Below are 56,302 nucleotides of genomic sequence, written 5' to 3'. Positions count from 1 at the left end.
CTACCGCCGGCGCGCGAGGTCAGGCGGTCTCGAGACAGGTGAACTGGCGACGATAGGCGGCCGGGCTGGTGCCCCGCGAGGCGGTGAAGTGGTGGCGCAAGGTAGCCGCGGACCCGAATCCGCAACGCCCGGCGATCTCCTCGACCGACAGCCTCGTCTGCTCGAGCAGCTGTTCGGCGCGGGCGACTCGCTCCGCGGTGAGCCACTGCAGCGGGGTCGTGCCGGTCTCGTCACGGAAGCGCCGGGCGAAGGTCCGTTCCGACATGGTGGCTACCCGCGCCAGATCGCCGACCGTGAGCGGCTCATGGAGCCGATCGCGAGCCCACTGCAGCACATCGCCGAGGGACTCGCAGTCCTCGGCCCGCACCGGTGTCGGCACGAACTGCGCCTGCCCTCCCCCGCGGTGGGGCGGCATGACGATCCGCCGGGCGGCCGTCGCGGCCGTCGCCGCGCCGAAGGCCTTACGCATCAGGTGCAGATTGGTGTCCACGCCCGCCGCGGATCCCGCCCCGGTGAGGATCGGCCCGTCCTCGACGTACAGCACCGAGACGTCGACCTCGGTGTCCGGAAAGCGCGCCGCCATCTCGTCGCCGTAGCGCCAGTGGGTCGTGGCCCGGCGGCCGTCGAGCAGGCCCGCATAGCCGAGCAGGAAGGCGGCCGTGCAAGAGGCGACGATCGTCGACCCCTGGTCGTGCGCCAGGCGCAACGCCTCGCTGACGGCCGGCTGCTCGGTGCGGAAGTCCCTGGAGGCGGCGACCGCCACCAGGTCGGCACCCTGCACGCGATCGAGACCGTGTTCGATGTGCAGATCGAAACCGGCCGAGCCACGCACGCGGCCGGGGCGAGACGTGCAGAAGGCGACATCGAAGACCGGATTGTCGTCATCGGGATGGTAGGGCTCCGCCCACACCTCGGCGATCACACCGAGGCCGAAGGGCTCCACTTCGTCGGGGACGATGACGGCGACCTGACGCATGGCTCCCCCTGGCGGGATCTTGACGAACACTGTCCTTCCAGCCACTCGTGGCTGGAATTGAACGGTAGCACGATATCTGCCATGTGGTTGCTCATCATCGTCTTCGCCCTACTCGCCGGCATCTCGCTCGCCACGCTCGTCGTCGACCTCCGCCGTGACGGCTACGGCGTCCGCCCGCCGCCGCCCTCCCGCGACACGTCCCCACGCTGACGTCGCGGACGCACCATCGAGGTGAGAGTCACGTGCTCGAAGGCCGTGGTCACCGAGGTCGGCTCGAATCCCCAGCGCGCGTAGAGCCGGGCGGACCGAGGCGTGGTCGAGGTGAGCGCCGCCCGCTGCCCGGCGGCGTCGATGATCGCCAGTCGATGCGCCAGCAGGGCACCACCCGCTCCCCGACCGCGAGCCGCGGCACCGACCCCGATATCGGCGAGGTACCAGCGCGGCTCCTTGGACCCGTGCCGATGACGACGCCTGGCCACCCGCAGTCCCCACGCGACAGCGGCAGCGAGCCCCCGCGGACCCATCGCAGCGAGGATCGACGGTGTCCGCAGCACGAGGCGCGAGAGCCGACGGTGATGTCCCGGCGGCGTCCACACCGCGGCGGCGAGGATCCGGTCTCCGTCGCGGACGATATCGATGGTCTCGTGTTCGGCGCCGAGGGTCCGGACCGAGGCATCGAAGAACCGCCGCATCCGATCCCGGCGACCCGCCCCGGGCAGCAGCCGGCTCATGAACGGATCATCGTGGAAGGCCTCAGCCAGCACCTCGGCCACGTCCGCGAGATCGGCCTCCCGCGCCGTCTCCACCCGCAACTCCATCGTTCCCTCCTCTAGCCGTCCGGCCGACCACGCTACCGAGACACACGACACCCCCGACCGGGGCGGTGACTTACGCACCCCTCACCTCCCAAGGCGGTGACTTACGCACCCCTCGCGGCGATCGAGAGGTGCCTGACCCACCGCCCCAGCGATCGAGAGGTGCGTAACCCACCGCTCAGGCGAGGGGCCGCCGGGGTCAGCGGAGACGCTCGAAGAGTCCGGCCCACTCCTCCGGACCGAGATCGCGGGGCAACGCCCGTGCCGCGATCCCGAGCTCGCGGAGCGCCCGATCGGGACGCGGCGCCCCGGCCGACCGCAGCATCGCGGCGATCCCTCGCCCACGTGCCGTGAAGACTGCCTTCACGAAACGCTCGTAGTCACGACGCCGTTCCGCCGGCAACAGCGGCTCGTCCCGCCGGCTGATCGTGAGGATGCCGCCGTCGACGCTCGGACGCGGCCGGAACGCCTCCGCCGGAACGCGCCGATCCAGACGCACCGTGAACCAGGGGTCGGTCTGGCCGGTGAGCATCGTCCGTCCGCCGACTCCGGCACGTTTACGGGCCACCTCCCACTGCAGCAGCAGGACCGCATCGGTCCATCGGGGCGCTGACAGGAGTCGCCGCAGGATCGGCGTGGTGAGGTGGAAGGGGAGGTTGCCCACCACCACGGGACGGTCCAGACGCACGCGCAAGGCATCGAGGTGCATCACCCGGGCGGCGGGCGCGGAACGACGCGTCGCCCGGACACAGGCCGGGTCGATGTCGATGGTGAGCAGTGATCGGCCACGCGCGGCGAGCGGCCGGGTCAGCGCACCGTGCCCGCAGCCGATCTCCAGGATCGGGCCCGACGTGTGGTCGACGAGGTGGAGGATGCGGCCGATGGCGCCGCGGTCGTACAGGAAGTTCTGGCCGAGCTCATGCCGGCCACCAGAAGGGGATCGCACGAAGTGCTCCAGTGTGAAGAGGAAACGACGAGTACTGGAGGTACGGCGCGACGAGGTTCAGCAAGGGCGCGCCGTCAGGCGCTGCGCTCGCGAACGAGGCTCAGCCGCCCATAGGCGGCCTTGGTTATCGATCCCATGCGGACCACCCTAGCCGCGGAAGCCCTCAGTTGCCTCAGCGGCACCCAGACCGAACTGCGGGACGTCCAGGCGCGATGCGCGGTAACGTCGCCCGAAAGTGCATCCGCGAGGAGGATCGATGAGTGACAGCGTCGAGATTCACATCGCCCCCACCACGTTCAGTGTCTTCATCATCGAACGCTTCTCTGGGCTGCAGCTGCTCAATCTCTACGGAGGCCCTTCGGCGTGGGCTCGCGCAGGGGGGACGAACCAGATCGACATTCTCTTTCCCGACAATTTCCGCGACAAGTTGCTGCGGCTCTGGGTTCGGCCAGATCTCTCCGAGCTCGCGTGGTCGTCACCCGGTCGGGCGGTCTACGGCTCCGGCGACCTTCTGCTGCAAGAGAACGCAGGCGGCGAGGTCTACGACCTCATCCAGGTATCACCGGGTGCGTATGCAATCCACTTCGAGAAGTCGGGCGAAGAGGACGGCGTGGACATCTACGACCTCACGCTGTTCGACCGTCAGTCGCCGGTGGGTCACACCTCGGGTCCGCCGACCGCGACATAGAACTCGTCACGGTCGGTGGACAGGGAGATGATGGAGGGGTGTATCCGGTCCTCCGCCCGCTCCACTCCTCCGACGAAGCCTCGGTCGTGGACGTCTGGCGCCGCGCGGTGGAGGCGACGCACGACTTCCTCACCCCCGAGGACATCGACTTCTACGAGGGGCACATCCGCGATGTCTATCTCCCGGCCCTCGAGGTCACCGTCGCCGAGCTGAGCGGGCGGATCGTCGGCTTCCTCGGCTTGCACGAGCAGCGGGTGGAGATGCTCTTCGTGGACCCCGAGGCGCACAACCTCGGCATCGGCACCCGGCTGCTCGCCCACGCGGCCGCCCGGCACGCGACCCTCGACCTCGATGTCAACGAGCAGAACCCCTCGGCGCTGGCCTTCTATCGGTCGCGCGGCTTCGTCGAGACCGGGCGGTCGCCGACCGACGGCGAAGGCCGGCCGTTCCCGCTCATCCACCTGCGCGGACCGTATCCTCGCTGAGTCACGAAGACTCCGGCGGTTGGTCAGCGTCCTTTCGCGAGCGCCGAATGGACGCCTAGGCACCGCCCACCCACGAGAGACGGACGCTGACTCACCGGCCCGGACATGCGGGTGCGCGAGTGGACCGCGCCCGCGCTGAGTCAGTCGCCCAACAGCCGGCGCTCGTAGGCGACCGCGACCGCCGCGGCTCGATCCCCGACCCCGAGCTTCTCGTACACATGGGTCAGGTGGGTCTTCACGGTCGCCTCGCTGACGAACAGCGTCCGGGCGATCTCGCGGTTGGAACGGCCGCGTGCGACGAGCCGCAGGACCTCCCCCTCCCGGTCGCTCAACTCGGTCGTGTCCGCGCGGACCCGTGAGACGACGCGGGTGGCGACCGAGGGCGAGAGCACCGACTCGCCGCGCGCCGTCGCGCGCACGCCGGCGAACAGCTCCTCGCGCCTGGCGTCCTTGAGCAGATAGCCGGTCGCGCCGGCCTCCAGCGCGGCCATGATGTCGCGATCGGTGTCGTAGGTGGTGAGCACGAGCACATGGCCGCGGATCCGCCGCCGGGTCAGCTCGGTGATCGCGTCGACGCCGCTGCCCCCGGGCATCCGCAGATCCATGAGGACGACATCGGGGTCGGCCCGGGCGACCAGCTCGACGGCCGCCGGACCATCGGAGGCCTCGCCGACCACGGCGAGGTCGCCGGCCGATTCGAGCATGCCCCGCAGACCGTCGCGGACCACCGGATGGTCGTCGACGAGGACGATCGAGATGCGCATCGGCTCAGTCATCGTGCGCCGATGGTAGACGAAGCGAGACGGCGGTGCCGCCGCCCTCCTCGGACTCCACGAGCAGATCCCCGCCGGCACGCTCGGCCCGGCGACGCATCCCGCCGATCCCGAAACCGCTGATCTCGTCGGCCACCGTCGCACGCGGATCGAAGCCGGAACCGTCATCGCGGACGTCCACCATGACTTCGTCGTCGGTGTACGACAGCGTCACCGTGGCGCGCGATGCCCCGGCATGACGTGCCGTATTGGCGAGGGCCTCCATCACGATCCGCAGCACCACCACCTCGCGATCGGGGCCGAGCGCGAGCGGATCGCCCGTCACCACCACATCGGCATCGATAGCGTGCCCCTCGGACCACGACCGCACCCGCTCGGTCAGCACGCTCGGCAACGACGACCCGCCCAGCCCGTCCGGTCCGAGGGCGACGACGACCCGTCGGGCGTCCTGGAGGGAGGACCTGGCCAGCGTCTCCGCTCGCTGTAGATGCTCGGCGACGACGGGGGCGACCGGCACGTCGGCGGCAGCCTGCAGCTGGGTGACGATCCCGGCGAGCCCTTGAGCGACCGTGTCGTGCAGCTCCAGAGCGAGGCGCTCCCGCTCGTCGCGCACACCCTCGGCCCGGGCTCGCTCCCACAGCTCCGCCTCCAAGATGGCGTTGTCGTCGAGAGCCCGCTCCAGCTTCGCGTTCGCCTCCTCGAGGGCGGCGATCGTCGCGGCGCGCTCGTCGGCGAGGGCGGTCTCGTCACGACCGAGCCGCGCGAAGACGGTCATGAGCATGACGTGCACGATCAGCAACATGGCGAAGAGCAGGTACTGCACGCCGCGGATCGGCAACCCGCCAGACTGCGCGGCCGCCAGGGTGATCGCGCTGCCCACGCGGACGACCATCGCCCAACGGCCCCGGGCATAGCGCTCGGCGTCGAAGTAGCCGGCCGCCGCATAGAGGGAGCCGAGCGGGTTGAGCCAGGTGAGCACGAAGGCCACGAGCGTGCGGGCGAAGACATAGACATGACCCAGCGAGTCATCGGTGGACTCATCGCGCGGGCGATCCCCGCACCACCAGTGCCCGACTGCCAGGAGAACCGAGAGCGCGACGATGGTCGGTGCCCGGTCGGCCGTGCCGAAGGCGGGCCCGGTGGCCAGGCACAACACCACCGTGGCCGCCAGCAGCACATAGGGCCCGCGACGCAGAAGCCACGACCACCGACGATCGAGGTCGGTCGCGAGATCGCTGCCGGTTCGCTCGCTGCGCTCGCTCATGCCGCCACCACCTCAAGGAAAAAGGACAGTAGGCGATGCCGGCATGAGAAAACACTGCCGGTTCGCTCGCTGCGCTCGCTCATGGCCCTTCCCCGGTCGCTCGGTGGTCGTCACTCCCAGCGAAAGTAGCGTGCCGCCACCGCGCCGGCGAGCATCGTCCACGCCACCAGCACGATCAGGTGGACCGGATCGGGCCAGTCCCCGGCGACCGCCTGCTCCAGTCCCAGGACCGCCGCGCCATTGGGGGTGAGCCCCACGATGCTCTCCGCCCACCCGGGAAGGGCGCTGATGGGATACCACACGCCCGCGGTGAACATCGAGGGGAAGAACACCGCCGTCCCTATGACCGAGGCGGTCTTCGCCGAGGGCGCGAGTCCGGCGATCAGCGCCCCGCAGGCGAGATTGGCGGCGACCGCGAGAACGTAGACCAGCGCGGCCGGTCCGAGCGCGGCGATCCGGGCATCGTAGGCGACGTAGCCGACGAGCAGGGCGAGTCCCGACCCGATCAGCACCGCGCCCGCATGGAGCACACCCTGGGCGAACAGCAGGTCGCCCGCCCGCGCCGGAGTGGTGGCGTACCGCCGCAGCACCAGTTTCTCGCGATAGGTGGAGATCACGGCGGGCATCGTCATGAGCGAGGCCATGATGGCGGTCAGGATCAGCGCCGTCGGAAGATACAGATCGATGGTCCGCAACCCGCCGAGATCCTCGCTCGGCGTGCGGAAGTCGGGGATGAGTCCGAGGATGCCGAGCAGGGCAGGCGGGAAGACGATGATCCAGAACAGCGCGCCGGGCTCCCGCAGCATCAACCGCGTCTCGGCGCCGAGGACGGCGCGGGCGGTGGTGGTCGTGCTCATCGGTTCGCTCCTTCGGATTCGCGGCGGACGACATCGAGATAGGCCTCGTCCAGGCTCGACTCGGTGATTCTCAGGCCGTGCGGTCGGATGCCCTCCCGCGCCAGGTGGTCCAGGACGGCGAGCACGCCGTCGTCATCGGTGACCACCTGGACCGTCTGGTCACCGGAGGTCACGTCCGCGACTCCGTCGAAGGAGCGCAGGACGTCCAGGGCGACACTCGCCGACGGTGCGAACCGCATCACCGCGGGTGCGGCGGTGCTGCCGACGAGACCCGCCGGCGTGTCGAGGGCGATCATCCGCCCTCGCTCGATCACCGCGAGGCGGTCGCACAGGAACTGCGCCTCCTCCATCAGGTGGGTGACGAGAACGATCGTCGTGCCGGCCTCGCGCACTTCCCGCACCAGCGACCACACATCGCGCCGCGACGCCGGGTCGAGTCCCGTGCTGAGCTCGTCGAGGAGCGCGATACGGGGTCGGCCGATCAGGGCCAAGGCGATGGAGAGACGCTGTTGCTGGCCACCCGAGAGCGCGGTCCAGGCATGTCCGAGGCGTTCGGTGAGGCCGAGCTGGTCGGCGAGCTCGGCTGGATCGCGAGGATCGTCATAGAAGCTCGCGAAGAGATCGAGGGCCTCGCTCACACGGAGCTTCGGCTGTAGGCCGGCCTGCTGGAGCTGTACGCCCAGGTCACGTTTAGCGGTGGCGCGGTCACGGGCCGGGTCGACGCCGAGGACCTCGACGGTCCCCGCGTCGGGGCGGGCCAGTCCGGCGATGCAGTCGATCATCGTGCTCTTGCCGGCCCCGTTCGGACCGAGCACGCCGAGGATCTCACCGGTGGCCACCTCGAGGTCGATGTCATCGACGGCGACGACCGATCCGTAGGTCTTGCGTAGCCCGCGGAGCCGGATGGCAGGGGCGGTGGTCGTAGTCATGCCTCCATCCTGGAAGACGGAGCGGGTCCGGGGCATCGGCCGATCCGCCAGAGCCGGGTCAGCCGATCGGCCAGCCGGCGAAGTAGGCGATCGTCGGCGCGACATGGTTCACTAGTGCACCAGGAGGGGAGTATCCCCACTCACGTCCGACTCGTCATCACGTGCGACACCGATGTCGTCCCGGGTCGGCGGCCGGTTTCCACCCGGCGGGAGAGACCTCCGGTGACTACGCACGCACCGAAGGATTCTCTGTGGACGTCTCCCTGCTGACCTGGCTCGTCACGATCGCCGTCATCGCCGGCTTCTTCGTGTTCGACTTCTTCGCCCACGTACGCACTCCGCACGCCCCGACCCTCAAGGAATCCGGCTTCTGGTCGGCCTTCTACATCGGCATCGCGATCATCTTCGGTCTCATCGTCGTGTGGGTGTGGGGTGGCACGTTCGGCGGTGAGTACTTCGCCGGCTATGTGACGGAGAAGGCGCTCAGCGTCGACAATCTCTTCGTCTTCGTCATCATCATGGCGAGCTTCTCGGTGCCGCGGGAGTACCAGCAGAAGGTGCTGCTGATCGGCATCGCGATGGCACTGGTGATGCGCGGCGCGTTCATCGCTCTCGGCGCCGCGGCGATCAATGCCTACGCCTGGGTGTTCTACCTCTTCGGCGCGTTCTTGATCTACACGGCCGTCAAGCTCATCATCGATCACGTCAAGGACGACGACGATGAGGGTGACAGCCGCATCGCGCGGCTGGTCAAGCGCGTCCTGCCGACCACCGACGAGTATCACGGCGACCGTCTCACCGTGCGCATCGGCGGCAAGCGCCTGGTGACGCCGATGCTGCTGACGCTGGTGGCGATCGGCTTCGCCGACCTGGTCTTCGCGGTCGACTCGATCCCGGCGATCTACGGTCTGACCCAGGAGGCGTATCTGGTTTTCACGGCCAACGCCTTCGCGCTGCTGGGACTGCGGCAGCTGTTCTTCCTCATCGGCGGCCTGCTGGACCGGCTGGTCTTCCTCTCCTACGGACTGTCGCTGATCCTGGCCTTCATCGGCGTCAAGCTGGTGCTGCATGCCCTGCACGAGAACACGCTGGGCTTCATCAACGACGGCGAGCACGTGAAGGTGCCCGAGGTCTCCACGGGCATGTCGCTGATCGTCATCGTCGGGATCCTCGTCATCACGACGGTCGCCAGCCTGCTCAAGACCGGCGGCAAGGCGCAAAAAGACCCCACCCTCGAGGACTGAGCGCCGCCGGCGTTCAGCCACGAGCACTGCCTCGATCGCCCGTCTTGCGGGGGTGAACCACGCGTGTTCAACTCGATGGCGAAGGGATAACCCTCCCGAGCCGCTGCGGCTCGCCATCAACAGGACGGCTCGCGTGACCCACGACGTCAACACCTCTCAGCAGTTCCTCGAACCCCAGGCCTTGGCGGCGATCGTCCGGTTGGACGACACGGGGACCGTCATCGGATGGAGTGACGCGGCCGAGCAGATGAAGGGATACCCGGCGGCCGACATCATCGGGCGATCCTTCGAGACCTTCTATCGAGACGCGGACCGACGACGCGGTATCCCCCAGCGACTGCTCGAGACAGCGCGGCAGGAGGGATTCGTCCAGGACACGGGGTGGCGCGTACGCGCCGACGGGACCGAGTTCTGGGCCCACGTCATGATCACCGCGGTCTCCTCAGGCCGCGTCGATCAGGGATTCGTCAAGGTCGTCCGCGATATCACGCCGGCGAGGCTCGAAGAAGAGTCCAGGCAGCGGTTTCTCCGCACCTTCGTGCACGATTTTCGGACCCCCGTCACCGCGCTCGTCGGTTACACCGCGCTGCTCCAGGAGAGCGTGGACGAGCCTTGTCCCCTCCTCGATCATATCGCCACAGCGAGCGATCAAGTCGCGGATATGCTGGGGGAACTCGCCGACCTGGCGCACGCGGAGACTCCTCGACTCGCGGTGGTCGCCGCTGAAGAGATCGAACTGGACGAGGTCGTGCTCGATGCCGTCGCGGTCGTCCTGCCCGGTGATGTCTACGAGAGAGTGACCATCGCGGGGGATCGGTCGATCACGGCTCACATCCAGCGTCATACCCTCCTGCGCATACTCATCAATCTGCTCGACAATGCCGTCAAGTACAGCGATGAGGACATCGTCGTCCAACTCACCGAGGACGATCAGAGGGTCGTCATCGCCGTGCACGATGGCGGCGGGGGCATCGCCGAGGAGGATCTCGAGCGCATCTTCCAGCCCTACTACCGTGCCCACCGCAGCGATGTGGTGGACGGCGGAACCGGCCTCGGACTCCCCAGCGCCCTGGCTCTGGTGAACTCACTGGGCGGGGATCTGCGAGTCCACAGTGTGGTGGGTCGAGGCTCGACCTTCACCGTGACGCTGCCGCGCGTCCCGGACGCGGGCACACCGTACGAATCTGGCCCCCAACAGTCGCTCGCGGCCTCCTGACAGCGTTCACAGCCGGCCGCGGAGGGAGCGGTCGGCGGCGCGCTGCTGTTCGAGCGCCGCGATGAGGGTGCGGGCATCGTGCGGGCCACGGTGCCGGATGCCGTTGAGGAAGAAGGTCGGGGTTCCGCGCGCGCCGCTGGCGAACGCACTCGCCTCGTCGTCGCGCACCCGATCGCGGACCTGGGCATCGGCGCAGTCCTCAGCGAACTGGTCGAGGTCGAGGCCGAGCTGGTCGGCATAGCCCACGAGGTCGTCGTCCTCCAGGTGGGCCTGCGACCCGAAGAGCAGTCCGTACATCTCCCAGAACTTGCCCTGCCGTCCAGCGGCCTCGGCCACGATCGCGGCGTCGAGGGCCCGCGGATGGACGTCCTCGAGCGGCAGATGACGCACGGCGAAGCACAGATCGTCGCCGAAGTGGGCACGCAGGTCGTCGCCCATGCCGGTGCTGCGGGCGCAGAACGGGCACTCGAAGTCGAAGTACTCGACCACGACGACGGGCGCGGCGGGATCGCCGTGGATGTGGTCGCGCTCAGGGTCCAGCGGCGGATCGAGCACCATCGGCAGGTCGGCGCTCTCCTCTCCCAGCCGGTTCCGCGCGACACGGAACACGACCCAGCCGAGCAGCCACGAGAGCCCCATCGCGATGAGCACGCCGATGACCGCGAAGCGCGCCGTCTCGCCCTCGAAGGCCAGCGAGACGATCAGGAGCGACATCGTGAATCCGATCCCCGAGAGCGCGGCTCCCCCGGCGACGCTGCCCGGACCGACCCCGTCGGGCAGGGTGCCGAGCCGCAGCCGGACCGCGGCCCAGGCGCCGAGCGAGATGCCGAGGGTCTTGCCGACCACGAGCCCGGCCACGATGCCCCAGGTCACCGGGGAACGCAGCGCATCCCCGAGCACACCGCCGCGCAGGTCGACCCCCGCGTTGACGAGGGCGAAGATCGGCACGATCACGAGGGCGACCGGGGCGGCGATGACGGTGTGCAGCCGCTCGTTGACCGAGATCGACCGCGCCAGGCCCGCCTGTGCCGTCCTGGCCACGCGGGCCTGCGGCGACTGCCAGTAGTCGCGGAAGAGGTACTTGGCCCGGATGACGTCCTCGCGCTCGGGCGCCGCGGCCGGGACCAGCAGACCCGCGGCCATGCCGGCGAGCGATGGGTGGATGCCCGACAGCAGCGTCGCCGCCCAGAGAACGACGATCATGACGACATAGGGGCTGCTGCGCCACTGACGCGACCGTCCGAGCAGCCATAGCAGGCCCAGGCAGACGAAGGCGATCAGCAGCGGGGTGACCGCGAGGTCGTCGGTGTAGAAGATGCCGATGATCGAGACCGCGAGGAAGTCGTCGACGACCGTCAGCGTCAGCAGGAAGACGCGCAGCTGGTTCGACATCGCGGGGCCGAGGAGCGCCAGCGCGCCGAGCAGGAAGGCAGTGTCAGTGCCGACCACAGCGCCCCAACCACGTGCCGCCTCACCCCCGGCGATCGCCAGGTAGATCAGCGCTGGCAACGCCACGCCGGCGAGCCCGGCCACCAGGGGAACCAGGGCGCGGCGGCGGTCGCGTAGCGAACCGACCGCGAACTCCTGGCGCACCTCCAGTCCGATGAGGAAGAAGAAGACCACCATGAGGCCGTCGTTGACCCAGTGGTGCAGATCCATGTCGATGATGAAGTCGCCGATCTCGACCATGATCGGGATCTCCAGCAGATGCTCGTAGCTGGCGGAGAACGGCGAGTTGGCCCACACCAGCGCGAACAGCGCGACGCCCACCAGGAGGAGCGCGCTGCCGGACTCGGTCCGCAGCCGTTCGATGACCCGCTGGACCCCCGCGTCGACCGCACTCATATCGCTCACCTCTCGGACAACTCCGCCGAGCGTCAACTTACTCCCGGTGAACCCGGTGACGGGCGTGGTCGGCGACGGAGGCGACGATTCCGCGCTGGATCTCCATCGACGTATCCCATGACGACACCTCGATACCGTGATCGGCGTCCTCGATCGTCACGAGCCGAGCGCGGGTCCCCTCGACGCGCTCGGGCAGCCAGGCGGGGTCATCGGTCCCACCGATCGCGAGGTGCTCGGCGCCGGCGGTCCGCAATGCGTCGCCGATCGCGTCCTCCATCAGCAGCGGAGTGAGCCACACGCCGGGTACTCCTGCGTCGACCGCGATCGGCAGCGCCCAACTGCCGAAGGACTTGCCCACGACGAGGCCGGGGGTGCGATCCAGCGCCGAGCAGGCGCTCCGGTACGCGTCCTCGACGAACTCTCGGGACCGCGCGCGGGCGGCATCGTCCACGGTCCAGCTCACTGTCGCCACGCACCATCCGTCGTCGGCGAGCGCTCGCGCCGACCAGTACAGCAGGGGCGCTTGCGCGGTGTAGCCCGCTCCGGGCAGGATCACCACGGCAGGACCCTCACTCTGACGAGAGTCGATGTCCACGTGGACCATGGACGTCACCCTACGCCGATTCACCGGGAGGCCGGATGGAGCAGACGACCGCACGCGACATGACCTTCGAGGTCGAACGAGGCGGGGAAGGGCCACCGGTCGTGCTCCTGCACGGGTTCCCCGAGACGGCCGCCAGCTGGCGAACCGTCGCCGGCCTCCTGCACGATGCCGGGTACAGCACCTCCGCCCCGAACCAGCGCGGCTACTCCCCCGGGGCGCGGCCCGACGGCGTCGAGGCCTACAGGATGGACACCTTGGCCGATGACGTGCTCGCCCTCGCCGATGCCTGGGGGCTCGACCGCTTCCATCTCGTCGGTCACGACTGGGGCGCGGCGGTGGCCTGGAAGCTGACAGCTCTGCACCCCGAGCGAGTCGAGACACTGACGGCCGTGTCGGTGCCGCACCTGGCCGCGTACGGGTGGGCGCTCGCCCACGACGCCGATCAGCAGCGCCGCGCCTCCTATATCGGGCTGTTCCGGGACGGGCAGCGCGCCGAGGAGCTGCTGCTGGAGGACGATGCCCGGCGGCTGATCGCGATGTTCGAGGGGCGCGTCCCGGCCGATCTCGTCGGGGAGCACCTCGCGGCCCTGCGCGAGCCGGGAGCGCTGACCGCGGCCCTGAACTGGTATCGCGCCATGACCCCCGAGACCGACCTGCCGGCGGTCCAGGTGCCCACGACCTATGTCTGGAGCACCGACGACCAGGCTCTGGGGCGGGCCGGAGCGGAGCGCTGCGGCGATCATGTCGATGCCGACTACCGCTTCGTCGAGCTGGACGGGATCTCGCACTGGGTTCCCGAGGAGGCACCCGGCGAACTCGCCGAGGCCATCGTGTCGCGGGCCTCAGGACAGTGACGCCGCGGGTGGCGGCCTTGCGCCGCTATCCGGTCAAGGCCATGGGCGGAGAGTGGCTGCGAACGGTCGATCTCGACAACCGCGGGCTGGTCGGTGACCGCTGGTTCGCGGTGACCGACCACGACGGACGATTCGCGGCGTTGAAGGACACCCGGCGCTTCAGGCGGCGCGACCGCGTCGCCGACTACCGCGCGAGCACCGCCGGCGATTCGGTCACCGTGTCGTGCGGCGAGGAACGCTGGACTGTCGGCGATCCGCAGCTCGATGATCATCTGAGCGCACGCCTCGGCGCTCGGGTGAGCGTGACCGCGGAAGACACGACACCGCATCAGGACATGGGCGCGGTATCGCTCATCGGATCGGCGACATTGCAGTGGTGTGCCGAGCGCTGGGGTCCCGTCGGGGACGCTCGCCGGCTGCGCGCCAATGTCGTCGTCGAGACGTCCACGCCCTTCGAGGAGGAGGACTGGGTCGGTTCGACGGTGACCCTGGGGACTGTGGTGCTCCGGGTCGTCGAGCGGGTTCCACGCTGCCGCGTGATCGATGTGGCTCAGGACGGCGTCGTGCCCGAAGCTAGGTGGCTGAAGGATGCCGGGAGGGAGCGAGACCTGTGCCTGGCGGTCTACGCCGACGTGATCGAACCGGGAGTCATCACGCTCCACGATCGCGTGCTGACGAGTCCCCGATCGTGACCTCGCCCTAGCGCGCCGTGCCGAAGCAGCGAGAATCGGGGAATGACCGTGCCGACCACCGCCGCGATCGACGAGCTGTCCGAGGAGCTGTCGCCCGGAAGTGTCCTCACCGACCCGGAGATCCTCGCGTCCTATGAACGCGATCGCGAGCTCTGGGCATCTGCCGTCGCACCGCTCGCGGTCGTGCGGGCGTCCACTGTTGAGCAGGTCTCGACCGTGCTGCGCTGGGCGACCCGGCACAGCATCCCCGTCGTACCGCGGGGTGCCGGATCCGGATTGGCCGGTGCCGCGAACGGTGTCGAGGGTGGGATCGTGCTGTCTCTCGAGGCGATGGACCAGGTGCTCGCCCTCGACCCGACGGATCAGTACGCCGTCGTCCAACCCGGGGTCGTCACCGCCGAGCTGAAGCGCCTGGCCGCCGCCCATGGCCTGCGGTATGCCCCCGACCCGGGGTCGGCCGAGTTCTGCACGATCGGCGGCAATGTCGCGACCAATGCGGGCGGACTGTGCTGTCTGAAGTACGGCGTCACCCGCGATTCGGTGCTGGGCCTCGAGGTAGTCCTCGCCGACGGGCGGATCCTGCGCCTCGGCGGGCGCACCGTGAAGGATGTGGCGGGACTCGACCTGCTCGGACTCTTCGTGGGAAGCGAAGGGATGCTGGGGGTCGTCACCGAGGTCACGGTGCGTCTGCGGCCCGCCCCGCGATCGGTCGCGACCCTCGTCGCCAGCTTCGACGAGCTCGCGGCGGCCGGGCGAGCGGTGGCGGGAGTCCTGACCGAGGGCCGCCCGAGCATGTGCGAACTGATGGACGCGCCGACGCTGCGTGCCGTCGAGGAGTACCGGCCCAGCGGCCTGGATACGGACGCGGCGGCATTGCTGCTGGTGCAGACCGATGACGGCGACGTCGAGGCGATCGAGCGGTGCGCGCGAGCCTGCGAGGAGGCCGGTGCCGGGTTCGTGATGACCACGCAGGACGAGGCCGAGTCCGAGCTGCTCACGATGGCGCGCAGGACCGCACTGGACGCCCTCGAAGCCCAGGGACAGTGGCTGTTGGATGACGTGTGCGTGCCGCTCTCGGCGGTGCCGGACCTCGTTGCGGGATGCCAGGAGATCGGGACACGTCACGGGGTGACCGTGGCGTGCTTCGGCCACATCGGCGACGGCAACATGCATCCGACAGTGGTCTTCGATCACGGCGACATCGCGGCCGAGTCCCGCGCGCGGCGGGCAGCCGAGGAGATCGCCCGGCTCGGACTGCACCTCGGCGGCACGGTGACCGGCGAGCACGGGGTGGGCCTCGCCAAGCGAGATCTCATGGCCGAGCAGGTCGGCCCGGTCCACCTGGACGTCCAACGAGCGGTCAAGGAGGCTCTCGATCCGGCCGGGATCCTCAATCCCGGCAAGTCCCTGGGCTGAGCGGGCCCCCGCCATGGTGGCGGTACGCCATCAACCGCTCCCGCGGGGTGGCGGTACGCCATCAACCGCTTCCGCGGGGTGGCGGTACGCCATCAACCGCTTCCGCGGGGTGGCGGTACGTCATCAACCCCATCGGGCGCGGATAACGTTGGCAGGCTACCGCCCGTGGCGAGCGGTTCATCACTCGTGGCGCGCCAGGCTCTCCAGGTGGCGGCGGAGCGTCGCGCGCAGCTCGGCCGGGCCGAGCTCGCCGTGCGGGGTGATCGCATCCAGGGTCAGGCCGCCGATGAGGGCCGCGAGACGATCCGCCTCCTGCTCGGCCGCACCGATCCCCGCCGAGGCGAGCGCCGTGCACAGCGCCTCGCGCAGATCGCGTCCCATCCGGGCGGTCGCCGCCGCGAGGATCGGCCGAGTGCGCGAGGCGACGACGAACTCCACGAGCACGGCGGCCTCCTCCCGTCGCTCGACATCCACCGGCAGAACCTCCTCGACGAAGACGGCGAGCCGCTCCGGCCACTCGGCGCCGAGGTCGTCCAGCCGATGCGAGGCCAATCGCTCGCCCATCCGCCGGCCGACGTCCTCGGCCGTGGCCGTCAGCAGATCGTCGCTGCCGTCGAAGTAGTGCCGCACCGAGCCGACATTGAGCTCCGCCTCGTCGGCCACTCTCCGCAGTGACAGTGCCGCCGCGCCGTCACGGGCGACGAGTCGCGAGGCGGCGGCGACCACGTCCGCGCGCCGCTGTGAGGCGTCGATCCGGGCCGGCATCGCTCACGCCTCCCGGCTCGCGGGCAGCGGTGGGTCAGGCACCTGTCGGAGCACCGGAGAGGTGCCTAACCCACCGCCCACCCGGCGGGAGGGATCCAGGGTCTCGGGACGACGCTCGACACCGTCCATGGTCAGGCCGCCCAGACCGGCTCGGCGGTCTCGCGGACCGCGCCCGCATCGTCGATCACCAGGTAGCGATCGAACTCGCGAGCGAACCAGCGATCGTGGGTCACGGCGAGCACGGTGCCGTCGAAGGCGCGGAGGGCCTGCTGCAGGGCCTCCGCGGACAGCAGATCGAGGTTATCGGTCGGCTCGTCGAGCAGGAGCAGCGTCGCGCCGCCGAGCTCCAGCAGCAGGATCTGGAAGCGGGCCTTCTGCCCGCCCGAGAGCGAGCCGAAGTCCTGTTCGGCCGAGGTCGCGAGCTCGTAGCGATCGAGTGCCCGCGACGCGGTCTCGCGGTCCATGCCGTCGCGGTGCTCGTCTCCTCGGTGGAGGATCTCGACCAAGGTCCGGCCGTGCAGGTCCGGCCGGCCCTGCGTCTGCGCGAACCATCCGGGCCGTACCCGTGCTCCGAGTCGAGCCGTTCCCGTGTGCTCGACCGGCTCGATCGGCAGATCGCCGACCGGACGGTGCTGGACATCCGGCTGGCTCCCGCCGGCCGCGAGCAGCCGCAGCAGGTGGGACTTGCCGGTGCCATTGGGTCCGAGCACCGCGAGCCGATCGCCGTACCAGACCTCCAAGTCGAAGGGATCGGTCAAGCCGACCAGCTCGAGGTGGTCGCAGATGATCGCGCGCTTGCCGGTCCGGCCGCCCCGAAGTCGCATGTCGATGCGCTGTTCCCGCGGCCGCTCCTGTGGCGGGCCGGCCTGCTCGAAGCGGGCGAGCCGGGTCTGCGCGGCGCGGTAGCGCGAAGTCATGTCGGAGTTGTACGCGGCCTTCTGCTTGTACATCTGGACCAGGGCCTTGAGCTTCGCGTGCTCGTCGTCCCATCGCCGCCGCAGCTCGTCGAGTCGCTCGAAGCGTCGTTCGCGCGCCTCGTGGTAGGTCGCGAAGCCACCCGGATGGGTCCACGTGGTGTTGCCGGCGGCTCCCAGCTCGAGGGTGACGATGCTGTCGGCGGTACGCGCCAGGAGCTCACGATCATGGCTGACGAACAGCACGCTCTTGGCGGTGGCCCGCAACTGCTCCTCCAGCCAGCGCTTGCCCGCCACATCCAGATAGTTGTCGGGTTCGTCGAGCAGCAGCACCTCGTGGGACCCGCGGAGGAGTGCCTCCAGCACGAGACGCTTCTGCTCGCCGCCGGACAGTGTGCGCACATCGCGCTCGCGGCACGCCTCGAAGGGCTCGCCCAGCGCCGCGACCGTGCAGGTGTCCCACAGCACCTCGGCCTCGTAGCCACCGGCGTCGCCCCATGCCGCGAGGGCTGACGCGTAGGAGAGCTGGGCCGACTCGGTGGCGACCTCGGTCATCCGCCGTTCGGCTGCCGCGAGTCGTTCCGCGGCCTCACGCACCGGTCGTGGTGCCACCGAGAGCAGCGCGTCGGCGATCGTCTCGGCCGACTCGTCGATGAACTGCCACATGATGCCGAGACCACCGGCCACCTGCACGGCGCCGGACGAGGCGCTCAGGGTGCCGCCGATGATCCGCAGCAACGAGGTCTTGCCCGCGCCGTTGGCTCCGATCAGCGCGACCTTGGAGCCCTCCGCCACCCGGAAGGAGACGTCATCGAGCAGCACGCGACCGTCCGGGAGCGTCAGCGAGCAGGCGGAGACATCGAGATGACCCATGACTCCTGTTTATCACAGTCGAGATAAACAGGTGCCCGCCCGGGGTTGTCGACGTGTCACAGTCGGGCGATCGGCGAACTGTGCAGATCTGGGGTAGTGAGACCGATGTCACAAACGGAAGGATCGAGGGGATACCCCTCGACCCGAAAGGGCCCCGTGAGTACCAACAACTCCATCCACGCGCGCTACGACATCGACGAGATGCCTCCGTGGGGGGAGGCGACCCTGCTCGGCATCCAGCACGTCCTGGTCATGATGGCCAGCAATGTCACCCTGCCGATCGTGCTGGCCACCGCGATCGGCGCGACCACCGGAGAGACCGCGTTCCTCGTCCAGGTCGCCCTCCTGGTGGCCGGCCTCACCACCTTCCTGCAGACGGTCGGCTTCGGCCCGGTCGGCTCGCGGCTCCCGATCGTGCAGGGCACCAGCTTCGGCTTCCTGGCCGTCTCGATCCCCCTCGCCCAGGACTACGGGATCGCCGCGGTCTTCGGCGGAGCCATCTTCGCCGGCGTGGTGCAGGTCGCCCTCGGCTTCAGTCTCAGGTGGCTGCAGGTGCTCTTCCCGCCACTCGTCAGCGGCATCGTCGTGCTGGTGATCGGCATCGGCCTGCTGCCGACCGGCATGGCGCTGTTCGCCGGTGGCAACGGCTCACCGGACTTCGGCTCCTTCGCCAACCTCGGCCTGGCCTCGCTGGTGCTGGTCATCATGCTCGTGCTCTACCGCTTCGGCAACGGGCTCATCGGGGCCTCGGCCGTGCTCATCAGCCTGGTCATCGGCTATCTCGTCGCCATCCCGATGGGCAAGGTCGACTTCGCCGAGATCAACGAGGCCAAGTGGTTCGCGATCCCCACCCCGCTGGAATTCGGTCTGGACTTCCCGGTGGCGGCGCTGATCGCCATGGGGGCGATGGCGATCGCGACCTCGGTGGAGACCATCGGCGACCTGTCCGCGGTCACCAAGAGCGGGGCGGGCCGCGAGGTCACCAAGAAGGAGATGTCCGGCGGCGTCATCGCCGACGGCGTCTCCACCGCCTTCGCGTCGCTGTTCAGCGCGCTCCCGAACACCACCTTCGGCCAGAACGTGGGACTGGTCGCCTTCACCGGCGTCATGAGCCGTCACGTGGTGTCGATCGGCGCTGCGTTCCTGGTCTTCCTCGGGCTCTTCCCGAAGCTGGCAACCCTCATCGCGCTGATGCCGTCCTCGGTGATCGGGGGCGCGGCGGTGGTCATGTTCGGCATGATGCTCGGCGCGGGCATCAAGCTGATCGCCGAGAACCCGCTCGACCGTCACGACATGCTCGTCATCGCGGTGTCGATCGGCGTGGGCCAGGGCTTCGCGGCCGTGCCCGACTCGATGGCGCTGATGCCGGAGAACATCAAGGTGCTCCTCGAGACCGGCATCGTCCCGGCGGCGATCCTGGCCGTCGTCATGAATCTGACCCGGCCGAAGCCGGACGAAGGGGTGCCCCTCGACATCGATGTACCCCTCCCGGACTCGGCCCCGGAGGAACGACACGACCGACGCTGATCCGACACGTCAACTCATCTAACGCATCCGCACGACGTGTTAGATATTCGTCGCATCTTTAACACATCAGCCAGATGCGGCCGTTAGGATCGATCGGTGCTCGGCTATGACGATCCGCTTCCGGTGAGGCCCCGCCGGGTGCTCGTGGCGGGTGTGTCCGGCTCGGGGAAGACGACCCTCGCCGGTCGCATCGGGGAGGTGGCCGGCCTCCCGCACACCGAGATCGATGCCCTGTTCCACGGGCCGTCGTGGACGCCGCGCGAGGAGTTCCTGAGCGATGTCGAGGCCTTCGTCGCCGAGGACACGTGGGTCACCGAGTGGCAGTACCCGCCGGTCCGCGAGCTGCTCGCGGACCGCGCCGAGCTGATGATCTGGCTCGATCTGCCGTTCACCAGGGTCGTGCTGCCCCGTGTCGTCCGGCGCACGCTGCGCCGACGGCTGCGTCGCGAGGAGCTCTGGAATGGCAATATCGAGCCGCCGTTGCACACCTTCTTCACCGATCGCGAGCACATCGTGCGGTGGTCGGTCAGCACCCGCAACACCTACCGTGAGCGGATTCCCGCCCTGGCGGCGACTCATCCGCATCTCGCGATCGTCCGGCTGCGATCGACCGACGAGGCTGAGCGATGGCTCGCCGGACCGCTGCGTCGCGCCGTGTCGGGGTGAGGCGCTCAGCCTGCGAGGTCGTCGTCGCTCCAGAGCGACGCGCCGGCGTGCCCGAGGAGCAGCTTGGGGTAGTAGGTCGACGCGAACCACGGGGCGGCCTTGGAGCCGCCCAGCACGCGGTCGAGGACGACGCCGCCGGCGGTGAGGCCGTAGCCGAGCGAGCGGCGATACCGAGGGCGTGAGGCGATCACCTGAGTCGCCGCCAGCAGGTAGCCGTAGCGGGCCGCGGCCTTCGCCGCGCCGCGGATGCGGCCCTCGTGGTGGCGATCGAGCCACGCGATGAGCGCCGGGTGGGCATGGAGGGCCACGAACCGCAGCCGATCGGCGTCCTCGGTGCCCTCGCCGTGGTAACGCCGGACGCAGGCACGAGTGTTGTTGACGTACGCCCCTCCCCAGAGATCGGCGGCGAGCGCCGAGGCGATGACCGTGTCGGGGGCGGTGCCGCCGCGGCGGCGCACGATGCTCGGGGCGATCACGGCTCCGGCGGCAGCGGCTCCCGCTGTGATCCGCTCATTGGTCGGGGTCGCCTCGGGCCCGATGAAGTCGGTCCACGCCTGTCGCGCTCTGTCCTGCCAGCTCATGCCGTCATCCTCGCAGGCTCGGGCCTTCGCCACAGGACGAATGACCCTCCTATCCGTTGACACGGGTTGAGTCGCTGGTGGAGGACTGCTCAGTAAGCTGCACGCATGTCCGAGTTCGTGCTGTTCTGCCTGCCGGCCATCGTCTACCTGGTGGTGCAGTCGCGCGGACCGAAGCGCACCATCGGGGCGGCGATGGATCGCCTCGGAGCCCGGTGGGGCGCCCCCTCGGATTACGGACTGGCGCTGCTTCTGCTGCTCCCCCTGGTGCTGACCGGCTGGCTCGCCATCGTGCTGGTTCCAGCCGAGGTGATCGAGGAGCCGGGAGTCTCGGTCGCCTATCTGACCTCGGTGGGAGCCGCCGCCGCGATCGTGTTGCGTGCGGCCGGTGAGGAGGTCTTCTTCCGCGGGCTGCTCGGCGGCGTCCTCATCAGGCGGCTCGGCTTCGGGTGGGGCAACCTCCTGCAGGCGGTGCTGTTCCTCATCCCCCACCTGGCGCTCTTGATGGTCGACAGCCGGTTATGGCCGGTCATCCCCGTGCAGTTCGCGATCGGCTGGCTCATGGGATGGCTCCGCCACCGGACCGGCACCTTCGTGCCCGGCGCAGCGGTGCACGCGATCGCCAATATCGCCGCCGGGCTCATCGTGGGCTGACGCCTGCCCCGTCCTGCGGCGGTGCAACAGCGTCCATCCGCATGGCGGAACGGACGCTGTCCCACCTCCCGCAACGCAGAACGGACGCCTACTCACCGGCGAGACGTCACCGTGCGGTCTGCTTGATCAGCGCAGGCCGATACCTCCTGGCCGGGCCGAGGACTGCCATCGAGTGAGGATCCTCGGACGAGGAGCAACGCGCTCAGAAGAAGTCGCCGGCGGCGGCGCCACCGGTGGGCGGCTCGGGCTCGCGGGCCATCGGCGTGAAGCGCGAGTAGTGGCCCTGGAAGGAGACCGCGACCTTGTTGACCGGACCGGAGCGGTTCTTGGCCACGATGATGTCGGCCTCGCCGGGCCGCTCCGACTCCCCCGCGCCCGCCGCATCGGGCCGGTTGAGCAGCATGACGATATCGGCATCCTGCTCGATCGAGCCCGACTCACGCAGGTCCGATAGCTGCGGCGTCTTGTCGGTGCGCTGCTCCGAGCCACGGTTCAGCTGGCTGATCGCCACCACCGGCACCTCGAGCTCCTTGGCCAGCAGCTTGATCTGCCGGCTGAACTCCGAGACCTCGACCTGACGGTTCTCGACCCGCTTGCCGGAGGTCATCAGCTGCAAATAGTCCAGGACGATGAAGCCGAGACCGTGCTGCTTCTTGATGCGCCGCGCCTTGGAGCGGATATCGGGCATCGTCATGTTCGGCGAGTCGTCGATGACGATCGGCGCGGACTGGACGGTCAGCAGCGCACGGCCGATCGCATCCCAGTCGCGATTGGACATGCCGCCGCCGCGCATGTGGTGGATGGCGACCTTGGCCTCCGCCGAGAGCAGACGCATCGCGATCTCGGCGCCCGTCATCTCCAAGGAGAACATCGCACAGGGGATGTTGTCGCGGATCGCGGCCTGCCGGATGAAGTCGAGACCGAGCGTGGACTTGCCGACACCGGGACGGGCGGCGACGACGATCATCTGACCAGGGCGGAACCCGGTGGTGAGCTTGTCCAGATCGGGGAACCCGCTCAGCACGCCGCCGAGATCACCGTCGCGGTTCTGGATCTGCTCGATCTCGTCGATCGTGTCGGTCATCAGCGCCGAGAGCAGGTTGTAGTCCTCGCCCTTGCTCGCCCCGTCGACGTCGAGCACCTCGGCCTGCGCACGGTCGACGATCTCGCTGACCTCGCCCTGGCCGCTCTGCCCGAGCTGCGCGATGCGCTGGCCGACCTCGACGAGCCGGCGCAGGACCGCCTTCTCGTGGACGATCTCGGCGTAGTAGTCGACATTGGCGGCGATCGGCACGCCGGCGACGAGATCGTGCAGGTAGGTGGCCCCGCCGACCCGAGCGATCTCGCCCCGCCGCTGCAGCTCCGCCGCGACCGTGATGGCATCGGCCGGCTCCCCGCGGTTGGCGAGGTCGATGATCGTCTCGAAGATCAGCTCATGCGCGGGGCGGTAGAAGTCGCGCGCCTCGAGAAGGTCGGCGGCCGGGTCGATCGCATTCTTGCTCATCAGCATCGCGCCCAGAACGCTCTGCTCGGCGGCCATGTCCTGCGGGGGTACGCTGCCCGCTCCCTCAGGGGGCTGGGGCTCCTCGTACAGGTCCGCGACACTCACCGCTGATTCTCCTCCTCATGGGGTCTGGACTGCCACCGTACGGGGCCACGCCGACACTTTCGGGCAACGCTCCGACGCGTCACAGTAGACCCGTAGGGGCGTCCGCTTCCAGTGCGTTATCCACAGGCCCTGTGCATGTCTGGGGAGAACCGGTGGGAAACGCCGACGAGCTTGTGCACAGACCGTGGAAGACTCTGTGGACAGACCATCTCCCACGCGACGAAAACCTTCTCTGAACTGCGATAACACTCGCCACAGCGTGTGGAGAAAAGAAACTTCCGCACAAGCCTCGCCGCGTGGACAGACCGCCGTCGGGTGGCCGCCGAAGCCGCGTAGACTGCTCTACGATGCCCGTTTTCCCCATGTTCTCCCCAGCCCTATGAAGGACATCGACCGGCGCATCCTCGCGATCTCGATCCCGGCCTTCGCCGCCCTCATCAGCGAACCCCTGATGCTGATGGCCGATACGGCGATCATCGGTCACGTCGGCCGCGCCGAGCTCGCCGGGCTGGCCGCGGCGTCCACCGTGCTGATGACCGTCGCCGGCCTGTGCATCTTCCTCGCCTACGGGAGCACGGCCACCGTCGCGCGCCACCAGGGGGCGGGGGACGATCGACGCGCGCTGCAGAGCGCACTGGGCGGTGTCTGGCTCGCGCTCGGCCTCGGCGTGGTCCTCGGTGCCGGTCTGGCCGTCTTCGCACGACCCCTCGGACGGTCCCTCGCCAGCTCACCTCAGGTCGCCGATCTGGCCTACGACTATCTCGTCGTGGGCGCCGCCTCCGTCCCGGCGCTGCTGTTGGTGCTCGCCGCCACGGGCGCGCTGCGCGGACTGCTCGATCTGCGCACTCCCCTGATGGCGATGATCGCGGCGAACCTGGTCAACGTCGTCATCACGCTGGTGCTCGTCCACGGATTCGGATGGGGGCTGCGCGGCGCCGCGCTCGGCCTGGTGATCGCCCAGTGGTTCGCCGCGATCTGGCTGTGCCTGGTCGTCGTCCGTCGCGCCCGCGCCGCCCGCGCATCCGTCCGTCCCGATCTCGGCGAGGTGCTCACCGCCGCCACGGACGGGGTGCCGCTGCTCGTGCGCACCCTCACCCTGCGGACCTCGCTGATCATCGCGACCCTCGTGGCCGCCGGGCTGGGCGACGCGCCGCTCGCCGCCCACCAGATCGCCACGACGGTCGTGTCCTTCCTGGCCTTCGCCCTCGACGCCCTCGCGATCGCCGGGCAGACCCTCACCGGCCGCACCCTCGGCGCATCCGATGCCACCGGGACCCGCGCGATGACCCGGCGGATGATCGTCTGGGGGCTGGGGGCCGGGGTGGTGTTCGGTCTCGCGATCGCGGCGGCCTCGCCCCTCCTGGTGCGCGGCTTCACCTCCGACTCGCTCGTGCAGTCCACGGCCGTCCCCGCGCTGCTCGTGGTCGCGGCGATCCAACCGCTCTCCGGGGTCGTCTTCGTGCTCGACGGCGTGCTCATCGGCGCCGGCGACGGTGTCTACCTCGCCTGGGCGGGAGTGCTGGTGCTCGCCCTGTATGCGCCCGCGGCCCTCGCCGTCGGCTGGCTGGACGCCTCGTTCATGTGGCTGTGGGTCGCCTACGGGGTCTTCATCGCCGCCCGGCTCGCCACGCTCTGGTGGCGTCAGCGCGGAAACTCCTGGATGGTGCTCGGCGCCCGCTGACCAGGCCACCCGTGGCTCCAGTCCCGTTGGGCGGTGGGTTACACACCCCTGAAGGTCCGTGAGACGTGCGTAACCCACCGCTCCGACGATAGAGGGGTGTGTAGGTCACCGCCCTAATCTGGGGGAAGGGCGGCTCAGCGGCGCCAGTATCCGGTGACGTCAAGGCAGTCGCGGGCGACGGCTCGCTCGTTCTTGAGGTAGTCGCGGACCTGACGGATGGTGCGCGTCTCTCCCGCCACCCAGCAGAAGGCGACTCCGTCCCACCACGGCAGGGAGCGCACGGCCTCGATCCAGGCATCGGCGCCGACCACCCAGGTCAGCTCCACACCGTCGGGGACGACGAGATCCTGGCAGTTGGCGTCGTCACTCAGCTCGACCACCACCTGGGCCCGGTCGCCCGGTCGCCACTCGTCCAGCAGCCTGCCGATGGCCGGCAGCGCCGTCTCGTCACCCGCGATCAGCATCCAGTCCTGGCCCTCGGGCAACAGCAACGACCGTGTCGGACCGACGATCCACGCCGGCTCTCCGGGCTCGACCCGCTCGGCCCAGCCCGCCGCGAATCCGTGACCGTGCCGGACGAAGTCGATATCGAGCTCGCGCGTGCCGGGGTCGTAGCGGCGTGGGGTGTAGTCCTTGGCGACCGGACGGCCGCCGGCGCCTCCCCACTCCAACCGGTCCGGGCCCTGGACCGGCAGCGGGGGACGCTCCTGCCCCTCGACCGGGACCAGCAGCTTGACGTGATCGTCGAATCCCTCGCTGCGGAAGGCCGGCAGCGCACCGCCCTCTACCGCGAAACCATCGAGTCGCTCGCCGGTGAGCGTCACCCGGCGCATGCCCGGCGTGATGTCCTCGACCCGGAGCACCTCGAGCTCGCGCAGGACGGTCGACCAACCCACGGCCTCACGCCGCGTGCGCGCCACCGGACTACTCGCCGCCCTCGAAGCCGACGATCGTCCAGTCGATCGGCGCGAAGGTGCTGGGGCCGTAGTTGCGAACTCGCGGCTCGACCGCCATGGTGACCGGCACGGGAGCGAGGGGGAGCATCGAGGCCTGTGCCTGCGCGGCCGCATCGACGGCGTCGACCGCCTGCATCCACTCCTCACCGTCGATCGCCGTCTGCAACCTCTCGACGGCCTCGGCGAGTCCGTCACTCACCACGCCGGTGAAGTTCTGATTGGAGTCGACCGGTGCGAAACGCGCGGCGACCGCCTCGCTCGGGAACGGAGAAGCAGTCCAGGAGAATCCGACCAGGTCGAAGTCCAGCGCGACGATGACCTCTTCGGCGAAGCTCTCGGCCTCGACCTCCTCGACCTTGACCTCGATGCCCACCTCGGCGAGCTGGTCGGCCACCTCGTCCGCGCGCTGCCGGGCGATGGCATCACCCTCCGGCACCGGGAAACGCAGTTCCAGAGCCGCACCGTCCTTGGCTCGGACACCGGTGTCGTCCGGGACCCAGCCGGCATCCTCGAGCAGCTGCTCCGCGGTATCGCGATCGGGACTCCAGTCCTCGGCGAGGTAGCCGCGCTGCCGCGGCAGCAACACCACCGAATCCATGACCTCGGTGACGCCATCGGCCTCCTCGCGCGCGGCCGCCGAGACGAGGGCACTGCGATCGATCGCAGCCACGACGGCCTGGCGCACAGCGGTATCGGCCAGCGGACCGCTCCCACCGCCCAAGGTCAGTTGCGTCCATTCCGGACTGACCCCGTAGCGCAGATCGACGAGGTCGGCCGAGGCCGGGTCGACACTGTCGGCATCGAGGGTCAGCGCGTCGAGGTCGTCGGCGGCATAGGCCTCACCGAGCACCTCCGATTCGGCGGCCCGCCAGACGATGCGCTCCAGGCGCGGAGGGTCGCCCCACCACTGAGGATTGCGCACGAGCTCGACCGCGCCGGCCTCCTCGTCGATCGTGTCGACCACGAACGGGCCGACCGACGGGATCGCCTCGTCGGTGAAGCCCTCGTTCCAGCGCTCGCGGTCCTGGCTCAACGACGCCGGAACCGGGGCGAAGACTGCCGCTGGCCAGTCCGACGTCGAGCGTGAGAACACCACCCGATAGGTGGACGGCGCGTCGACGACCTCGACGCTCTCGACGAGCTGGTAGGCGGGATGGGCCGATACCGGGGAATCACTCTGCTGGGCCAGCTCGACGAACGCCGCCAGGTCGTCGCCGCTGACCGGTGTGCCGTCCTGCCACACGGCATCGGCATGGAGGGTGACCTCGACGGTGAGCGGATCGGTGCCCACGACATCGAGACTCTCGGCGTAGTCGCGGTCGACCTCCCAGTCGCCGTCGGCCGTCGGACGCACCGGCGAGCCGAGGGTCGGCGCGAGGATCTGAGCTGCCGCAGAGGAGGAAGCGCCCTCAGCGCTCCAGGGATTGAAGTCCGTGGGCCAGCCGTCGGCCCCGATGCGCAGGGTGCCGCCGTCGTTCAGGCGATCGGCCGGCGCCGGGCGCACATCGCTGAACTGCGCGGCATTCGGACGCGGCGGGGGTTCGGGTGTGGACTCGCTGCAGGCACCGAGGACCAGGACCACGGCGGCGAGGGCGGGGAGAAGACGACGCATCACAGGACTCCGGGAAAACGAACGCCGCCACGTCCCTCACGAGGAGGGATCGTGGCGGCGTCGAGGGTCACTTGGCGGCGACGACGTTCAGGTTGACGGTCGCGACCACCTCGGGGTGGACGCGCACCGACACCTGATGCGAGCCGAGCGACTTGATGGGGTTGCCGACATCGATGCGACGCTTGTCGACCGATGCGCCGCCGGCCTCGATGGCCTCGGCGATGTCCGACACCGTCACGGCACCGAACAGGCGGCCACCGTCGCCGGCATTGACCTGCACCGAGACCGGCTTGGCCTCGAGCGAGGCCTTGATGCTCTGCGCCGTCTCGAGATCGTGGATCGCGCGAGCGTCGCGGGCCTTCTGGATGGACTCGACCTGCTTGGCCGCGCCCTTGCTCCAGACGATGGCGTAGTTGCGCGGCAGCAGGTAGTTGCGCGCGTAACCGCCCTTGACCTCGACGATATCGCCGGGGTTGCCGAGGTTGCTGACCTCATGCGTGAGGATGAGCTTCATCTGTCTGCCCTTCCTCAGCGACCGCTGGACGTGTAGGGCAGCAGAGCCATCTCACGGGCGTTCTTGATGGCCTTGGCGATCTGACGCTGCTCCTGGACGGAGACACCGGTCACGCGGCGCGCGCGGATCTTGCCGCGGTCCGAGATGAACTTGCGCAGCAGCGCGGTGTCCTTGTAATCGATGGTGGTAACTCCGGCGACCGCGAGCGGGTTGCTCTTCTTCTTCGGCTTCCGGACAACTGGCTTGGCCATGATGCTCCTGAAAAACTAACTGATCTGACTAGAACGGGGGCTCGTCGGTGGCTGCGCCACCGCCCCAGGCGTCAGCTCCACCCTGCTGCGGCGGCTGCGAGGCCCACGGATTCGGCTGGCCGCCGCCCTGAGGCGCGCCTCCACCGAAACCGCCGCCCTGCTGGCCGCCTCCGCCGCCACCGCCGAAGCCGCCGGCATTGTCCGAGCGCTGTGTGCGCTGGACCTGTGCCGTGGCGAACCGCAGCGACGGGCCGACCTCGTCGACGTTCATCTCGACGCTCGTGCCGCGCGAGCCGTCCTGACGCTCGTAGTTGCGGACCCGCAACGCGCCCTGGACGATGACCCGCTGACCCTTCTGCAGCGAGCCGGCGACGTTCTCAGCCATCTGCCGCCACGCGGCACAACGGATGAAGAGCGCATCGCCGTCGCGCCACTCATTGGTCTGACGGTCGAAGGTACGAGGCGTCGAGGCCACCGTGAAATTGGCGACGGCGGCACCCGACGGGGTGAACTTCAGTTCGGGATCGTCGGTGAGATTGCCGATGACGGTGATGACGGTTTCGCCAGCCATGGGGCACGGACCTTTCGCAGGAAGTGGTGTCTGACTCCAAGTGAACCGCAGGGCGCCGACGATCGAAACCGTTCGTCCACACCCCGGCGGTCCGGATGCTTACTTCGCGTCGGGACGCGTCACCTTGAGGCGCACGATCGACTCGTTCAGCGTGAGCTGGCGATCGAGCTCCTTGACCGTGGCCGGCTCGGCGGTCAGGTCGATGACGGCGTAGATGCCCTCGGACTTCTTGTTGATCTCGTAAGCGAGGCGGCGACGTCCCCAGATGTCGACATTGTCCACCGAACCGCCGTCCTGACGGACCAGGTTGAGGTAGGTGTCGAGGCTGGGAGCGACGGTGCGCTCGTCCAGGTCAGAGTCGAGGATGACCATGACTTCGTACTTACGCAGTGACACTGCGGTTCTCCTTCGGTCTGAGCGGTGACGGGCTTTCCGTCACAGGAGAGGCGTCGCCCTCGGTGGGCAACCCGGTGAGTCTATCGGACAGCGGCACGTCAGCCAATTCCGGCGAGAGACAGGGCCGCCGTACCGGTGGCGGTAGGTCATCAACCTTTCCCAGGAGGCCGCGGTACCTCATCAACCGAATCCGGCCCGGATAACGTTGCTGACGTACCTCCACTGGCGCTGACCCAGCACCCTACCGATCGACAGCCTGCCCTCGTCGCGAAACTCGCCCCCACGACGGCGCGACCAGCGCGACGAGCAGTCCCGCCAGCAGGAGCCGGGCGGTCAGGGGCCGGGTCGAGGTCACCACCGTGGACCACGGACTCGCGAGGTGTCCCACGGTGTGCGCGACGACCGCGTCCCGTGGCACCGCTTCGGCATCCGGGGTCTCGTTCGCATCGCCCTGTGTGCGGACGGTCTCCGGTCCGAGCTCCACCACGCGGTGGGTGTAGAGGCCGTCGGCGTCCTCGATCGTGACGATGTCCCCGACCCGCAGCGATGTCGAGGCGTCGACCGAGCGGGTCACCAGCACATCGCCGATCGACAATGTCGGCTCCATCGATCCGCCCGACACGACGATCCACCGCGTCCCCGTCAGCAACGGCACCGCTACGGGAAGAACGAGGACGGCCACGATCAGCGTGATCATCGACCACCGGAACAGTCTCACGATGGCGCCGCGACCCTCACCCCGGTGATACCCGTCGGTGCCGTCCACCGGCCCACCCACTGGTCGATCCGGTAGACGAGGCGGGTGCCGGCCGCGAACGAACAGGTCGGCCGGGTCGCAGGGGCGACGGCCGGTTGCAGCAGGGCCCCAGGTGCGCACGTCCAATCCCGGATCGGCGCGATGCTGACGGGCGTAGAGCTCGACTGACCGGTACCGTCACCCAGTCCGCCGCCGTCGGACGACCCCCAGCACCGCACCTCGCTCTCCTTCATGACGCAGGTGTGCCGGCCTCCCGTGGCCACACCCCACGGAATGCCCAGATCGGCGTCGACCGGTGCCGGTGTCGTGGAACGCACCCCCGGGCTTCCGCGTCCCAGCACACCGTTCACATTGTCACCCCAGCAGACGACGGACCTCGAGGCGACCGCGCACGCATGGTCATTGCTCACCGCGCCCTCATCGACCCTGCCCATCTCCAGCGAGGAAGCGCCCTGCGCGAACCAGGTGCTCGACACCTGGACGGGCGGCGACGCGGCGGTACCGGGAACCGGTCCGCCGGTCCCCCAGCAATACATCACCGGAGCCGATGCGGCACAGGTCGATCTCCGCCCGGCGACGATCTCGGTCACCGGACTCAATAGGCTGAAGACGAGTACCGGCACCGCGCTCCCGGTCACCCCCGACGAACCGAGCTGACCGTCGGCCCCTGACCCCCAGCAGTAGGCTTGACTCAGCGCGACACCGCAGGAGTGAGCCGTTCCGGTCGAGATCGAGGTGAAGCGCGCTCCCGCTGGCAGCAGGCCGCCCTGCACCCGCTGCGGGGTCGTGCTGTGTCGTTCGTTGCCCCACGCGTCCTTGCCCATCTGGCCGTTGCCCAGCTGACCCGAGACGGCCGAACCCCAGCAGTATCCTGCTCCATCGGCGATCGCACAGGTGGCGCGATATCCGGCCGAGATGTCCGTGACCTTGCCAGGGATCTCCACCCGGACCGGGACCTGGCTCGGCACCCAGTTCCAACTACCGTTGCCGAGCCGTCCGTCATTGTTGTTGCCCCAGCAGTACACCGTGGCATCGGCGATCGCGCAGGTGTGCGCGAAGCCGACCGAGATATCGGTGACCTGACCGGACATCGCCGTCCTCACCACCGGCACGGGCCGCTGGCTGGCGGTCGTCGTGCCGTCGCCGAGCTGACCGGATTCGTTGCGACCCCAGCAGTACGCCTTGCCGCGGGCGATCGCACAGGAGTGGTTGTTGCCCGCCGCCACCTTCGAGAACCCTCCGGCCTGCCCATCAGCCAGTTCCGCCGGACCAGCGCCCCTGTCGGTCACCGTGGTGCCGTTCCCCTGATAGACGAGCGTCTTCGACGACGGCTCGCCTTCGACCTCTCGCGTGACCAGGAAGTGTGACGTCTCACCGCCGAGCGGCGCTGCCGGCCAGTTCAGCGTGACCCCGAGATCGGCACCGACGCTGGTCTGCGCGATCACCGGCTGGAGCACCGCGGTGCCCACCCGGTTGCCCGAGTCGACGGTCCGCGCGGTGAACCAGGCACCGGTCGATGTCACGGTGCCGGCGAGCGCGCAGAGCAGCGCCACCAGCACCACCCCGGCCCGCGCACCTGCGCGAAGCGCACGCGACTCGTTCATCCTGTTCACCACTCTCTCGACAGGCCCGTTCCGCTCGCGACGGGACAGCAGCCCGTCAACGCTTCTGGTCGGCGACGATCTCGACATCGAAGGTCGCGGCGAAGCCCTGCGCGTCATCGGTGGCGTTCGGTCCGCTCAGTCCGACCTTGACGTCGACCTCCGCGCTCTTGCCGGGAGCGACATCCCCGATCCCGGTGAGCTTCGGCGGGGCAGCGAGGGTGCCCGCGGCATGGTCGCCGGCCGAGCTCAGATCGACGGTGATCCACTGCTTCACCGTGTCGATCTGCGCGGGCGTCAGCGTGCGACCCGAGCTGCCGACGACATTCTTGAGCGAGATCGAGTACGTGAAGTCCGCGCTGCCGTCATTGGTGAACGTGAAGGAGCGGTCGACGCTCTGACCGGGCAGCAGTCCTTCGACCTGGAGCGGCAGGCCGGTGCGCTCGCCGATCGACAGCGTGCCCGTGCTGACGGCGTTGCCCGTGACGGTCTCGGTGTCCTGGAACCAGGCTGAGGTCGCGAGGTAGCCGCCGGCGACCACGACGGCCGTGAGGCCGGCAGCGCCGGTTGCGAGCGCGACGCGCCGGCGACGAGACGAGCGGATGCCTGAGCTGGTCGGCGGGGAGATGGAGGGATGCATGACGGTGCCTTTCGTGATGGGTGAAGAGGACGACTCACCGCGATCGCGCGGTGAGGAGGGAATCGAAGGTGGCGACGGCCCCCGCCAGATCGCTGTCCTCAGCGAGGACGACGGTGTAGCTGATGGCGACCCGCTCGCCGGGGGCGAGACGAGAGGTCGGCGCGGCCGGGCCGGAGGCCAGGGGCGCTCGGTCTCCGGCGACACCGGCGACCACGACCTCGGTCTCCAGCTGACCGGCCAGGTCGTCCCCGGACGTCAGCTCGGTGCCCACCTCGAGCGCGATCGGCACCTCACTGACGTTGCGGACCTCGTACTGGAGGACCGTCGCCCGCTGCCCCGGAAGGAGACCCTGGGCAGCGGGCCGCTCGATGCCGGAGGTGGTGATCAGGTCGCACCCCGCCGCCGAGGCCGGCGTGGGCGGCGTCAGAAGGGTCGAGGTGAGGACGGCCACCGGGACGAGCGCCAGCGCGGCGAGACGATCGCGTCGTCCTCGCCGCCGCAGCAGGAGGCCGAAGACGATCAGCGCGCCCGCGACGATCAGCAGGACGGCGACGACCCCGGCTCCGGTCCCCGGGATGACGCCCGTCACGGGCACCTCGCCCGTGGGTCCGCCCGGCCGCGACGGAACCGCGACCGTGCAGACCCGCTCGGCGGACGACACGAGAGTGGCAGGAAGAAGGCTCATGGGAACTCGACAATGCGTAGGCTCAGCACGTGGATGGAAGACGACGTTTCACTGTGGCGGCTCTGGCGGAGAGCCGGGTAAGGGTTGAACCCGCGATATCGTCGAGCGCGTGGTGACGAGGACGCCTACCCGCCGTTCTGAGGCCCTGCGACTCGCCGCTCTGGCGCGCGAGCAGGGCTCGTTCCGGGAGGCTGCCACGCGCTGGATCGCGCTGGCGGCATCGGACGACCCTCCGCCCTATGCGCACCTGCGGGCGGGTGAGTGCGCTGTCCTGAGCGATCACCCCGGCGTCATGGCCGATGCCGCCGAGGTGGTGCGGGCGGCCGAGGATGGCCTCGAACGCGAACTGTTGCTGTTCCAACTGGAGTTCCTGCGGACACCCTTGGAGCGGTCCATGGTGCGCTGGCGGCAGGCCGTCGAGCGCTTCGGCGAGCCCGGCGAACCGCGGCTCCGTCTGCACTGGGCCGTGTGCCGGGCCGAGGCGGCCTGGATGGTCGGCGATGTCGCCACCGTCCTGGCGGTGCGCGAGCAGTGCGGCGTGGACGACGAGTCGGCTCTCGCGATGGCCGGTCGGCTGCGGCTGTTCGAGGCCTACGCGCACTGGCTCCTCGGAGATCGTGAGTCGGCACGGACGCGCATCGAGCCGCTGCGTCGGACGCCCCCCGGACGCCCCGAACGCGCCTCGGCGTTCAATCTGCTCGGACAGATGTCCGCGCTCGCGGGCGACTGGCGCGGCGCCGGCCGGCACTTCGCGGAGGCGGCTCAGGCGGCCCGTGCCGCGGACGCCGCGATCCCGGGGATCCTGGCCGCGACCTGGAGTGGTTTCGTGGCGATGCTGGGAGGGCGTTACTCCCAGGCTCGCGCCCACGCCGAGCACGCGCTCTCCCATTCGGCTGATCTCGGCCATCGCACCTTCGATCCGATCGCCCACGCGACACTGGCCGTGGTGGCGGCCGCCGCCGGACGCTGGGACGACACCGGGCACCACCTCGGCGAGGCACAGCGCTTCGTCGGAGAGCGGGTCATGCCCGAGACGGTGTTCTGCGTGGCGGTCGCGGCGGCAGTCTGCTCCCGCTGGCGGGGAGATGCTCCGGGCATACTCGATGCGCTGCAGCCGCTCGACACCCCGGTCATCGGCGACCTCACCGAAGCCGTCGGGGCGACCTGGTGGCTCTCCCTGTGGGCGGAGGCGTCGCTGGCCACCGGTGACACCGCCGCGGTCCGGCGTTTCCTCGCCCGGACCCCCGACTGGACACCGCTGTTCGTCTATCCCGACACGCTCACCGCACGGTTGGCATCGGGTACCTCCTCCGACACCGCCCTCGCGCAGGCCCGTCGGGCACTCGCGGCCAGCTCCGAGAACGACTTTCCGCTGGCCACGCTCGATCTCCTCGATCTGCTGGTCGAGCTCGGCGCCGCGGACGCCGTCACCCTCGGCCGGCGGGCGGCCAACCTGCGGCTGCGCCTGGGAGTCGTCGACGAACGCGCCTCGGCGCGGGGACTCACGGTGCCACCGGAGGCTCGACTCACCCGCCGGGAGACCGAGTGCGTGACCCTCGCCGCCGACGGACTGATGAACTCCGAGATCGCCCAGACCCTCCACCTGTCGGTGAAGACGGTGGAGCACCATATGAGCACAGCGCTGGCCAAGCTCGGCATGCGCAACCGCCGCGACCTGCGTCAGCTGCGCGGCTGAGAGCCCTCGGGGCGGGGGCTACCGTGTGCTCGGAGGTGGGAGATGGGGGCAGTGCAGCGGTCGATGACCGTCGTCGGAGCCGTGCTCCTGCTCGTCGGGCTCGCGGCCTTCGCGGCCGGTGCCCTGAGCGCCGATGACCTTCGGGCCCTCGGTGCTCGCACTGCTCCGGTACTGGCCTTCGTCGCCGCGATCAGCGTCGTCGCGGAGCTGGCCGACCGCGCCGGTGTCTTCGCGATGCTCGTGCACCGGGCCGAGCGCCTGGGCCGCGGCCGGGTGTGGGTGCTGTGGCTCGTCTTCGCGGCCCTGGCCGTCGTGGCCACGATCTTCCTCTCGCTCGACACGACCGCCGTGCTCCTCACACCCGTGGTCGTTCTCGCCGCCCGGCGGCTCGGCCTCGATCCGCTGCCCTTCGCCTTCACGACCGTCTGGCTCGCCAACACCGGCTCACTGCTGCTGCCGGTCTCCAACCTGACCAATCTCCTGGCCCACCAGCGCCTCGGGGGCCCGACGCCGTGGGAGTTCGCCGAGCTCACCTGGCGACCGGCGCTCGTCGCGATCCTCGTGCCGATGGCGGTCATCGCCGTCGTCTTCGCCCGGACCCTCCGACAGCGTTATCGTCCGGCGGTCCCGGCGGAGACGACCGACCGGACGCGTCGTCGCTGGTCCTGCGTGGTCCTGGTGGTGCTGTTGCCTGCCCTGGTCTCCGGCGTGGCGCCATGGATCCCCGCCACGATCGCCGCCCTCGCCCTCGCGCTCATCGCCCTCGTCCGCGGCGACCGGCGGAGCGTGCGCCCATCCCTCGTCCCCTGGCCTCTGCTGCTGTTCGCCGGCGGTCTGTTCGTGGCGATGGAGGCGCTGGTGCGGGCGATTCCCACCGATCGCCTCGATGGCCTCGCGACCTCGTGGACCATCGGCGCGGCGATGTCCGGCGCCGTGGGAGCCAATCTCGTCAACAATCTTCCGGCCTACCTGGCCCTCGAGCCGATCGCCACGGATCACACGTCCCTCGTCGCTCTGCTCGTCGGGGTGAACGCCGGACCGCTCATCACCCCGTGGGCATCGCTGGCGACCCTGCTCTGGCACCAGCGCCTCGAGGCCGCCGGGGTCCGCATCCCGTGGGGGCGCTTCGTGCTGCTGGGCGCCGTGACCTGCGCGCTCACCGTGCCCCTCGCCGCCTGGACCGTGTGAGGTCAGTCGGCGAAGCGCCGCTCCAGATGTCGCGCGAGGGCGTCGAGCTCGTCGCGCGCACGGCGCCGGGAGGCGCGCTCGACGGTGCGCGCGAGCCGGCGGCGCACCCACGTCGGCGCGGAGGAGCGGAAGTCCGACTGCACGTACAGCTCCAGCGTCGTGAGCTCCGCCGACTCCTCCACCACCACGAACGAGTGCCGTTGGGCATCGGCCCGACCATCCCACGTCACCTCGAAGGTCACGCCCCACGGGGCGACCCGCGCCAGCAGGGTGATCATGCCGGTGGCCGCCGCGCCCCGGCGGGTCACGGTGAACTCCCACTGCCCTGATCCATGCTCGCGCACGGAGAGATCGGGACGGGCCAGCGGCCAACGCACCGGATCGTCGATATCGGACCACACGAGCGCCGCCGGGACACCGATCCGGACCGCGTGCGCGATGCTGAGGCTCCGGGTCGCCGCCGCCGTGGAGGCCCCTCGCCGGATCTTCGGACCACCGGTCCGGGCCACCGCCCCCAACAGCACCTGTGGACTCGTACCGGCCGCCTCGAGGACCGCGACCGTCGCTCCCGAGTTCTCCGTGAGCACCGCCACCAGGAGGTCGAGGTCGCTGCCCGACTGGACGCCGCGCACCACCTCGAGGGCCCGAGGCGACCAGCTGAGCTCACTGCCGGCCGAGGACCCGTGCGCGCTCGCCTGCTCGATCCGGGAGCGATGCGCGACGCGGCCGTTGCCGAGCTGTCGCTCGAAGGCGAGCGAGGCGATGACATAGGAGACGCCGTTGGCGAGCAGCAGACTGCGTGCCGGTCCCGGCAGATCGGCCAGGGCGAGCAGCAGATGCTCGACATCGACCTCGGGATGGCCCCAGGAGGCCGCCTCGCGTTCCGCGCGCCGCAGGGCCGGACGGTCCGCGCCACCGTGGGGAGCGAGTTGCCGCACGTCGTCCTCCCCTCGTGTCGGCTTCAGGCTACCGCGCCGGAGGGGTGTTCCGGAGGCATTTCACCGGAACGTGACAGCGCTCTCTCGATGGGTGGCGGTAGGCCATCAACCTCTCGTGCCGAACGGCGGTAGAGGGTCAACCTCATCCCCCACCGATGACGTTGACCCTCTACCCCTGCCGGACAGGTGTCCGTCAGTCCGTGGCGATGGCCCGCAGGACATTGAGCCGGGAGGCGCGCCACGCCGGGACGACCGCGGCCAGCACACCGACCACCGCAGCCACCACGACGAAGACGGCCAGCTGCACCCACGGGATCGCGAGATGCGTGATGCCCTCGTCGCTGAACGCACTGCGCAGGGACACCCCGAACAACAGACCCGACGCGATCCCCAGCAACGCCCCCAAGACCGCGATCGTGATCGACTCCAGACGCACCATGCGCCGCAGCTGGCGGCGCGACAGGCCCACCGCCCGCAGCAGGCCCACCTCGCGGGTCCGCTCGATGACGCTGAGCGAGAGCGTGTTGATGATGCCGAGGACCGCGATCACGATCGCCAGGCCGAGCAGCGCGTAGATCAGGTAGAGCAGTTGGTTCACCTGCGCGCGTTGGGCGTCGGCGAACTCCTGCTTGTCCTGCACGGTGACCGTCGGGATGGCGGCGACCACGTCGGTGATCTCATCGCCCACCTCGTCGAGGTCCGCCCCGGGCGCGGCGTTGACCGCGAGATAGGAGTCGACCCGCTTCAGCCCCACCTGCTCGATGACATCGCGCAGGACGAGTGACGGGCCGACGACATAGGTGTCGGCGTAGACGCCGCTGACGGTGACCGGAAGCTCGGTCCCCGGGAAGGTCAGATCCAGGCGATCGCCCGTGCTCACCCCGAGCTGGTCGGCGGTCGTCTCGTTGAACGCGATCTGGTCGGTGGCCTCCGGCGCGTGCCCGGAGCTGTAGCTCAGCTCGAAGATGCGGTCCAGCGAGGCCGGATCCACCGCAGAGCCGTAGACCGACCGGTCGTCGACACCGAACCCGACGTTCTGCTCCGCGGACACTTCGCCGACGCCGGGCAGCGCCGCGACATCCTCGGCGACCGTGGTCGAGAACGGCTGACCGATCGCATTCGACACGAGGAAGTCGGTGGTGAACTGCTCGTCCACCCCGGCCTCGATCGACCGGTTGATCGACGACCCGAGCACCGACATGGTGGTCACCAGCGCGAGGCCGATCATGAGCGCCGATGCGGTGGCTGCCGTACGCCGCGGGTTGCGGCTGGCGTTCTGCGTGGCCAGCCGGCCGACCGCGCCGAACAGCGCGCGGTTGAGCACCCCGGTGAGCGCGATGACCGGCAGCGCGGTCACCGGGCTGGTGAGCGCGACGGCCATCAGCACGAAGAAGATGCCGATGCCGATCCAGGCCGGGGCCTTCGGGACGTCCCCGAAAAGACCGGCAGCCATCAGCGCGGCACCCGCCGCGGCCAGCGCGACGCCGACGATCAGCCGCTTGTGGATCGTTCCCTCCGGCAGGGCGACATCGTCGCGCATGGCGGCGACCGGCGGCACCTTGGCCGCCCTCCGCGCCGGGAACCAGGCCGCCACCATCGTCACGAGGATGCCGACGACGTACGACACGATGACCGTCCGCGGCGCGAAGACGAGGGCCGTGCCGGACAGGTCGAGCCCGAACTGCCCGAACAACGCCTTGAGGACGGCCGCTAGCCCATAGCCGAGCACGAGACCGAGGGTCGAGCCGAGCACGCCGACCGCGAACGCCTCCGTCAGGACCGAACGGGTCACCTGACCGCGCGAGGCGCCCATGGCACGCAGCAACGCCAGTTCCCGGCTGCGCTGGGCGACCAGGATCGAGAAGGTGTTGACGATGAGGAAGGTACCGACGACGAGCGCGATGGCCGCGAAGACGAGCAGGAAGGTATTGAGGAAGCCGAGCACCGTGTTGATGATCGACTGGGTCTCGTCGGCGAGGTCGTCACCGGTGACCGCTTCGGCACCGTCCGGGAGCACCTGTGCGACGCGGTCGGCGAGCTCGGTCTGCGAGACGCCCGGATCGGCCTCCACGGAGATCGTGGAATAGGCGTCCTGGCCGTCCAGGAAGAGCTCCTGAGCGCGCGGGGTGTCGAAGGTGACGAGCGTGGCGCCCGCCAGTCCGCCGCCGGCGAACTCCACGATGCCGACGAGCTTCGCCTCGACCTGCGGCTCGGCGCCGGTGGTGAACATCTCGACGGTGTCGCCCAGTTCGTAGCCGGCGTTCTCGACCGATCGTTCGTCGATCGCGACCTCGTCGGGACCCTCGGGGATCTCGCCCTGGCTGATCGTGGCGATCTGATCGCCGTCGGCGTTGGGAGCGTCGTTCCAGTTGAACGCGAGCGTGGGCGCGCCGGTGCCGCCGAGCAGGGTGCCGTCCTTCTTCTTGACGAACAGGCCCATGCCCTCGACATTGCCGTCGGCGCGCGCCACCCCGTCGACGTCCGCGATCGTCTGCACCAGGGACGCCGGCATGGAGCGATCGTCGAGGTTGACCTCGTTCTCGAGCCCCGCCTGACCGGAGTCCTCGAAGCGCACGTTCACGTCCGAGACGGTGCCGTAGACGATGTTGTCGAAGCTCTTGCCCATCGTGTCGGTGAACACCAGCGAGCCGGCGACGAAGGCGATACCCAGCACGATCGCGAAGGCGCTGAGGACGAGGCGCACCTTGCGGGCGAGCAGGTTGCGCAGCGTGACCTTGAGCATGCGGTCAGCCCTCCTGCGATGCGCTCATCGCGCGCTGCTGCAGGGCCGTCATCCGCTCCAGGACGGTCTCGGCCGTCGGCTTGCGCAGCTCGTCGACGACGACGCCGTCGGCGAGGAAGACGACCCGGTCGGTGTACGAGGCGGCGACGGGATCGTGCGTCACCATGACGATCGTCTGGCCGAACTCGTCGACGCTGCGGCGCAGGAAGCCGAGCACCTCGGCCCCGGACGTGCTGTCGAGGTTGCCGGTGGGCTCGTCGGCGAACACGATCGAGGGCCGGCCGACGAGCGCGCGGGCACAGGCGACGCGCTGCTGCTGGCCGCCGGACATCTCGTTCGGACGGTGCTTGAGCCGGTCGGCCAGTCCGACGGCCTCGATGACCTGGCGGTACCAGTCGTCATCGGGCTTGCGGCCGGCGATGGATAGCGGCAGGAGGATGTTCTCCTCGGCTGTCAGCGTCGGGACCAGGTTGAACGCCTGGAACACGAAGCCGATCCGATCGCGACGCAGACGTGTGAGGTCCTTGTCCTTCAGTGCGGCGAGCTCGGTGTCACCGATGACGACCGATCCCGCGGATGGCGCGTCCAGAGCAGCCATGCAGTGCATGAGGGTCGACTTGCCGGAGCCGGACGGTCCCATGACAGCAGTGAACTCGCCATCGAGGATGTCGAGGGTGACACCGTCGAGGGCGTGCACCTCGGCGTCGTTCTTGCCGTAGATCTTGACGAGGTCGCGGGCCTGAGCGGCCACGGTGGTGGTGGTCATGTCCCACAGCCTAGAAATCAGGGCCGGTTCCCGTCACTCGGGTTCTGCCCTGAGACAACCCTGAGAGTCACTCAGGGGACCCGGAGCGAGGAGCGGCGGACGCAGGATGTGATTCTGCGGTTGCCCTGGCGACCACCGAAGCACATCCTTGGTGCACAGCGGACGAAAGATGTGATTCCGCGGTAGTCCCGGCAACCGCAGAGACACATCTCTCGTGGCCCGCCGCCCTGCGGACCATTCCCGCTCGCGCGAGAGCACCTCATCGACGGCGGCCCGCTGTACGTGCCGCACGGATCATCCCCGCGTGTGTGGGGATGGCGGCCCTGAGATCACTCGATCACGGTCGAGGTGTTCCAGAGATCGATCGCGTCGTCATTGCCGTGGCCCACCAGCTCGTCGATACGAGCGAGCTCGTCATCGGTGAAATTGGTACGATCCGCCGCGGCCGCATTCTCGTCGAGCTGCTCCGGACGGGACGCGCCCACCAGCGCGGAGGTCACCCCGCCAGGACGCAGGGCCCAGGAGATCGCCAGCTGCGTCAGCGACTGACCTCGATCCCCGGCCAGCTCCGCGAGACCGCGCAGACGATCCTGATTGCGCTCCACGACCGACTCGTCGAAGGACGGACGCTCCGTCGCACGTTCGACAGCGCCCTCGCCGACATACCGATCGCTCAGCAGCCCCTGCGCGAGCACCGTGAACGCGATCGACCCCATCCCCACGTCGTCCAGGGTGTCCAGCAGCTCATCCTCCACCCACCGGTTCACCATCGAATACGCCGGCTGATGGATGACCAGCGGCGTCCCCAGGTCGCGGGCGATCTGCGCCGCATCGCGCGTCCGCTCCGGCGAATACGAGGAGATGCCGCCGTAGAGCGCCTTGCCCTGGCGGATCGCCGTGTCGATCGCCCCGATCGTCTCCTCCAGCGGTGTCGCGGAGTCCGCGCGGTGCGAATAGAAGATGTCGACATAGTCCAGGCTCATCCGCTGCAGCGACGCGTCCAGGCTCGACAGCAGGTACTTGCGCGAACCCAGGAACCCGTGCGGGCCCGGCCACATGTCCCAACCCGCCTTGGTCGAGATCACCAGCTCGTCACGGTAGGGGCCGAAATCGCCGCGCATCATCCGGCCGAAGTTCTCCTCCGCGCTCCCGTACGGCGGCCCGTAATTGTTCGCCAGGTCCAGATGCGTGATGCCCAGATCGAAGGCGCGGCGCAGCACCGCTCGCATGTCGTCGAAGGTCCGGTTGTCGCCGAAGTTGTACCAGAGCCCCAACGACACCGGCGGCAACAGCAGACCCGACCGACCCACCCGCCGATAGGGCCGATGACGATAGCGATCCTCGGCGGCCTGCCACGGCCGATGCGTCTCGGGAACCGGATCGGAGTACCAGACCTCATCGCTCATACACCCGAGCCTAGAGCGATCCAACCGACCGGACACGACCTCAGAGGTTCCACGGATAGGCTCGACCCATGAGCGTGGCGCCCACCGACCTGGAGATCGTCGGCTTCGTCGTATCGCCCCGACGCCGCTTCCAAGGCCGCCCGGCCGACGGCCCCGAACCCTACGACGGTGACGAGCACCCCACCCGGATCGACATCCGTGCGGGACTCGGCGTCGTGGGAGACCGCTACTTCAACGCCGGATTCCCCTATGCGGCGATCACCTTCATCGCCGAAGAATCCGTCGACTGGCTCGCCGAGCACCTCGACTCCGGCCCCTTCGACCCGCTCCTCGCCCGCCGCAATGTCATCACCCGAGGACTCGACGTCGATGCGCTCGTCCGCACCGAGTTCGCCCTCGACACCCCCGACGGCATCGCACGCTTCCGATCGATCACCCCCGCCAACCCCTGCGCCTGGATGAACGAGATGTACGCGCCCGGCGCCCACCAGGCCTTCCGCGGACGCGCGGGGATCCGCTGCGAACCCCTCACCGACGCCAGCCTGCGACTCGGTCCTGCCCGGCTCACCGCCTCCCGCGACCTGGAACGCGACGAGCTCCACCGCCGCGTCAGCCAAGCGGCCGCCATGCAGGCAAGCCAGTAGACAGGAGCATTCATGCCCGTCGTCGAGTCGAAGGTCCTCGTCCCCGTCAGCCCGGACATCGCCTTCGCCGTGTCGCAGACCACCGGCGAGGCAAGGCTGCGGTGGGACCCGTTCATCCGCCGCCAACGCTTCGTCGGCGACGCCACCGACCCGGGGACCGGCGTGCAGACCCTCACCGTCCACCGGCTCGGCTTCCGCATGATCAGCGAGTACGTCTCCTACCGCCCCCCGTCGACCGTCGGCATGAAGATGGTCACCGGACCGTGGTTCTTCGCCAAGCTCGGCGCCGGCTGGCGGTTCACCGAGGACACGCCCGGACGGACGATCGCCGTCTGGCGGTACAACTTCACCTGCCGGCCACGGTGGCTCGCTCCGCTGGCCGAACGCATCGGCAGCGTGATCCTGCAACGCGACATCGACCGGCGTATCCGCGGCTTCGCGCGCGGATGCACCGACCCGGTAGTGCTCGACGCCGCGCGAGCCTCGCGCGAGACCGACTGACCGGCTCAGGCGAGACGGGTGAGCTCGACCTCGACGATCGAGTCGACGGACCCACCGGTCGCATAGATGCCCCGCAGCGGCGGCACATCGGCGAACTCCCGTCCGATGCCGAGGGCCACGTGCCGCGGGCCGATCGCGCCGTCCTCGAGCACGTCGTAGCCTGTCCAGTCACCGTCCCACCACTGCACCCACGCGCACGGCTCCGAGGTGAACGTCTCGCCGACCGGCGGATCATCATCGGCATGGACATATCCGGAGACGAAGCGAGCGGGAATCCCGGCCTGGCGCAGCGCGCCGAGGACCACGTGCACCAGATCGTGCACCACCCCCGCACGCGCCTCCCACACCTCACGCGCGGTCGACGAGACATGGGTCGGTGCGCCGAGCCGCTGCACCTCGGTCCGCACGATCTCGCCCACCGCATGCACGTACTCGGCCGGCGAGCCCGAAGCCTCCCGGATATCCAGCAACCGGGATGCGAGGCCCGCATCGGGGTCGGTGACCTCACTGGGGGCGAGGTACTCACAGTGCCGATCGCGCAGATCGGGGTCGGCCAGACCCTCCCATCCGATCGCGTCGACCGAGCCGGTATCGACCGGTCCCGTGTCGACGACCGAGGTCGCCGAGACGGTCAGCACCTCATGCTCCTCGGTGACCTCGAAGGCGGTGACCGTGGTGCCCCAGTAGTCGCGGTACTCCTGTGACCACGCGCTCGGGTCGACCTCGACCCGCGACCGGAGCACCACCTGATCGCCGGTGGTCAGCGGAATCAGGCGTGCCTCGCTGTACGTCGCCGCCGAGGACTCGGCATAGCGGTGGCTCGTGACGTGACGGACGCGCCACTGCATCGTGTCGGCACCACTCATAGCGACACCCTCCCGGACCACTCGTGCCATTCCTCCTGGGCGAAGTACCGCGACGTCAGCGCGTCGCTGGCCGTACCGCAGGAACGCTGTATCCGCTCCATCTCGAAGGGCAGGTTGTCCATGATCTCGCCGAGCGGCCGGTACTCCAGCTCGGTGCGGGCCCGCCCCAGGAGCCGTTGCGCCTCGTCGGCGAATCCGGCGCGACGGCCGCTGCGCTCGAGCCTCTCGAGGGCCAGTTCCGCCTCCATCAACGCCGAGACGACCGAGCGCGGGAACCAGCGGTCCAGCAGCATGTACTCCGCCGCCGCACGATCGGCCTCGATGCCGCGATAGGTCCGGATGAAGCTCTCGTAGCCGCTGCACGCTCGCAGGGTATTCGACCAGGCGACCTGAGCCCCGCTGCTCGCCGCGGCAGCGAGGATGCGAGCCGTCATGTCGGCGCGTTCCAGGCTGCGCCCGAGGCTGTAGAAGTACCAGCCCTGGTCGCGCGGCATGGTGTCCTCCGCGATACCGGTGATCATGGCGGTCCGGCCACGCACCCACGCGAACATCTCCGGCGGTCGCATCGACGTGGCCATCGGCACGCCCTGCCAGGTGGCGTTGATCGCCGACCAGATGTCGGTGGAGATGGTCTCACGAGTGCTGCGCGCGGCCTCGCGCAAGCCGCCGATGACGGCCACGATCGAGGAGGTCGAGGACGCGTCCAGGGCCAGGAGCTTGAGGATCGACCATCGGTTGGGCACACCGTCGAAGTCCTCGATGCCCATCACGGTGAGCAGCTGGTCGCACACGGCGACCTCGTCGAGGCCCGGGTCCTCGACGAGTACCTGCATCTGCACGTCCAGGAGGCGGGCGGTGTCGTCGGCGCGCTCGACATAGCGGCCGATCCAGAACAGCGACTCCGCGATCCGGCTGAGCATCACACGTCACCTCCGGACTGGGACTGCTCCTCGAGCAGCAGCTCGGTCTCCTCGGCCTCGGCCGATTCGGCGTCGCGGGCGAGGATCCAGGTGTCCTTGGAGCCCCCGCCGCGCGAGGAGTTGACGATGAGCTCGCCCTCGGGAAGGGCCACGCGCGTCAGGCCACCGGGCAGCACCCACACCTCGTCGCCGTCGTTCACCGCGAACGGCCGCAGGTCCACGTGGCGGGGCCGGATGCCGTCCTCCACGAGGGTCGGGACCGTCGACAACGACACCACCGGCTGCGCGATCCAGTCGCGGGGGTCGGCGAGGATCTTGCCGCGGACCTCGTCCAACTCGGCGGGGCTCGCCGCCGGGCCGATGACGATGCCCTTGCCGCCCGAACCGTCGACGGGTTTGAGCACCAGCTCGCCGAGGCGGTCGAGGACCTCCTCGCGCTGGTCCGCGTCGCCGAGGCGCCAGGTGTCGACATTGCGGAGGATCGGCTCCTGGCCGAGGTAGTAGCGGATCAGATCGGGCACATAGGTGTAGAGCAGCTTGTCGTCGGCGACCCCGTTGCCGACCGCATTGGCGATCGTCACATTGCCCGCGCGCGCCGCGTTGATGAGACCGGGGACCCCCAGCGCGGAGTCGGCCCGGAACTGCACGGGGTCGAGGAACTCGTCGTCGATCCGCCGATAGATGACGTGGACCGGCGCGAGCCCCGCGGTGGTGCGCATCATGACGCGTCCCGCGTGGCAGACGAGGTCGCGGCCCTCGACCAGCTCGACGCCCATCGTGCGAGCGAGCAGCGTGTGCTCGAAGTAGGCCGAGTTGTAGACGCCGGGGGTCAGCACGACGACCGTGGGATCGTTGACGCCCGCCGGCGCGGCGGCGCGCAGGGCGTGCAGCAGGGCCCGGGAGTAGCGGGCGACCGGCCGGATGCGGTGATCGGCGAAGACCTCGGGCAGCGCCGCGGACATCGCGCGGCGGTTGGTCATCACATAGGAGACACCGGAGGGAACCCGGACGTTGTCCTCCAGCACCCGGAACTCGCCGCCCTCGTCGCGGATGAGGTCGACCCCCGCCACGTGGACGCGCACGCCGTTCGCCGGATCCACGCCGGCGACGACCCGGTGATAGTGCGGGGAGGTCATGACCGTCTCGCGGGGCACCACCCCGTCGCTGAACAGCTCGCCGGGGCCGTACGCGTCCGCGAGGAAGGCCTCCAGCGCCTTGACCCGTTGCTGGACTCCGGCGTCGACGGTCTCCCACGCCTCGGCCTCGATGATGCGCGGGACGATGTCGAGGGGGAAGGGTCGTTCCTCCCCCGCCACGCCGAAGGTGATCCCCTGCTCCAGATAGGAGGAGGCCAGGGAGTCGGCCCGCTGGCGTACGTCCTCGGTGCCCATCTCGCCGAAGGCCTCCGCGATGCCGGCGTAGAGCTCACGCAGACCGGTGGCGGTGAACATCTCGTCATATCCGGCGAGGGGTCCATACCCGTCGAAGAGTCGTCCGTCCGTCACGTCCCCACCCTAGGGGGGATTCGTGTCGAACACTTTTCGAGCGGATTCCGGGTGACTCGTTCATGTCGACGATGCCTCCCGTCAGCACCGAGCGGTTACGATGCGTAGCGGAAAGGGTACGCAGATGGGCGATGTGCTGGTGCTCAACGCGAGTTACGAGCCACTGCAACGCGTCTCCCTGCGGCACGCCATCAAGATGCTCGTCCGCGAGGTCGCCGTCATCGAGGAGTCCGATGACACGAGCTTCGGCCCCTTCCCCCGCCCCACGGTGCTGCGACTCGTGCGCTATGTCGTCACCGCGTGGATGCACCGTCCCGGGCGGCTATGCACCAAGACCGCGATCAAGGCCCGCGACCGCCAGCGCTGCGCCTACTGCGGCGGCCGTGCCGAGACGGTCGATCACGTCCTCCCCCGATCGCGCGGCGGCACGCTGTCGTGGGAGAACGCCGTCGCGGCGTGCCTGCGCTGCAACCACCGCAAGGCCGATCGGACCCCCGAGGAGGCCGGGATGCTGCTGCTGATCGTGCCCGCCGAGCCGCGCCGGGCACTGCCCAGCTGACCCGGCGGGCCCTCTCAGCCTCGTTCCGCCGCCTCCGGTGCGTGGACGGGCAGCTCCCGCGCGGTGTCCGCGTGGCGATCGATCGACTCCTCGATCTTGCGCAGCAGGCGATCGAGCAGCCCCAGCTCCTCCTCATCAAGGTCGGCCAGCAGCGTCGACTGCGCCAGCACGTGCTGTCCGTAGACGGCATCGATGAGGTCGCGACCCCGCTCCGACAGCGAGACGTGGACGACTCGCCGGTCCCGCGCGTCGCGGTTGCGCTCGATCAGGCCATCGGCCTGCATCCGGTCCAGCCGCAGCGAGATCCCGCCGCTGGTGAGCATGGACGACTCGGCCAGCTCGGTGGCGGTCTTGCGAGCCGAGGCGCCCGAGCGCCGGAGGTTCGCGAGCACGTCGAAGGAGCCCAGCGACAACCCGGCCGCCTCGTGGCGGGCGTTGAAGATCGCGCGTTGCCGCGTGACGATGCGCGAGAGCCGGCCGAAGACCCCCATCGCCGACAACGGCGGCAGGTCGGGACGTTCACGCTCCCAGTCCCGCACCACCTCGTCGACCTTGTCGGGTCGGTCCGCCGCCTGGGCCGGTGTCTCGCTCACGTCAACGCCCTTCTCCTCGCTCACAGTCCGCCGGCCGCCTCGAACGAGCGTCCGCTCCGGCTGCCGCGCACCAGCAGCCGCTCGAGCAGGCCGATGATCGCGAAGAGCACCAGACCCAGCGCCGACAGGTAGCCGATACCGGCGAACACGGTCACAGTGTCCAGGTTCCCGCGCGCCTGGGTGATGAGCACCCCCAGGCCCCGATCGGCTCCGACGAACTCCGCCACGACCGCGCCGACGACCGCGAGCGTGATCGCGACCTTCGCCCCGGCGAAGATGCTCGGCAGCGCCCATGGGAAGCGGATCTTCCAGAACGCCTGCCAGCGGCTCGCGCCCATCGAGCGCACGAGCATGAGGCTCTCGGGACGAGCGGCGTGGAAGCCCACGGCGGCGTCGATCACGAGCGGGAAGAAGCTGATCAGCACCACCATGAGGATCTTCGGCGGATCGCCGAAGCCGAACCAGATGATGAACAGCGGCGCGATGGCGACCTTCGGCACCACCTGCGACAGGACCAGCAGCGGATAGAGGGCGCGCTCGAAGAGCGGGCTGTAGACCATCCCGATCGCGATGGGCACGGCCACCAGGACCGACAGCACGAAGCCGAGCACGATCGCCCAGAGCGTCGGCACGGACGCCTCCCAGTAGCGCGAGGCGTCGACGACCATCGACTCCACGATGGTGAACGGCGCCGGCAGCACGTATTCCTCGACGAGCCCGGTCGACGAGGCGATCTGCCAGGCACCGACCAGCAGCACGAGCAGGGTCGTGCTCGGAAGCCAGCGACGTGCCGCCCCCGCGAGCTTCGCCTGGATCACGCCGTCACGGGTCGTGGTCGGTCGCGCGGTGGAGGGCGCGGTGACCGTCTGTTCACTCGTCATCGCCGAACACCCCCAGTCGCGAGAACTCGTCACGGATCGCGTTCACGTGACCACGGAACTCCTCCGAGCCCCGGTCGGCGATGTGCCGCGGGCGGGGCAGGTCGATCGTCAGGTCGGCGGCGATGCTCGCCGGTCGAGGGCTCAGCACCACGACGCGGTCGGCGAGGAAGACGGCCTCCTCGATGCTGTGGGTGATGAGGACGACGGTGCTGCGCACCGTGAGCCAGAGATGCTGCAGATCCAGTTGGACCTGGTCGCGGGTGATCGCGTCGAGCGCCCCCAGCGGCTCGTCCATGAGCACCATGCTCGGCTCGTGCAGCAACGCACGGCACAGGGCGACCCGCTGCTGCATGCCTCCGGAGAGCTCGTCGGGGTAGTGGTCGGCGAAGCCCTCCAGTCCCACGTCGGACAGCAGTTGCAGGGCCCGCTCGCGGTAGGCGTTCTTGTCGAGCTTGCGGATCTCGGCCTGGAGCAGGATGTTCTCCAGCGCCGTCCGCCAGCTGAGGAGCTCAGCGCTCTGGAAGACGATGCCCGCGCTGGTCATCGGACCGTCGACCCGCTCGTCGCCGACATCGATCGAGCCCGAGGTGGGCTGGGTCAGGCCGGCGAGCGCCATCAGCAGGGTGCTCTTGCCGCAGCCGCTGGGTCCCACGATCGCGAGGAACTCCCCTTCGGCGATGTCGAGCGACAGCCGCTCGACGGCGGTGACGGTGCCGTTCTTGGTGGAGAAGGACTTCTCGACATCGCGGAACCGGATGAACGGCTCCTCGCGCACCGCGGCCGTCATGAGTCAGCTCCCAGCTCGTCGGTGCAGGATTCCGGCAGGAACCCGTTGTCGGCGATGTCCTCGACCGCCACCCGGCCTTCGTCCACTCCGCCGTAGGTCTCCATCAGCTCGATCGTCGAGGTCCAGTCCTCCTTCGACATGCAGCCGAAGGGCTGGCCGTCGGTGGACTCGGTGTACGCGAGCTCCATCGAGATGCCCCACTGCTCGGCCAGGACCCCGCGGTCGACCGTGCTGTCGGGGGCGTAGGCGTAGAAGGCCTCGACCGCCTCCTCGGTGTTCGCATTCGTCCACTCGACCGCCTCGGTCAGCGCGGCCAGGAAGCGCTCCATGGTCTCGGGCCGGTCCTCCAGGAAGTCCGATCCGGCGACGATGCCCGAGCTGAGCATGTGGATGCCCTCCTCGCTGTAGGGCATGACGATGGGGTCGCAGTCGCACTTGAGCCCGATATTCGGTCCGCTGACGTTCAGCAGGCCGAAGGTGAAGTCGGTCTGACCGGCCATGAACAGCTCGGTGCGGGTCGGGATGTCGACATTGCGGAACTGCACGGAGGCCTCATCGATGCCCGCGGCCTCGGCGTACGCCGGGAAGATCCGCTCGGCGGCGGAACCGGGCGTGTAGCCGGCGGTCTTGCCTTCGAGGTCCTCCGGGGAGGCGATGCCCGACTCCTCGAGGGCGTAGAGCGCGAGCGAGGAGTCCTGGACCATGCCCGCGACCATCCGCACGTCGATGCCCTGGGCCGCCGACTGGACGAGGCTGCCGGCGTCCACATAGCCGATATCGTCCGATCCGTTGCCGACCGTCTGGATCGTCGTCGCCGACTCCTTGCCCTCATTGAGTTCGACGTTCAGGTCGTGCTTCTCGAAGATGCCGGTCTCGACGCCGGCGACCAGCGGAAGCACCGCACCGGAGTAGTAGACATCGGTGCGGATCTTCACGGTCTCGCGACCCTCGGCATCGGTCTGCGGCTCACTTCCTGAGCCGCACGCCGACAGCATCAGTAGTGCCACCACCCCCAGTGCGACTGCGGTCCATCGTCGTCTCGGCTCGCCACTCACGTTGCTCTCCTTCGATCTCGACCCCAGGTCCACCCGTGGGGTGGACCAGACCGGGCCTCCCCGGCGGGACCGGTCTGGAGGCCATCAGCCACGGTGCTCGCGTTCGTCCGCGGGGACGATTGCTTGGCAGTTAATTGCTTTCCTATAAGACACTTAGTGCTAAGTGATGTCGAGTCGGGTCGCCACATCATGAGACACGAGTCACACTTTGGAAGGGAAGGCTTGCCTTACTATGTGAGTAACCAAGGAGGTCCCATGGCAGCTCGCGCGAGTGCGATGGTCAAGCCGGCGCAACGAACACTGCTGCACCTGCAGGTGCTGCGCACGACCCGGCTCAGTCCGCATTTCCACCGGGTCACCGTGGGCGGCGGCGATATCGACCGTTTCACCCCGATGGGCTTCGACCAGTGGTTCCGGCTGTTCCTCCCCACCGGCGATACCGGAGCCCTCGACCGCATCCCCGCCAAGGCCAACGAGACCCTGGGGTACCTGCGTTATCTGGCCATGAGCGATCGCCCGCTGATGCGCAACTACACCGTGCGCGCCCACCGTGCGCTCAGCACCCACGGACCTCAGATCGACATCGACTTCGTCGTGCACGGACCCACCGACGATCCGACACAGAGCGCCGCCGCGTGGGCCGCCCGCTGCTCACCGGGCGACCGACTGGCGATCATCGACGAGGGGATCGGCTTCAATCCCGAACGCGGCGTCGACGATGTGCTTCTCGCGACCGACGAGACCGGGCTCCCGGCGATGAGCGGCATCCTCTCGTCGCTTCCGGGGTCGGCACGGGGCCTCGCCGTCTGCGAGGTCGCCGATGCCGACGACCGGCTCGAGGTGGACGCCCCGGAGGGGGTGGAGGTGCGCTACCTCGTCCGTGGTCACGACGCACCCGTCGGCCAGGCCGCGCTGGCCGCGGTCGGCTCGGCCAGCGTCCCCGGGCATGCGTGGCTCGCGGGCGAACAGGGACTCGTCTCCAGCGCCCGCCGCGATCTCGTGGGGCGCGGACTCTCCACCGGTCAGATCAGCTTCTGCAGCTATTGGAAGCTCCCGCGCCACCAGCGGGTCGGCTGACACGCTCCGCCCACGGCTGGCGCGCGGCCGTAGGCTGGTGCCCCGTGCGTCCTACTCGAACCCTGCTCGACGTCGTCCGCGGCGGATTCATCGGCCTCGTCGAGATCGTGCCCGGTGTCAGCGGCGGCACCGTGGCCCTGATCATCGGACTGTACGAGACCCTCATCGACTCCGCCGGCCACCTCGCCCGGGGTCTCATGCGCCTCGTGGCCGACCCGATCCGCGGTCGCGGAACCGCACGCGCCCGGCATGACCTCAGCGCCGTCCAGTGGGGAATCGTGCTGCCGGTGGTCGTCGGCATGGCCGTCGCCGTCATCACCGCCGCCCGTCTGCTGGCTCCGGTCATCGAGGACCACCCGGTCGAGGCGCGGGCTTTCTTCGCCGGTCTCATCCTGATCTCGATCGCCGTGCCCGCGCGCATGGTGGGCGGACGATGGCGAGGCCGGGAGGTGACGCTGGCGGTGCTCGCCGCCGTGGCCGCCTTCCTCGTCACCGGCATCCCGCCCGCGACGATCGAGGACCCGCCGCTGTGGATCGTGGGCTTGGCAGCCGCGGTCGCGATCTGCGCCCTCGTGATGCCCGGTCTCTCCGGCTCCTTCATCCTGCTGGTGCTCGGGCTCTACGCGCCCACTCTCGACGCGCTCAACGACCGCGACCTCGCCTACATCGCCGTGTTCGGCCTGGGTGCCGTCATCGGACTCGGCGGATTCGTCCAGGTGCTGCGCTGGCTGCTGCGCGTGCACCGGCGCATCACGCTGGCCATCATGACCGGGCTGATGGCGGGCTCGTTGCGCGCGCTCTGGCCGTGGCAGACCGATGAGTCGGCGCTTCTCGCCCCCAGCGGATCGCTGACGATGCCGATGACGCTCTTCGCCATCGGCGCCGCGCTGGTGCTGACCCTGCTGATCGCCGAGGCGCTGGTGCACCGTCGGCGTGCCGTCACCACCTAGAGCAGCGACCGGACCCGTGGGCGGTGAGTAGGCGTCCTTCCGCCCGGGCGAGCGGTGCCTCAGCGTCCTTTCTCACGCGCGGAAGGACGCCTACTCACCGCTAACCAAGGGAGAAAGGACGCTAACTCACCGCCCGGCGACGCGGTATGGGATGACTCACCGCCCAACGCGGGGTGAGCGGCTAAAGGCCGGCGCGCTCGTAGATGTCCTCGAGATCGTCGAGATAGCGACCCTCGTCACCGGCGGCGCGCTCATAGGCGGCGATCGCCTCGGCCGTGACCTCATCGGCCACCGCGGCATAGCGGGCATTCCAGGCCTCGGCATCGAACTGCCAGTATCCGCAGGTGTAGAAGTCCGACTGGGGCCAGCCGAGCTCGCGGCGCAGGCGCTTGCGCACCGCCCGGCTCGCCGCCGCCTCGCCCGCGAGCCAGACATAGCGGTCCTCCTCGGGGAGCTCCCGCTCGCAGACGGCCGCGACGAGCGCGTCGCCGATGCGCGTCTCATCGGCCACCACCTGCCAGGTGACGTCGAGATCGGCCGCACTGGGCAAGGCGATCTCGTCGGCGGCATCGGTGAGCACGACGTGGGCCTCGATACGCCGGCCGGGCTCCGCCTCACGCAGGATCCGGGCCAGCGCGGGGACGCCGGTGATGTCACAGACGAGCAGCTGCCAGCCCACGTCCGCGCGCGGCTTGTACAAGCCGTGCGGGTCGATCACGGCGACCTCGTCGCCGACCACGCACGTGCGGGCCCAGTCCGAACCGAGTCCGGTGTCGTGCACGGCGATGTCCAGATCGATCTGTACATCACCGTCGACGATGCGGTGATCGGAGATCGTGTAGACGCGCGGCTCCGGGGGCGTGACGTCCTCGGGGAAGCTCCAGCCTCGCTGTCCGCCCATGATCGGCAGGACGAGCTCGTGCCCCGGCAGGGCGATGAAGACCCGGACGTACTCGTCGGGGACACCGGTCGAGACCCATCCGTCGAGACCACCGAGCGTGATGGTCACCAGATGCGGGCTGAGCTGTCGCCGGCCCCGCACGACGGCGCGATAGGAGTTCACTTAGGTAAGCCTAAGCACGATGGCCTGACGGATCAAGCGGGGCCCGCTCGCGGCCGATGTCAGCCGCCGGGCCGGTAGCCTCGGACGGGTGAAGTCCTCTCTCCAGGTGCGCGCGATCCCGACCGACGACCACCTCGCCTTCATCGCGAGCCGGCGGTCCGTCAGCTTCCTGCAGACCCCCGCGTGGGCGACCGTCAAGAGCGAGTGGCGCGGCGAGTCCCTCGGCTGGTTCGCCGGCGGCGAGCTCGTCGGTGCCGGCCTCGTCCTCTACCGTCAGCTGCCCAAGCTCAAGCGGTACCTGGCCTATCTACCCGAGGGTCCCGATCTCGACTGGACCGGCGGCGAGCTCGACGACGCGCTCTCGGCGCTGGCCGCCTATCTGAAGTCCCAAGGCGCCTTCGGTATCCGCATGGGACCGCCGGTCGTCACCCGCCGCTGGTCCGCAGCCACCATCAAGGCCGCCCTGGCCGATCCCGTGCTCGCCCAGCTGAGCGATGTGCCGGCCGACGAGCAGGACACCGAGGCACTGGCGATCGCCGACCGGCTGCGCTCACTCGGCTGGCGCGAACTGTCGACCGACGGCGGGTTCGCCGCCGGCCAGCCGAAGTACAACTTCCAGATCCCGCTCGCGGGACGCACCGAGGAGGACCTCCTCGCCGGCATGAACCAGCAGTGGCGCCGCAACATCCGCAAGGCGGCGAAGGCGGGCGTGGAGGTGACTCGAGGCGGACGCGAGGATCTCGCCGCCTTCCACACGGTCTACGCCGAGACCGCCGAGCGCGATCACTTCACCCCGCGGCCGCTGTCCTACTTCGAGACCATGTGGGACGCCCTCACGGGGGAGGACCCGGACCGGCTGAGTCTCTATCTCGCCCACCACGAGGGCGATCTCGTCGCCGCCACGACACTCGTCCAGGTCGGCGAGCACGCCTGGTACTCCTACGGCGCATCGACCTCGGCCAAGCGGGACGTCCGCGGCTCGAATGCGATCCAGTGGCAGATGATCCGCGACGCGATGGCTCGGGGGGCGACGGTCTACGATCTGCGTGGCATCACCGAGACCCTCGACGAGGACGACCCGCACGTCGGCCTGATCCGCTTCAAGGTCGGCACCGGCGGTGAGGCCACCGAGTATCTCGGCGAATGGGATCTACCGTTGAACCGCGCGCTCTACGCCGGTTTCACGGCTTATCTGCGCCGGCGCGGCTGATCGGGAGGACACCATGGCATTCGATCTCCACCTCGACGAGAAGCGGTGGCGCGACCACCTGCGTCACATCTCCGACGCCACCCCCGGCATGGTCCCGGTCATCAAGGGCAACGGGTACGGCCTCGGCCGCGATCTGCTCGCCGACGAGAGCCGCGAGCTCGGTGCCGACCTGATCGCGGTCGGCACCTATGCCGAGGTCCCCGGCGCCCTCGACCGGTTCGACGGCTCGGTCATGGTCCTCACCCCGTGGCGACCGTTCACGACCGATGTCGTCCTCGACGAGCGCGTCATCCACACGGTCGGTCGCGTCGAGGACATCGCCCAGCTGGCCGGTGAACACGCCGGCGCGCGCGTGATCGTCGAGGGCGAGACCTCGATGTCGCGGCATGGGCTGGACCGCCATGAGCTCGCCCCCGCCACCGAGGCGCTCGGCGAGCTGGTCGTCGAGGGATTCGCGATCCACCTGCCGATGGCCGGCGGCAATCTGCGCGAGGCCGAGCAATGGGCCGCCGTGCTGGAGACCTCTCGACTCGACACCACGACCCTCTTCGTCTCCCATCTCACGCCCGTCGAGTTGAGCCAGCTGCGCGAACGCAGGCCTCAGCTGACGATCCGTCCGCGGATCGGCACCTCGCTGTGGCTCGGCGACCTGGGGGCACTGGAGGTCCGGGCGACGGTCCTCGACCGGCATTTCGTCGAACGCGGCGAGCGCATCGGCTACCGCCAGCGTCCCGTGCCGCGTGACGGTCACGTGCTGATCATCGCCGGTGGCACCAGCCATGGAGTCGGCCTGGAGGCACCGCGCGCCGTCGCGAGCACAGTCGATCGCGGCAAGTCCCTGGCCAAGGGAGGCCTGGCCGCCACCGGCCGGGCTCTCTCACCCTTCACCGTCGCCGGCAAGCAGCGCTGGTTCGCCGAGCCGCCGCACATGCAGGCGAGCATGGTGTTGCTGCCGGCCGATGTCACGGCTCCGGCGATCGGCGATACCGTGCCGGCTGCCGTGCGTTACACGATCGCGACCTTCGACCAGATCCTGCGCCACTGACGCCCCGCAACGACCGCCGAGGTGGCAGATCGCCGATCGCGTAGGCGTGGCGAGCGCGTGGCGATGGAGCCGTGACACGAGGGGCATAGCCGTCACGGAGCGAGATCACACCAACGCACGTGGCCTCGATACGGTTCGCGCGCTGAGCGCACTCACCTACTCGACCACCGAGGTGAGCCTCGGGTCAGTCGCGGGTCCAGCCGCTCGGGGCCGGAACCGTGGGAACGGACGGGCCGCCATCGTCGCCGCCGTCGCCCGGATCCTCCGGCTCGGGTGAGGGCTCCTCGGTGGGCTCCGGCTCGGGTTCGGGCTCCGGCTCGGGTTCGGGCTCGGGTTCCGGTTCGGGCTCGGGTTCCGGCTCAGGCGGCGGCGGGGTGTAGAGCTGGCCCTGCGAGGCCTGGATATTGCCGGGCGCCGGGAACTCACCGCAGTCGCTCGGATCGATCACCTGACGCTGGAACGCCCCGAAGGTCTGCGCCGGATAGGTGCCGCCGAAGAACGGGTTCAGATACCCACGAAGCTGCTCATTGCCGACACCGCGACTGAACGTCACGGCCGTCACGAGCTTGGGCGTCATGCCGATGAACCAGGAGGACGACACCCGCTCGCCACCGCCGCTGGCGTCCGTGGCGGTCGCGGTACCGGTCTTGCCCGCCGTGGGGCACTGCGTCTGGGCGCTCGTGCCGGAACCTCGCCGCACGACCGACTGGAGCGCCTGCACGGTGTCGCCGGCCACGCCCTCGGACATCGCCTGGCTGGTGGACACCTCGTGCTCGTACTGCGGCTCGTCCTGGGAGTTGACCACCCGCTCGATGACGTACCACTCGGCACGCTGGCCGCCGGACGCGAAGGTCGCGTAGGCATTCGCCATGTCGACCGGCCGCACGCCCTCATAGCCCAGCGAGACACCGATCACCGGCTCGATCCGGTCGAGGGTGGCCTGCGGGATGCCCGACTGCTTGGCGGCGTCGAGGATCCGCTGCGGGCCCTCCTCCATCTGATCGGTGAGATCGACGAAGGCGGTGTTGACGGAGTTCGCGGTGGCCTGGTCCAGC

Annotated in this window: 56 protein-coding genes (1 of these 56 running past the window's edge); 20 read left to right on the top strand and 36 right to left on the bottom strand. The window is 69.4% G+C overall.

Features of this window, described 5'->3' with window-relative positions; all coding sequences use genetic code 11:
• Window positions 1–19: 19 nt before the first annotated feature.
• The 3 genes from JL108_RS10825 to erm all read right to left on the bottom strand — a co-directional run bounded on the left by JL108_RS10825 (window position 20) and on the right by erm (window position 2,737).
• A complete protein-coding gene (locus tag JL108_RS10825; protein WP_205198283.1) occupies window positions 20–976 on the bottom strand; it encodes a GlxA family transcriptional regulator in 957 nt (318 codons plus the stop codon).
• 161 nt (window positions 977–1,137) lie between these two features.
• On the bottom strand, window positions 1,138–1,794 hold the full coding sequence (locus JL108_RS10820) for a GNAT family N-acetyltransferase (protein WP_205198282.1): 657 nt from the start codon (window positions 1,792–1,794) through the stop codon (window positions 1,138–1,140).
• 196 nt (window positions 1,795–1,990) lie between these two features.
• Window positions 1,991–2,737, bottom strand: coding sequence for a 23S ribosomal RNA methyltransferase Erm (gene erm, locus JL108_RS10815; protein ID WP_205198281.1), 747 nt, complete (start codon window positions 2,735–2,737; stop codon window positions 1,991–1,993).
• A gap of 256 nt (window positions 2,738–2,993) precedes the next feature.
• Here erm and JL108_RS10810 point away from each other — a divergent pair, with 256 nt between their 5' ends.
• Both JL108_RS10810 and JL108_RS19930 read left to right on the top strand, forming a co-directional pair.
• Window positions 2,994–3,425, top strand: a complete 432-nt coding sequence (locus JL108_RS10810; RefSeq protein ID WP_205198280.1) for a hypothetical protein — start codon at window positions 2,994–2,996, stop codon at window positions 3,423–3,425.
• Between the two features lie 38 nt (window positions 3,426–3,463).
• Window positions 3,464–3,910 carry an acetyltransferase gene (locus JL108_RS19930; RefSeq protein WP_205198279.1) on the top strand — a complete coding sequence of 149 codons (447 nt, stop codon included), beginning with the start codon at window positions 3,464–3,466 and terminating at the stop codon, window positions 3,908–3,910.
• Between the two features lie 140 nt (window positions 3,911–4,050).
• Here JL108_RS19930 and JL108_RS10800 read toward each other — a convergent pair whose 3' ends face one another.
• From JL108_RS10800 to JL108_RS10785, 4 genes are all read right to left on the bottom strand, one after another.
• Window positions 4,051–4,686, bottom strand: a complete 636-nt coding sequence (locus tag JL108_RS10800) for a response regulator transcription factor (protein WP_205198278.1) — start codon at window positions 4,684–4,686, stop codon at window positions 4,051–4,053.
• On the bottom strand, window positions 4,679–5,947 hold the full coding sequence (locus tag JL108_RS10795) for a sensor histidine kinase (RefSeq protein ID WP_205198277.1): 1,269 nt from the start codon (window positions 5,945–5,947) through the stop codon (window positions 4,679–4,681). Before JL108_RS10795 ends, JL108_RS10800 begins: the two co-directional genes overlap by 8 nt.
• Window positions 5,948–6,057: 110 nt before the next feature.
• Window positions 6,058–6,804, bottom strand: coding sequence for an ABC transporter permease (locus tag JL108_RS10790; protein WP_205198276.1), 747 nt, complete (start codon window positions 6,802–6,804; stop codon window positions 6,058–6,060).
• Window positions 6,801–7,733, bottom strand: coding sequence for an ABC transporter ATP-binding protein (locus tag JL108_RS10785; protein WP_205198275.1), 933 nt, complete (start codon window positions 7,731–7,733; stop codon window positions 6,801–6,803). Before JL108_RS10785 ends, JL108_RS10790 begins: the two co-directional genes overlap by 4 nt.
• Window positions 7,734–7,984: 251 nt before the next feature.
• On the opposite strand from JL108_RS10785, the gene JL108_RS10780 reads away from it, so the two are divergent.
• The gene (locus JL108_RS10780) at window positions 7,985–8,977 is read left to right on the top strand and encodes a TerC family protein (RefSeq protein WP_205198274.1); all 993 of its coding nucleotides are present in this window, start codon (window positions 7,985–7,987) and stop codon (window positions 8,975–8,977) included.
• Between the two features lie 133 nt (window positions 8,978–9,110).
• Window positions 9,111–10,193, top strand: coding sequence for a HAMP domain-containing sensor histidine kinase (locus JL108_RS10775; protein ID WP_205198273.1), 1,083 nt, complete (start codon window positions 9,111–9,113; stop codon window positions 10,191–10,193).
• 6 nt (window positions 10,194–10,199) lie between these two features.
• On the opposite strand, the gene nhaA is transcribed toward JL108_RS10775, so the two are convergent.
• Both nhaA and JL108_RS10765 read right to left on the bottom strand, forming a co-directional pair.
• Window positions 10,200–12,038 carry a Na+/H+ antiporter NhaA gene (gene nhaA / locus JL108_RS10770; RefSeq protein WP_205198272.1) on the bottom strand — a complete coding sequence of 613 codons (1,839 nt, stop codon included), beginning with the start codon at window positions 12,036–12,038 and terminating at the stop codon, window positions 10,200–10,202.
• A 37-nt stretch (window positions 12,039–12,075) separates the two neighbouring features.
• On the bottom strand, window positions 12,076–12,642 hold the full coding sequence (locus JL108_RS10765; RefSeq protein WP_205198271.1) for a hypothetical protein: 567 nt from the start codon (window positions 12,640–12,642) through the stop codon (window positions 12,076–12,078).
• Between the two features lie 35 nt (window positions 12,643–12,677).
• On the opposite strand from JL108_RS10765, the gene JL108_RS10760 reads away from it, so the two are divergent.
• From JL108_RS10760 to JL108_RS10750, 3 genes are read left to right on the top strand one after another with little or no spacing between them, the layout of a single operon-like run.
• Window positions 12,678–13,496, top strand: a complete 819-nt coding sequence (locus tag JL108_RS10760; RefSeq protein WP_205198270.1) for an alpha/beta fold hydrolase — start codon at window positions 12,678–12,680, stop codon at window positions 13,494–13,496.
• An 8-nt stretch (window positions 13,497–13,504) separates the two neighbouring features.
• The gene (locus tag JL108_RS10755) at window positions 13,505–14,188 is read left to right on the top strand and encodes an MOSC domain-containing protein (protein WP_205198269.1); all 684 of its coding nucleotides are present in this window, start codon (window positions 13,505–13,507) and stop codon (window positions 14,186–14,188) included.
• A 42-nt stretch (window positions 14,189–14,230) separates the two neighbouring features.
• Entirely contained in the window at window positions 14,231–15,604 is a 1,374-nt protein-coding gene (locus JL108_RS10750; RefSeq protein WP_205198268.1) for an FAD-binding oxidoreductase, read from the top strand.
• A gap of 180 nt (window positions 15,605–15,784) precedes the next feature.
• On the opposite strand, the gene JL108_RS10745 is transcribed toward JL108_RS10750, so the two are convergent.
• Window positions 15,785–16,369: a TetR/AcrR family transcriptional regulator gene (locus JL108_RS10745; protein WP_205198267.1), complete on the bottom strand. Its 585-nt coding sequence runs from the start codon at window positions 16,367–16,369 to the stop codon at window positions 15,785–15,787.
• A gap of 131 nt (window positions 16,370–16,500) precedes the next feature.
• The gene (locus JL108_RS10740; RefSeq protein ID WP_205198266.1) at window positions 16,501–18,156 is read right to left on the bottom strand and encodes an ABC-F family ATP-binding cassette domain-containing protein; all 1,656 of its coding nucleotides are present in this window, start codon (window positions 18,154–18,156) and stop codon (window positions 16,501–16,503) included.
• 156 nt (window positions 18,157–18,312) lie between these two features.
• Here JL108_RS10740 and JL108_RS10735 point away from each other — a divergent pair, with 156 nt between their 5' ends.
• Window positions 18,313–19,683 carry a uracil-xanthine permease family protein gene (locus JL108_RS10735; RefSeq protein WP_205198265.1) on the top strand — a complete coding sequence of 457 codons (1,371 nt, stop codon included), beginning with the start codon at window positions 18,313–18,315 and terminating at the stop codon, window positions 19,681–19,683.
• A 96-nt stretch (window positions 19,684–19,779) separates the two neighbouring features.
• On the top strand, window positions 19,780–20,349 hold the full coding sequence (locus JL108_RS10730) for an AAA family ATPase (protein ID WP_205198264.1): 570 nt from the start codon (window positions 19,780–19,782) through the stop codon (window positions 20,347–20,349).
• A gap of 5 nt (window positions 20,350–20,354) precedes the next feature.
• Here the strand turns inward: JL108_RS10730 and JL108_RS10725 are convergent, their stop codons facing one another.
• A complete protein-coding gene (locus JL108_RS10725) occupies window positions 20,355–20,930 on the bottom strand; it encodes a hypothetical protein (protein WP_205198263.1) in 576 nt (191 codons plus the stop codon).
• A gap of 105 nt (window positions 20,931–21,035) precedes the next feature.
• Between JL108_RS10725 and JL108_RS10720 the strand changes: the two genes are divergently transcribed.
• Entirely contained in the window at window positions 21,036–21,581 is a 546-nt protein-coding gene (locus JL108_RS10720) for a CPBP family intramembrane glutamic endopeptidase (RefSeq protein ID WP_205198262.1), read from the top strand.
• Window positions 21,582–21,783: 202 nt separating this feature from the next.
• Here the strand turns inward: JL108_RS10720 and dnaB are convergent, their stop codons facing one another.
• Window positions 21,784–23,121 carry a replicative DNA helicase gene (gene dnaB / locus JL108_RS10715; protein ID WP_205198321.1) on the bottom strand — a complete coding sequence of 446 codons (1,338 nt, stop codon included), beginning with the start codon at window positions 23,119–23,121 and terminating at the stop codon, window positions 21,784–21,786.
• 448 nt (window positions 23,122–23,569) lie between these two features.
• On the opposite strand from dnaB, the gene JL108_RS10710 reads away from it, so the two are divergent.
• Entirely contained in the window at window positions 23,570–24,871 is a 1,302-nt protein-coding gene (locus tag JL108_RS10710; RefSeq protein WP_205198261.1) for an MATE family efflux transporter, read from the top strand.
• A gap of 134 nt (window positions 24,872–25,005) precedes the next feature.
• Here the strand turns inward: JL108_RS10710 and JL108_RS10705 are convergent, their stop codons facing one another.
• The 10 genes from JL108_RS10705 to JL108_RS10660 all read right to left on the bottom strand — a co-directional run bounded on the left by JL108_RS10705 (window position 25,006) and on the right by JL108_RS10660 (window position 32,854).
• Complete coding sequence (locus JL108_RS10705) at window positions 25,006–25,767, bottom strand: siderophore-interacting protein (protein WP_205198260.1); 762 nt, start codon at window positions 25,765–25,767, stop codon at window positions 25,006–25,008.
• 28 nt (window positions 25,768–25,795) lie between these two features.
• Complete coding sequence (locus tag JL108_RS10700) at window positions 25,796–27,439, bottom strand: ABC transporter substrate-binding protein (RefSeq protein ID WP_205198259.1); 1,644 nt, start codon at window positions 27,437–27,439, stop codon at window positions 25,796–25,798.
• A gap of 67 nt (window positions 27,440–27,506) precedes the next feature.
• The gene (gene rplI, locus JL108_RS10695) at window positions 27,507–27,953 is read right to left on the bottom strand and encodes a 50S ribosomal protein L9 (protein WP_143914295.1); all 447 of its coding nucleotides are present in this window, start codon (window positions 27,951–27,953) and stop codon (window positions 27,507–27,509) included.
• 14 nt (window positions 27,954–27,967) lie between these two features.
• Window positions 27,968–28,204 carry a 30S ribosomal protein S18 gene (rpsR, locus tag JL108_RS10690; protein WP_143914296.1) on the bottom strand — a complete coding sequence of 79 codons (237 nt, stop codon included), beginning with the start codon at window positions 28,202–28,204 and terminating at the stop codon, window positions 27,968–27,970.
• A 28-nt stretch (window positions 28,205–28,232) separates the two neighbouring features.
• Window positions 28,233–28,775, bottom strand: coding sequence for a single-stranded DNA-binding protein (locus JL108_RS10685; RefSeq protein ID WP_143914297.1), 543 nt, complete (start codon window positions 28,773–28,775; stop codon window positions 28,233–28,235).
• 99 nt (window positions 28,776–28,874) lie between these two features.
• Window positions 28,875–29,165: a 30S ribosomal protein S6 gene (rpsF, locus tag JL108_RS10680; RefSeq protein WP_170931233.1), complete on the bottom strand. Its 291-nt coding sequence runs from the start codon at window positions 29,163–29,165 to the stop codon at window positions 28,875–28,877.
• A 247-nt stretch (window positions 29,166–29,412) separates the two neighbouring features.
• On the bottom strand, window positions 29,413–29,889 hold the full coding sequence (locus JL108_RS10675; protein WP_205198258.1) for a signal peptidase I: 477 nt from the start codon (window positions 29,887–29,889) through the stop codon (window positions 29,413–29,415).
• Entirely contained in the window at window positions 29,886–31,532 is a 1,647-nt protein-coding gene (locus JL108_RS10670) for an RCC1 domain-containing protein (RefSeq protein WP_205198257.1), read from the bottom strand. Before JL108_RS10670 ends, JL108_RS10675 begins: the two co-directional genes overlap by 4 nt.
• Before the next feature lie 55 nt (window positions 31,533–31,587).
• Complete coding sequence (locus tag JL108_RS10665) at window positions 31,588–32,169, bottom strand: TasA family protein (RefSeq protein ID WP_205198256.1); 582 nt, start codon at window positions 32,167–32,169, stop codon at window positions 31,588–31,590.
• Window positions 32,170–32,203: 34 nt separating this feature from the next.
• A complete protein-coding gene (locus JL108_RS10660; protein ID WP_205198255.1) occupies window positions 32,204–32,854 on the bottom strand; it encodes a hypothetical protein in 651 nt (216 codons plus the stop codon).
• 112 nt (window positions 32,855–32,966) lie between these two features.
• Here JL108_RS10660 and JL108_RS19925 point away from each other — a divergent pair, with 112 nt between their 5' ends.
• Window positions 32,967–34,550 carry a helix-turn-helix transcriptional regulator gene (locus JL108_RS19925; protein WP_307837242.1) on the top strand — a complete coding sequence of 528 codons (1,584 nt, stop codon included), beginning with the start codon at window positions 32,967–32,969 and terminating at the stop codon, window positions 34,548–34,550.
• A 42-nt stretch (window positions 34,551–34,592) separates the two neighbouring features.
• The gene (locus tag JL108_RS10650; protein ID WP_205198254.1) at window positions 34,593–35,738 is read left to right on the top strand and encodes an SLC13 family permease; all 1,146 of its coding nucleotides are present in this window, start codon (window positions 34,593–34,595) and stop codon (window positions 35,736–35,738) included.
• Between the two features lie 2 nt (window positions 35,739–35,740).
• Here JL108_RS10650 and JL108_RS10645 read toward each other — a convergent pair whose 3' ends face one another.
• From JL108_RS10645 to JL108_RS10630, 4 genes are all read right to left on the bottom strand, one after another.
• The gene (locus tag JL108_RS10645; protein ID WP_205198253.1) at window positions 35,741–36,676 is read right to left on the bottom strand and encodes a Clp protease N-terminal domain-containing protein; all 936 of its coding nucleotides are present in this window, start codon (window positions 36,674–36,676) and stop codon (window positions 35,741–35,743) included.
• Window positions 36,677–36,869: 193 nt separating this feature from the next.
• Complete coding sequence (locus tag JL108_RS10640; protein WP_205198252.1) at window positions 36,870–39,419, bottom strand: ABC transporter permease; 2,550 nt, start codon at window positions 39,417–39,419, stop codon at window positions 36,870–36,872.
• Window positions 39,420–39,423: 4 nt separating this feature from the next.
• A complete protein-coding gene (locus JL108_RS10635; RefSeq protein ID WP_205198251.1) occupies window positions 39,424–40,185 on the bottom strand; it encodes an ABC transporter ATP-binding protein in 762 nt (253 codons plus the stop codon).
• Window positions 40,186–40,514: 329 nt separating this feature from the next.
• Window positions 40,515–41,591, bottom strand: a complete 1,077-nt coding sequence (locus tag JL108_RS10630) for an aldo/keto reductase (RefSeq protein WP_205198250.1) — start codon at window positions 41,589–41,591, stop codon at window positions 40,515–40,517.
• A 68-nt stretch (window positions 41,592–41,659) separates the two neighbouring features.
• Between JL108_RS10630 and JL108_RS10625 the strand changes: the two genes are divergently transcribed.
• Both JL108_RS10625 and JL108_RS10620 read left to right on the top strand, forming a co-directional pair.
• A complete protein-coding gene (locus JL108_RS10625; RefSeq protein ID WP_185973240.1) occupies window positions 41,660–42,235 on the top strand; it encodes an MOSC domain-containing protein in 576 nt (191 codons plus the stop codon).
• A gap of 12 nt (window positions 42,236–42,247) precedes the next feature.
• Entirely contained in the window at window positions 42,248–42,736 is a 489-nt protein-coding gene (locus JL108_RS10620; protein WP_205198249.1) for an SRPBCC family protein, read from the top strand.
• Between the two features lie 5 nt (window positions 42,737–42,741).
• Here JL108_RS10620 and JL108_RS10615 read toward each other — a convergent pair whose 3' ends face one another.
• Genes JL108_RS10615 through JL108_RS10605 form a run of 3 tightly spaced genes read right to left on the bottom strand, consistent with a single transcriptional unit; the run spans window position 42,742 to window position 45,973 of the window.
• Window positions 42,742–43,602, bottom strand: coding sequence for a transglutaminase family protein (locus tag JL108_RS10615; RefSeq protein ID WP_205198248.1), 861 nt, complete (start codon window positions 43,600–43,602; stop codon window positions 42,742–42,744).
• Window positions 43,599–44,522 (bottom strand): alpha-E domain-containing protein, encoded by a 924-nt coding sequence (locus JL108_RS10610; RefSeq protein ID WP_143914916.1) that lies wholly within the window; start codon window positions 44,520–44,522, stop codon window positions 43,599–43,601. Before JL108_RS10610 ends, JL108_RS10615 begins: the two co-directional genes overlap by 4 nt.
• Window positions 44,522–45,973, bottom strand: a complete 1,452-nt coding sequence (locus JL108_RS10605; protein ID WP_143914925.1) for a circularly permuted type 2 ATP-grasp protein — start codon at window positions 45,971–45,973, stop codon at window positions 44,522–44,524. Before JL108_RS10605 ends, JL108_RS10610 begins: the two co-directional genes overlap by 1 nt.
• Before the next feature lie 154 nt (window positions 45,974–46,127).
• Here JL108_RS10605 and JL108_RS10600 point away from each other — a divergent pair, with 154 nt between their 5' ends.
• Entirely contained in the window at window positions 46,128–46,586 is a 459-nt protein-coding gene (locus JL108_RS10600) for an HNH endonuclease (protein WP_240190922.1), read from the top strand.
• Window positions 46,587–46,600: 14 nt separating this feature from the next.
• On the opposite strand, the gene JL108_RS10595 is transcribed toward JL108_RS10600, so the two are convergent.
• From JL108_RS10595 to JL108_RS10580, 4 genes are read right to left on the bottom strand one after another with little or no spacing between them, the layout of a single operon-like run.
• A complete protein-coding gene (locus tag JL108_RS10595; protein ID WP_205198247.1) occupies window positions 46,601–47,179 on the bottom strand; it encodes a MarR family winged helix-turn-helix transcriptional regulator in 579 nt (192 codons plus the stop codon).
• A gap of 20 nt (window positions 47,180–47,199) precedes the next feature.
• Complete coding sequence (locus JL108_RS10590) at window positions 47,200–48,060, bottom strand: ABC transporter permease (RefSeq protein WP_205198246.1); 861 nt, start codon at window positions 48,058–48,060, stop codon at window positions 47,200–47,202.
• Window positions 48,050–48,847: an ABC transporter ATP-binding protein gene (locus JL108_RS10585; RefSeq protein ID WP_205198245.1), complete on the bottom strand. Its 798-nt coding sequence runs from the start codon at window positions 48,845–48,847 to the stop codon at window positions 48,050–48,052. Before JL108_RS10585 ends, JL108_RS10590 begins: the two co-directional genes overlap by 11 nt.
• Window positions 48,844–49,902: an ABC transporter substrate-binding protein gene (locus JL108_RS10580; RefSeq protein WP_205198244.1), complete on the bottom strand. Its 1,059-nt coding sequence runs from the start codon at window positions 49,900–49,902 to the stop codon at window positions 48,844–48,846. The genes JL108_RS10585 and JL108_RS10580 overlap by 4 nt, the downstream gene beginning before the upstream one ends.
• 255 nt (window positions 49,903–50,157) lie before the next feature.
• Here JL108_RS10580 and JL108_RS10575 point away from each other — a divergent pair, with 255 nt between their 5' ends.
• Both JL108_RS10575 and JL108_RS10570 read left to right on the top strand, forming a co-directional pair.
• Window positions 50,158–50,979 (top strand): siderophore-interacting protein, encoded by an 822-nt coding sequence (locus JL108_RS10575; RefSeq protein ID WP_205198243.1) that lies wholly within the window; start codon window positions 50,158–50,160, stop codon window positions 50,977–50,979.
• A gap of 44 nt (window positions 50,980–51,023) precedes the next feature.
• Entirely contained in the window at window positions 51,024–51,929 is a 906-nt protein-coding gene (locus JL108_RS10570) for a DUF368 domain-containing protein (protein WP_205198242.1), read from the top strand.
• Window positions 51,930–52,110: 181 nt separating this feature from the next.
• Here JL108_RS10570 and JL108_RS20480 read toward each other — a convergent pair whose 3' ends face one another.
• On the bottom strand, window positions 52,111–52,992 hold the full coding sequence (locus JL108_RS20480) for a siderophore-interacting protein (protein ID WP_205198241.1): 882 nt from the start codon (window positions 52,990–52,992) through the stop codon (window positions 52,111–52,113).
• Window positions 52,993–53,080: 88 nt separating this feature from the next.
• Here JL108_RS20480 and JL108_RS10560 point away from each other — a divergent pair, with 88 nt between their 5' ends.
• On the top strand, window positions 53,081–54,202 hold the full coding sequence (locus JL108_RS10560; RefSeq protein ID WP_205198240.1) for a peptidoglycan bridge formation glycyltransferase FemA/FemB family protein: 1,122 nt from the start codon (window positions 53,081–53,083) through the stop codon (window positions 54,200–54,202).
• 13 nt (window positions 54,203–54,215) lie between these two features.
• Window positions 54,216–55,247 carry an alanine racemase gene (locus tag JL108_RS10555; RefSeq protein ID WP_205198239.1) on the top strand — a complete coding sequence of 344 codons (1,032 nt, stop codon included), beginning with the start codon at window positions 54,216–54,218 and terminating at the stop codon, window positions 55,245–55,247.
• Between the two features lie 184 nt (window positions 55,248–55,431).
• On the opposite strand, the gene JL108_RS10550 is transcribed toward JL108_RS10555, so the two are convergent.
• Window positions 55,432–56,302, bottom strand: partial view of a transglycosylase domain-containing protein gene (locus JL108_RS10550; protein WP_205198238.1) — the final stretch only. Its footprint extends 1,298 nt past the window's final position; the window shows 871 of its 2,169 coding nt (coding positions 1,299–2,169); the start codon falls outside the window, past its right edge; its stop codon occupies window positions 55,432–55,434.

Source organism: Aeromicrobium sp. YIM 150415, from assembly GCF_016918125.1.
GTDB lineage: Bacteria > Actinomycetota > Actinomycetes > Propionibacteriales > Nocardioidaceae > Aeromicrobium > Aeromicrobium piscarium.
Note: the sequence above shows the minus strand (reverse complement) of the source record. Positions and strands in the feature narration are given on the sequence as shown.

Bases quoted from the DNA above. Each gene is read 5' to 3' on its own strand.
- JL108_RS10575 (WP_205198243.1), top strand. From the start codon at position 50,158: ATGGCAGCTCGCGCGAGTGCGATGGTCAAGCCGGCGCAACGAACACTG.
- JL108_RS10740 (WP_205198266.1), bottom strand. From the start codon at position 18,156: ATGGGTCATCTCGATGTCTCCGCCTGCTCGCTGACGCTCCCGGACGGT.
- JL108_RS10820 (WP_205198282.1), bottom strand. From the start codon at position 1,794: ATGGAGTTGCGGGTGGAGACGGCGCGGGAGGCCGATCTCGCGGACGTG.
- JL108_RS10825 (WP_205198283.1), bottom strand. From the start codon at position 976: ATGCGTCAGGTCGCCGTCATCGTCCCCGACGAAGTGGAGCCCTTCGGC.
- JL108_RS10630 (WP_205198250.1), bottom strand. From the start codon at position 41,591: ATGAGCGATGAGGTCTGGTACTCCGATCCGGTTCCCGAGACGCATCGG.
- JL108_RS10600 (WP_240190922.1), top strand. From the start codon at position 46,128: ATGCGTAGCGGAAAGGGTACGCAGATGGGCGATGTGCTGGTGCTCAAC.
- dnaB (WP_205198321.1), bottom strand. From the start codon at position 23,121: ATGGCCGCCGAGCAGAGCGTTCTGGGCGCGATGCTGATGAGCAAGAAT.
- JL108_RS10700 (WP_205198259.1), bottom strand. From the start codon at position 27,439: ATGCGTCGTCTTCTCCCCGCCCTCGCCGCCGTGGTCCTGGTCCTCGGT.
- JL108_RS10660 (WP_205198255.1), bottom strand. From the start codon at position 32,854: ATGAGCCTTCTTCCTGCCACTCTCGTGTCGTCCGCCGAGCGGGTCTGC.
- JL108_RS10795 (WP_205198277.1), bottom strand. From the start codon at position 5,947: ATGAGCGAGCGCAGCGAGCGAACCGGCAGCGATCTCGCGACCGACCTC.
- JL108_RS10585 (WP_205198245.1), bottom strand. From the start codon at position 48,847: ATGACGGCCGCGGTGCGCGAGGAGCCGTTCATCCGGTTCCGCGATGTC.
- JL108_RS10800 (WP_205198278.1), bottom strand. From the start codon at position 4,686: ATGACTGAGCCGATGCGCATCTCGATCGTCCTCGTCGACGACCATCCG.
- JL108_RS10750 (WP_205198268.1), top strand. From the start codon at position 14,231: ATGACCGTGCCGACCACCGCCGCGATCGACGAGCTGTCCGAGGAGCTG.
- JL108_RS10665 (WP_205198256.1), bottom strand. From the start codon at position 32,169: ATGCATCCCTCCATCTCCCCGCCGACCAGCTCAGGCATCCGCTCGTCT.
- rplI (WP_143914295.1), bottom strand. From the start codon at position 27,953: ATGAAGCTCATCCTCACGCATGAGGTCAGCAACCTCGGCAACCCCGGC.
- JL108_RS10790 (WP_205198276.1), bottom strand. From the start codon at position 6,804: ATGAGCACGACCACCACCGCCCGCGCCGTCCTCGGCGCCGAGACGCGG.
- JL108_RS10725 (WP_205198263.1), bottom strand. From the start codon at position 20,930: ATGAGCTGGCAGGACAGAGCGCGACAGGCGTGGACCGACTTCATCGGG.
- JL108_RS10620 (WP_205198249.1), top strand. From the start codon at position 42,248: ATGCCCGTCGTCGAGTCGAAGGTCCTCGTCCCCGTCAGCCCGGACATC.
- JL108_RS10765 (WP_205198271.1), bottom strand. From the start codon at position 12,642: ATGGTCCACGTGGACATCGACTCTCGTCAGAGTGAGGGTCCTGCCGTG.
- JL108_RS10810 (WP_205198280.1), top strand. From the start codon at position 2,994: ATGAGTGACAGCGTCGAGATTCACATCGCCCCCACCACGTTCAGTGTC.
- JL108_RS10670 (WP_205198257.1), bottom strand. From the start codon at position 31,532: ATGAACGAGTCGCGTGCGCTTCGCGCAGGTGCGCGGGCCGGGGTGGTG.
- nhaA (WP_205198272.1), bottom strand. From the start codon at position 12,038: ATGAGTGCGGTCGACGCGGGGGTCCAGCGGGTCATCGAACGGCTGCGG.
- JL108_RS10650 (WP_205198254.1), top strand. From the start codon at position 34,593: ATGGGGGCAGTGCAGCGGTCGATGACCGTCGTCGGAGCCGTGCTCCTG.
- JL108_RS10625 (WP_185973240.1), top strand. From the start codon at position 41,660: ATGAGCGTGGCGCCCACCGACCTGGAGATCGTCGGCTTCGTCGTATCG.
- JL108_RS10605 (WP_143914925.1), bottom strand. From the start codon at position 45,973: ATGTTCACCGCCACCGGTCTGCGTGAGCTCTACGCCGGCATCGCGGAG.
- JL108_RS10720 (WP_205198262.1), top strand. From the start codon at position 21,036: ATGTCCGAGTTCGTGCTGTTCTGCCTGCCGGCCATCGTCTACCTGGTG.
- JL108_RS10745 (WP_205198267.1), bottom strand. From the start codon at position 16,369: ATGCCGGCCCGGATCGACGCCTCACAGCGGCGCGCGGACGTGGTCGCC.
- JL108_RS10555 (WP_205198239.1), top strand. From the start codon at position 54,216: ATGGCATTCGATCTCCACCTCGACGAGAAGCGGTGGCGCGACCACCTG.
- JL108_RS10785 (WP_205198275.1), bottom strand. From the start codon at position 7,733: ATGACTACGACCACCGCCCCTGCCATCCGGCTCCGCGGGCTACGCAAG.
- JL108_RS10685 (WP_143914297.1), bottom strand. From the start codon at position 28,775: ATGGCTGGCGAAACCGTCATCACCGTCATCGGCAATCTCACCGACGAT.
- JL108_RS10635 (WP_205198251.1), bottom strand. From the start codon at position 40,185: ATGACCACCACCACCGTGGCCGCTCAGGCCCGCGACCTCGTCAAGATC.
- JL108_RS10610 (WP_143914916.1), bottom strand. From the start codon at position 44,522: ATGCTCAGCCGGATCGCGGAGTCGCTGTTCTGGATCGGCCGCTATGTC.
- JL108_RS10710 (WP_205198261.1), top strand. From the start codon at position 23,570: ATGAAGGACATCGACCGGCGCATCCTCGCGATCTCGATCCCGGCCTTC.
- rpsR (WP_143914296.1), bottom strand. From the start codon at position 28,204: ATGGCCAAGCCAGTTGTCCGGAAGCCGAAGAAGAAGAGCAACCCGCTC.
- JL108_RS10760 (WP_205198270.1), top strand. From the start codon at position 12,678: ATGGAGCAGACGACCGCACGCGACATGACCTTCGAGGTCGAACGAGGC.
- JL108_RS10590 (WP_205198246.1), bottom strand. From the start codon at position 48,060: ATGACGAGTGAACAGACGGTCACCGCGCCCTCCACCGCGCGACCGACC.
- JL108_RS10615 (WP_205198248.1), bottom strand. From the start codon at position 43,602: ATGAGTGGTGCCGACACGATGCAGTGGCGCGTCCGTCACGTCACGAGC.
- JL108_RS10640 (WP_205198252.1), bottom strand. From the start codon at position 39,419: ATGCTCAAGGTCACGCTGCGCAACCTGCTCGCCCGCAAGGTGCGCCTC.